This is a genomic window from Streptomyces sp. NPDC088910 (assembly GCF_044749865.1).
In the GTDB taxonomy this organism is placed as follows: Bacteria; Actinomycetota; Actinomycetes; order Streptomycetales; family Streptomycetaceae; genus Actinacidiphila.
In genome coordinates, this window is the sequence record NZ_JBIVIV010000003.1 from 534,545 (window position 1) to 591,376 (window position 56,832).

A 56,832-nucleotide genomic window follows, 5' to 3' on the forward strand; every position below is an offset into this window, starting at 1 on the left:
CGGCCACCCCTCCCAGCAGCCCCAGTTTATCGAAGTGTTCTACCCTATATCACCCCCCCCCCGCCCCCACCGCCCGCCGCCCCCCCCCCCGTGCAAGGGGTGCGGGGCCGGCGGCCGTTCGCGACGGGGCGTGCTAGGAGCTGATGGGCTCGAAGTCCCAGTAGGGGCGGGTGCGGGAGCGGGCGGTCACCGTGTGCGGGTGCTGCGGGCCGAGGGTGGCCGAGAGCGCGGCCAGCGCCTCCTCCTCGATCTTGTCGGCCTCCTGCCGCTTGCGCATGTTGCGCAGGTCGGTGGCGAGCGCGATCCGGCAGGACAGCGTCAGCGGGTGGTCCTTGCCGAGCCGGGCGGTGGCCCGCTCGGCGGTGGCGCGGGAGAGTTCGGCCGCGCTCTCCGGGTCGCCCGCGAAGTTGCGGGCGCCGCTGGCGTTGAGCGCGCAGCCCAGCGTCCACGGGTGGTCGTCGCCGACCGCGCGGGACATGCCGGTCAGCGCGTCCTCGATCTCGATCTGCGACTGCTGCCGCTCTCCGGCCGCCCGCAGCAGCAGGCCGTGGTTGGCGAGCGCGCCGGCGACGAACGCGTGCCGGGCGTTGAACTGCCAGCGGTAGTGCCGCAGTACGAACTCCGACAGCTCCCTGGCCCGGTCGAGGTCGCCGTGCTCCCGCTCGAAGCTGGAGTACGTGACCGCGACCCGCAGCGACAGCGGGTCGGTGCTGCCCAGCACCCGCTCGCAGCGCTCCAGCAGCCGGCCCATCAGATGGGCGGCACGCGGCCGGTCGCCCGCCCGGTAGTAGCACTGCGCCAGATTGTGCTCGGCGCGCAGCGTCTGGGGGTTGTCGGCGCCCAGCACGGTGCGGTGGGTCTCCGCGTTGCGCTCCTGCACCGAGGTGGCCTGGTCGTAGCGGCCGAGCAGCCGCAGGTCGTACGCGTAGGAGTTCTCCGAGGAGAGCGTGACGATGTTGCGGGCGCGCAGCAGTTCGCGGCGCGCCTCCAGGATCTCGCCGTCGAGGTCGAGGGCTTCCTGGTAGCGGCCGAGCAGCCGGTAGGTGACGGCCAGGTTGTTCTTGGCGAGCAGGGTGCGGGGGTCCTGCTCCCCGACGAGTCGGGCGTAGCCGCGCTCGACGAACCGGGCCGTTTCCAGGCCCTCGTCGTAGCGGCCGAGGTTGCGCAGGTCCGCGGCGAGACCGTTGGCGGCGCGCAGGGTCAGCAGGTCCTGTTCGCCGCGGTCGGCGCGCAGGGTCTCGAAGGCGTCGCGGTCCAGGGCCTCGGTGGCGACGTAGTCGCCCATGGCGCGCATCATGTTGGCCCGGTTGTTCACCAGGTCCCACAGCCGCGGGTGACCGGGCTCCAGCAGCTCGGGCCAGTGCTTGGCCGTGGCCTCGGCGAGCCGCAGTCCGGCCCGGTACTCGCCCGACAGGTGCAGGTAGCGCAGGCAGTTGACGATCATGAGCTGGATGTCGGGGTTGGTGCTGCGCAGCGCGCCGGACGCCTCCAGGTGCGGGACGATCTCGGCGTAGCGCGGCCACAGCCGGGTGTCGGTGGGGCGGCCGGGGTCGGCGGCTGCCAGGATCTTGCGGACCACCTGGGAGTACAGGTTCTGCTCGGCGGCGGGCATGTCGGCCCGCACCGCCTGGTAGACCAGCCGGTGCATCTGGACGACCTCGGCGCTGCCCGCGGCCTCGTCGTCCTCGGCCTCCGGCGGGTCGGACTGCACGACGGCCCACTGGGCGAGCTTGCTGATCGCCGAGTTCCACAGCAGCGGGTCTTCCATCAGCCCGGTGAGCTGTTCCGGCAGGTCGCGCACGGGCAGGTCGCGCAGCAGCCGGACCGGGATCGGCCCCGGCGCGAAGAAGACGCACAGCCGCAGCAGGTCGACGGCCTCCGGCTTGTCCTCGCGGAGCCGGTTGAGCAGTATCGAGAAGGCGGTGTAGTACGTCATCTGGAAGTCGGCGGCGACCTTGAGGCCGGGTTCGACGTCCGCGCCGTGCCGCAGCAGCTCGATGTAGTCGTCCACCGGCATGGACGAGTCGTTGAGCGCGCCCGCGTTCTGGTCCAGGGCCAGTGCGAGGTCGCCGAGGGCGTCGGCCAGTTTGTCGGCGTCGGCGTCGTCCAGCCGCGGCGCGCGCCGCCGTACGAAGGCGACGCTCTCCGCCCTGCTGTAGACGGGCACTTCGATCAGGGCGCTGTTGTGCTCGGCCCACTCGCGGTTCTGGGAGGTGATCAGTACGTGGCCGGGCCCGGTGGGCACCAGGTCGTGGATGTCCTCGGGCTGGTCGGCGCCGTCGAGGACCACCAGCCAGCGGAAGTAGGGCTCGCCCCGGCGCAGCGCGTCGCGCACCGCGCGCAGCCGTTCGCCGTACTCGCGGCCGGTGACCAGGCCGAGCGCGGGCGCCAGGCCCGCCAGCTTCTCGCGCAGGGTGCCGCGCTCGCTGGCGCGCACCCACCACACGACGTCGTACTCCGGGCCGAAGCGGTAGACGTACTCGGTCGCGATGTGGGTCTTGCCGACCCCGGACAGGCCGTGCAGGGTGGCGACGCCCGCGCCGGGCTCGGCCTGGGTGAAGTGGTTGTGCAGGTCGCCGAGGAGCTCCTCGCGGCCGGTGAAGCGGGTGTTGCGGCGCGGGACACCGCCCCAGACGTCGGGCTGTTCCAGCGGGAAGCGCGGGCCGCCGGAGCCGCTGAGGGTGTCGCTGGAGGAGGCGCGGGAGGGGGTGATGCCGAGCCTGCCGAGCAGTCGCCGCTCGGCCTCGGCCGCACCCAGGCCCCACAGGTCGGCGGCGCCGAGGGAGGCGACGGCGCTGGGCAGCGCGGCCGGGGTGACGGAGACCGCGGCGAAGCGCTCGCTGTGGTCCGGGACGACCGCGCGCAGCGCCACGTTCCACTCCTCGTGGGTGCGCGGGCCGAGCCGGAAATACCACTCGCTGAGCACGATCAGCACGCGGCCCTCGGACAGCAGCAGGTCACGTAACATCCGCTCGATGGAGTCCGTGGGGTCGGCGTCCCAGCGTTGCAGCGCCACCTGCTGGCCGTGCCGTTCGAGTCTGCTCGCGATCCACGCCGCCCAGGCCCTGTTGTAGCCCGCGTAACTGATCGTGACGATTCCCGGCCCCCGTGCTGCTGAGGCGGCGTTACGCCCTCCGGCCATGCGTGCGACTCCCTCGTGATACGCGCGTAGTGCTCTGGCGGGTCAGTGGATCGACAGTGAGCCAGGTGCGCCCGACGGCACAGGTGACTTTCGCCAGAAACTACACTGCTTTACTCCCCCGTTGACGTACGGTCATGCCGTTTCGCGCGCCCAAAGACGCCCGTTCAGACCCGCTTTCGCCGCCAGATGACCCGGGCCGTCTCGACGTACGCCGTGGCGCGCGCCAGGTGGCCTTCAGGCGGCGTGTGCCGTCCCAGCCGAGTGTGGTACGCCGCCATGGAGTTGACCAGGGTGCGGCCCTGCGGGGTCAGCCGGTTGGAGCCGAGCAGCTGCGGCAGGACGGCCTCGACCTGGAGGCGGCAGCGGCAGTGCGCGGCCCACGCGGCGTCGCGCTGTGCGGGGTCCGCGGCGGCCAGCGCGACGCCGAGGTGGAAGTCGGCGAGCGCGAGGTGGGCGTACGCGCCCTGGAAGACGCCGTCGAAGGGGCGCGGGTCCTGCCGCCAGGGGGCCCAGTAGCGGGCGGTGTCGTCCGCGGTGTGCAGCGCGGTGACGCCGGCCAGGGCGAGCAGCTTGGTGTGCTGCAACTCGTGGACGAGCGCGGCGGCCATCTTCAGGCCGCCCATCGGCGTACTGCTGAGCAGCGCGCCGAAGGCGTCGCCCAAGGTGGCGCTGTACTGCGCGGACGCGGCACCGTCCAGCGGCACGAAGCAGTCGAGCAGCGCGGCCACTTCGCGGGCCCGGGTGCCGTCGCCGAGCCGCAGCCAGGGCTGGGCCTCGCGCCAGGCGGTACGCCATCTGGCCCGGTCCTCGTCGGCGAGCCGGTCAGCGGCGGACAGCCCGTACGGGTTGGCGCGGCGGCCCTCCGCGCGATACGGGTCGGCGTCGTCGATCAGCACCGGGTGACCGTCGGGGCGGTCCTCCTGCGGCCACAGCGCCTGGATCGGGCGCCAGCCGGGGGCGGCGGAGCGCCACACGCCGTCGGTTCCCCTGCGCACCTCGACCGCGTGGCGGGTGCGCTCCTCGGGGCGCAGCCAGAGCCGGTTGCCGTCGCCGTCGACCCGCATCCGGGGCGCGGCGGCGCTGGGCTTGCGCGGGGGGCCCGCGGCCGGCAGCCGGTAGCCGCCGAGCGTCGGCAGCGTCAACAGGCCGTCGCGTACCGGTACGTCGGCGCTGAAGCGCAGGCCCGCGCGGGCGGCGGCGGACGCGGCGAGCGCGCCCAGGTGCGGCAGCGCCTCCGCGGCCCGCGGCGCCTGGCCCGCCACGGTGAGCGCCCGCAGGCTGCGTTCGGCCCACGCGCCGGTCAGCGGGTAGTGCACGACGCGGCGGGCGGCTGCCGGGTCCGCGCGCTCGGCCCGCTCCAGCAGCCGCCAGTCGCCCAGCACGCGCTCGGCGGTCCCCTCGGGCAGCGACCCGGCGGGCGCGGTCCGCACGGCGTCGAGCAGCGCGCGCAGCACCAGCAGCCGCCGCCCGCGCTGGTGGCTGACCAGCAGCTCCAGCGAGTCCGGCCCGCTGCCGGTGCTGCCGAGCACCGGCAGCACCGCGTCGAGCACGGGCGCAGCGGCGGCGGTCACGGCGTCTCCCGCCGTACGCGGGACGCGGCGGGCGCCGGGGCCGCCGCCTCGGCGAGGCGGCGCGCGATGTGCCGGATGAGCAGCGCCATGTCGGCGCAGTAGACCGACGGGTTGCGGAAGCCGGAGCCCTCCCGGTAGCGGTGGACGTAGTGGCCGCCGCCGCAGACGGTGACCAGCGGGCAGGCGCGGCAGGTGGCGGCGAGGGCGGCGAGCCCGGCCTGGCGGGCGGCGACGCCGGGGTGGGCGAGCGCGTCGTCGAAGCTGTTGCGGAAGACGTCGAGCCCGGTGGCGGCGGCCCCCTCGTACGCGGACTTGAGCGAGTCGACCTGCTCGATGCTGCCGTCGGTCTCGATCACGACGGCGGTGAAGGGCTGGAGCCCGAGCCGTTCGACGGGCGACCGGAGGCCGAGCAGCAGCGCCACGCACTCCTCGAACAGCCGAATCCTGGTCTCCCGGCGCTCCGCGCCCCACCAGCGGTCGAAGACGGCGGAGAGCCAACTCCCGTACGGCGCGGGGTCGTCGGCGGACGCGGGCAGTCCCGGCGGCGGCGCGGTCCAGTTGCCGTGCGGCAGCAGCAGGTCCATCCGCGGCGGCCGGAAGGCCAGCAGCGACTCGTACACCTCGACCGGGTCGTGGGCGAGGTCGACGACGCACAGCAGTCCGCCGTACGCCTCGGGCGCGGTCTCGGCGAGCAGCCGCACCCCGGCGGAGGCGGCGGCCCAGGACGGGCGGCCGGCGTGGTCGACGCGCGCGGCGTTGTGGGCGGGCAGGCCGCCGTCGAGGCTGACGCCGACGCGTATACGCGCGTCACGCAGGACGCGCAGCCGGTCGGCGGTGAGCAGGGTGCCGTTGGTCTGCACGCTCGCGTGCACGGCGCAGTCGGCGGGGACGGTGCGGCGGATCAGGTCGACGTCGGCGGCGAGCGCGTCGGCGCCGTTGAGCAGCGGTTCGCCGCCGTGCAGCACCACGGCGACATCGCGCAGACGGTGGGTCGCGGCGTGTTCCGCGATGCGTTCTGCGGTGCGCCGGGTCACCGCGTCGGGGGCGGCGCGGGGGCGGTCCCGCCAGCCGTGGTCGGGGCCCGCGTAGAGGTAGCAGTAGGTGCAGGCCAGATTGCAGCGGCTGTGCGTCTTGAGGATGAACTGCCGCAGGGGGAAGGCCCCTTCGGCCGCCGTACTGCCGGTCCGCGGCCTGTCGTCGGCCGGATGACGCACCACATCACCTCCCCCGTGTACCTCAGGCCGCCCCGTCGGCCCCAGCGGTTGTTCCCGCTGGGCGGCCGGAAGTAAACACCTCGGCAAGGAATTGGCCGCATTCGCCCTGGAGCACGGCCAAAAGCGGCGTTCCGTCAGGAGTTCACGCGATACGGGGGTACGTGGGCGGTGGTCGCGCGCGCCGGTGCCCGGTGCGCCGGGCGGCGTCAGCCGGTGGCCTCCGGCGCGCTGGGGTCGCTCTCGAAGCCCCACAGCGCCTCGCCGCCGGGACCGGCCGCGCGCGCCCGCAGATCGCTCACCAGGGCGGACAGCACCGGGTGTTCGACGGTGCGCAGCGATTCCAGGTCGAGGCCGAGCAGGTCGATGTCGGCGTCCGCCGGAATCCGGTAGGCGGGGGCGTGCTCGGGCGACACCGCCTCGGGAAGGTCCCGGTCGGAAGGTGCCCGTTCGGGGATCGCCCGGTCGGATGGTGCCCGCTCAGGGACTGCCCGCTCGGGGGCTGGCCGTTCGGGGACTGGCCGCTCGGGGACCGCCCTCTCGTCAACAGCCCTTTCGTGAACGGCGCGTTCGGGTAACGCCTCGTCGTGGTGAGCGGGTTCGTCCGGGGGCCGCTCGGCCCCGCCGTACGCTCGGTCGTCCATCGTCGGCCTCAGCTCTCGTCCCGTGGTGGCTCGTGGGGGGATGCAGTTGTCGCGGCCCGGATTCGCGCGGGGTCCTGGCCGGTCGGTCCGAGGCGGCCGGACCGGGGCCGGTCGCCCCGGGCTCAGTTCGTCCGTGTCAGCGCCGCCAGCCGTTCGGCGGTCCGCTGCCGTGCCTCCTCGTCCGCGGCGCCGTCACCTCCGTCGTCCGGCAGCCGCCGCCATTCGGCCTGCGCGGCCCGGTAGGCGTCGGCGGCGGCCCGCGGGCGCCGGGCGAATTCGTAGACCACGCCACGCCAATGATGCGCCAGCGCCGACAGCCGCACCATGGGGCCGGGTTCCGCCGACCGGTCGGCCGCCGTGCCCGCGGCCTCCGCGGCGCGGCGGTAGGCGTCGGCCGCCTGGTCGAGGCGCTCACCGCGCTGGGTGTGCGCGTAGCCCAGCCGGTGCGACTCTCCCAACTCGTACCAGATCCGCGCCACTTGCGCCGGGTCCACGGCGGGCTGCACGGCCAGGCCCAGGACGTGCTCGGCCTCGCGCAGGTCCACCAGGTCCTGCTCCGCCCGGTAGCGCAGCACCAGGGCCCGGCCGAGCATCAGCAGCCTGCCGGACAGCCGCGGATCGCTCTCCGGGGTCTCCATCCGGCAGTCCCGCAGGACCTGCACGGCCCGGTTGACGAAGAGTTCGCCGCCGGGGAGCGCGGAGCGGCCGAGCAGCGCGTCGCCCCATTCGGAGACGATCTCGCTGTACTCAGGGCGGTCGCGCGGGGTCAGACGGCACGCCTCGGCGAACCGCCCCGCCGCCGCCTCCAGTTCACCGGCCGGGCCGCCCTCGGTGTGCCGGGCGACCCTGATCCGGCCCGCACGCAGCAGGATCGAGGCCCGCGCCAGCCGGTCGCGGGTCTCGCCGAGCGCCCGGTCGACCAGCCGCTGTGCCTCCGGCAGCCGTCCGCCGACCAGCAGATGGGCGTCGACCAGCGACAGCAGCGCGGCGGTCCGCGCTTCGAGGGCCGCCTCCTCGCGCTCCAGCGCGTCCAGTCCCGCGGCGAAGTACTCGGCGGCCTGGAGCGCGTAGACCTGCTCGCGCTCCCGCTCCCCCGCCGTGCCCGCCAGCCGCAGCAGGGCGCGGCCGTGGGCGAGCGACAGCGCGCTGGGGCGGGCGTCGGACAGCGGCCAGGAGTCCGCGAACGCCTCCAGCATCCCCACGGTCTCCTGGAGCAGCCCGGCGTCGCCGCTGAGCTGCCACTGGTCCTCCAGCACCCTGACCCGCTCCAGGGTGGCGCCGAGCACGTCCTGCGGGTCGAGTCCCGGGGCGGCGCAGACCGCGCTGAACTCCCGGTCCGCGCGCCGCAGAAGCTCCAACGCGCCCCGCGTGTCCCCGTTCGCCGCCCGCTCGTCCGCGGCGGCCTGGAACACGCGAGCGCGCACCGCGCGGGCCGGTACCGAGCCCGGGTGCGCCGCGGCCGTCGCCGCCGCGTCCTGGGCCTCGCGCAGCAGCGCGGCCCCGCCGCGCAGCCGCCACAGCGTGATGAGATTCTGCGCCAGCTCGCTCCACAGGTCGGGGTCCGAGCCGCGCACCCGCTCCTCGTCCGCCGCGCGGCGCAGCAACTGCACCGCGTCCAGCAGATTCTGGACCATGCCCTCCTCGGTGAAGCGCGCCACCAACTGCCGGGCCCGCTGCACCGCGGACGACGGCTGCCCCGTACCGGCTCCCACGGCCAGCCGGTCGTGGCCGGTGTTCCCCGGCAGCGGCATGAAGCGCTCCAGCACCCGGGCGGCGACCTCCGCGAACGGCTGCGGGGACTCGGCGACGACGGTCGACGCCTGCTCGGCGAGCGCGGTGGCGCGGGCCGCGGTGGCGACGGCGGCGTCCGCGAGCCGGTCCCCCGGCCCCTCGGTGAGCTGCGTGATGGCCAGCGCGGGGAAGTTGGGGCCGCTCTTGCCGAAACGCTGCTCGACGTACTCCGAGCAGTGCTTGAGCACCAGCAGCGCCTCGTCCCTGCCGAGCGGGCCGAGCAGCACGTCCCGTACGCCGTCGGCGAATTCGTACCAGCGGTGGTCGCGCGCGTCGTCGCCCGATATCCGCTTGAGCAGGCCGCTGAGCAGCACCTCCGACAATTCGGCGGGCCCCGAGTCGGGCAGCATCGTGCGCTGGACGAGCTGCATGACGGGCAGGAAGAGCGGGGCGGCGGCGAGGTAGACGGCGAGCTGGGCGGCGGCGGGCGAGGCGGCCGAGCGGAACCGGCCGACCAGGGCGACCGGCGGCACCGGGGACTGCCGTACGGGCGCCGGGGTCGCGGGCTGGTCGGAGCGCACCCAGCCGACGGCGGCGGGCACGCGGGCCGCGCCCGTGCCCGCCAGCAGCCGCGCCCACGCGCCCAACGCCTCGGCGGTGGGCGGCAGTACGGGCACCGGCAGCGCGTCGCCCGCGGGTGCGGCCGGCACGTAGTGGGAGGAGCCGCCGGTGCCCGAGGAGAAGCGCGGCGGCGAGGCGGGCAGCAGCCCTTCGCCGCGGTGCAGCACGCCGTACGAGACGGGCAGCCGGGTCCTGGCCCACAACCGGGCCGGGAGCGGCTGGAGTACGGCGACCGGGCCGTGTCTGGCCAGCCGGTGCAGCAACCGGTGCGCCTGCCCCGACCGCCACAGCGGCCCCGCGCAGTCGCTGACCAGCAGGGTCACCCGGCGGCCCGTGGGGTCGCTCAACTGCTCGGCGGAGCGCATCCCGACCGCCTCGGGGTCGAAACGTCCGCTGACCGCGGGGTCGCCGTCCGGGGTGGCGTGCAGATAGCGGACCTGCACCTCGTGGAAGGCGCCGAGCCGTTCGAAGACCTGGCTCAGCTCGCGGAGCATCCGCTCCCACACGTACATCGAGGACGAGGCGTCCATGAGCAGTTGCATCGAGGCGTCGCCGCGCAGCACCGGCCGGAAGACCGGCAGCAGCAGTCCGGCGGCGCGCGCGCTGTTCTCCGCGGTGGCCGACTCGTCGAGCACTTCGCGCAACGGCCGCGCGGGGCTGCGGTAGCGCTGCAACGGCCGCAGCGCCGACTGGAGTTCGAGCAGCCGGGGCAGCGTCGCCGCCTCGGGCACGGCGACCGACAGCGCGGCGGCGGCCGGTCCCGTACGCGCCCGGCCGGGGGCGCTGACGCCCGGATAGAGCTGGACGAGGCGGTCGTCGTCCGGGTCGGTGAGGCTGCGCGGCAGTACGGTGCCGCCGGGCGGGGTGGGGTCGGTGACGCCGGACAGTCCCGGGTGGTGCGCGCCGCTGCCCGTACCGGCGCCGCCGGGGTCGCGGGCCTCCCCCGCCGCGCTCGCGAGGGAGGTCGGGCGGGACCAGCGGGCCAGCCACAGCGCGTCGGCCAACTCGGTGGGTCCCGGGTCGAGTCCGGCCTCGGTCAGGGCGCCGACGACGGACGCGAGCGGGTCGGGCCGCTCGGTGGCGGTGTCGGTGTCGGTGTCTGCGGAGGGTGGTGTCCTCGGGTCGGGCGTCCTCGGGTCGGGGGCCTGCGGGTCGGGTCTCCGGGTGGCCATGGCCGGTTCACCTGGGCCGGTCGAGCCGTTGGATGAGCATGTCCGCCAACCGGCTGCGGGTGGGGGGCGCGGCGTGATGGGTGAGGAAGATCGCGTTCAACAGCTGGTCGGTGGCGAGGAGTTCGCTGCGCGACCGTTCCAGGAAGCGGGTCACCAGGTCGTCGCCGACGGTCGCCGCCTCGTCGCCGAGGTGGGCGCGGACCACGGTGGACAGCCGCTTGTGGTCGGGGCGGCCCAGCTCCAGGTGGATGCAGCGGCGCAGCAGCGGCGGCGGGAAGTCGCGCTCGCCGTTGCTGGTGAGGATCACGAACGGGAAGGCCCGGCAGCGGATGCGGCCCTCACGGAGCGAGACCTTGGCGCCGTCGTCGGTCAACACCTCGACCTGCGGCTCGCGTTCGGCCAGCCGCTCCAGCTCGGGGATGCCGAACTCGCCCTCCTCCATCACGTTCAGCAGGTCGTTGGGCAGGTCGATGTCGCTCTTGTCCAGCTCGTCGATGAGCAGCACCCGCGGCTTGGCGGTCGGCAGCAGGGCGGTGCCCAGCGGGCCGAGCCGGATGTAGCTGCCGATGCCGCCGGGCGGGGCGGTGCCGGAATTCGCCGCGATCTGGGTGTCCTGGAGGCGGGCGATCGCGTCGTAGCGGTACAGCCCGTCCTGGAGCGCGCTGCGGCTGACGATCGGCCAGTGCAGCACGCGGCCGAGGCCCAGTTCGTACGCCACCGCGTGCGCGAGGGTGCTCTTGCCGGTGCCGGGGCTGCCGGTGACCAGCAGCGGACGGCGCAGGTACAGCGCCGCGTTGACCATTTCCAGCTCCTCCGGGCTGGGCCGGTGCATCTCGGCCATGTGCCGGTACGCGCCGAGCCTGCGGGCGGAGGAACTGTCGGGCCCAGGACCCTGCTGGACCAGTGGGCCGCCGTCGAAGTCCCGCCAGGGCGGCGGTTCTGGCAGTCCGTCGATGCCGGTGTGCGGTTCTCCCGTGCCCCGGTAGATGAGCCACTCGCCGGCGGGGCTGGCGTCGGTCATCTCACTCACCTCGATACCTCGTCCTCATGGAGTCTCCAACAGCTCGTCGGTCCCCGGTAGGGGGCGAGTCGGATCGTCGTAGAGCAGGGTGATTCCCACCGACCAGAACGCCTCGGGCACGCCCGCGTCCACCGCCGCGCGCAGGACGGCGAGGGCGCGGGGCAGCCGTGCGGCCGTGCGCGCGGCGCGCACCGTACGGTTCACGCCGCGGTGGAAGTCGCCGCAGGCCGTCTCGGGGGCGACCGGTTCCCTGCGCCACACCGCGACCGGGTAGCCGGAGGTCACCAGGCGGTGCAGCTCCTCGGGGGCGGTCGCGGCGCTGCGGCAGAGCGCCGGCAGCGTGTCGCGCGCGCGGTCGCGCAGCTCGTCGTCGGCCGGGAGCGGGCCCGGCGTACCGTCGTCGCAGTCGAACAGGTCGGCGCGCGGCCGCTGTTGGTGCAGGGTGTGCCAACGGCCGTGCCTGGCCTCGGTCACCGCCGGGTCGTCGTCGGGCGGCGCGTCGGTGCGGCGCACCACGACCGGGCGTACGGCGCCGAGCGCGCGCCCGCCGGGGCCGAGCGGCCAGGTCTCGACGGGGAAGCCCACCAGGGCGCCGGGGACGGCCAGTTGCAGCGGCGCCGGGTAGCCGGGCTGGTCGCAGCGGCGGAACACCTCGTCCAGCGGCTCGCGCAGCCGGACCGGCAGGTCGTCGAGCGCGGTGCCGCGGAAGTCCTCCTCGACGCACTCCACTTCGCCGTTCTCCGGCACGACGCAGACCCGCCAGTCGAGGCGGCCCGGCTCCCAGCCGCGCGGGATGATCTCCAGCAGGGCCTCGGGGCGGATACGGCGGTCCGGCCGGCCGCCGGGGCCCGCGTCGGCCGCGGTCGCGGTAGCCGCGGTCGTACCGCTGTCCGGTCCCTGATCGTCGAGGTCCGTGCCCGGGCCGCCGAAGCCGGTGCCGAGGTCGGCGCCGAGGCCGACGTCCGGGTCCGCGCCGAGTCCGGCGCCGAGGTCGCCGGTCAGGCCGCTGACCAGGGTGCCGCGGGCGCGCAGCCGGGCCTTGCGCTCGGTGACCAGGGTGTTGCGGAACAGCCGGGTCAGACCGATCGCGTCGGCGGCGGTGTCCTGCGCCCAGTGCCACAGGACGCGTTCGGCCGCCTCGTCCGCCGCGCGGGTCCTGTCGGCGGTCGCGGCCTGCACCGCGAACCGCAGCACCGCCTCCAACTCGCTGGTGCCGCGCCGCAGGTCGTACAGCAGGCCCAGACCGTCCCGCCAGGCGCGCGGCGCGGTCGGCAGGCCCTGCGCGGGGCTGCCGCGGACCGCTCCGACGATGTCCTGGAGGCTCTTCGCGCTGGCGGGCGGCGGGAGTTGGGCGAGCATCCCGAGCAGTGCGGTGCGCTGGCCCGGGGTCAGGGCGCGGCCCGCGGCGGCGCCGATCTCGCCGTGCGCGTCGGTCCAGGTGACCTCCTGGCCGCCGACGAAGGCGTAACGGTCGGCGTGGTAGAGGTCGTGCGCCGTCATCACGCGGTGGTACAGGTCGGCGGCGGTGCCGGTGGCGGGCAGCCTGCGCAACTCCTGCACGCCGATGGCGAGTCCGCCGTCCTGGCCGGTACGGCGCGCCTTCAGCACCCCGATCACCTCGCCGCGCACGAGGTCCACGACCGGGCCGCCCGAGACGCCGTTGGGCATCTCGTCCTCATTGCCGAGCTTGAGCAGTCCGCCGCTGCCGAGCTGGCCGCTGATGGAGCAGCGGCCGTTGTACGCGACGACCTCGCCGTCCATCGGGATGTGGCCGAAGTACGCGACCTGGTTGGTGGTGTAGCCCTTGGCGGTGCGCTCGGTGAGCCAGACGCAGGGGTGGTCGACGCTGTCCAGCAGCCGGATCAGCGCGAGGTCGGGGGACGGCCAGCGGCCGGTGCCGGTGTGGCCCGCCGGTTCCGCCCACTCCACGACGCCGCTGAGCATGCGGTCGCCGTATCCGACGGAGACCTTGCGGCCGGCCGGGCCGCCGCCGTCACCGCCGCCCTCGGCGCTCTGGGCGAGCGCGACGTGCGCGCAGGTGAGCACCCAGTTCGGCGCCACGAAGAAGCCGCTGCCCCGCAGCGGGTAGCCGGGTTCCCGGCCGTGAACGCGTACGGTCGCCTCGCTGACCAGCGGGGTCAGGATCTCGGCGGGGTCGGCGGGCTCGTCGAGCCCGCCGGGACCGCCGAACGCCGTCATCGCGCGCCCCGCCCTAATCGCGGTGCCGCGGCGGCAGCCGTCTGCGCCCCCATCCCACCCCCAGTGACTGATCGTCTCCGAAGGCTAGCCCGCGGCCAGGACCGGCGCGAGGACCTTCGGACATACTCCCTATCCTTGCGGTGTACGTCCCGTCTCGTCCCTCCCGTTCTTCCCCGTCCACCACCGTCCCACCCCGTTCCGGAGCAGATCTTGTACTTCACCGACCGCGGCATCGAGGAGCTCGCCACCCGGCGCGGCGAGGAGGAAGTCTCTTTCGACTGGCTGGCCGAGCGCTTGCGCGAATTCGTGGACCTCAACCCTGAGTTCGAGATTCCGACCGAGCGGTTGGCGACGTGGCTGGCGCGGCTCGACGACGAGGACTAGCCTCCGGCTCGGTCCTTGGTCTTTGTCTTTGTCTTTGTCTTTGCCCGCCCGCCCACCCGTGCGGGTGCTTTGTCGTCTGCGGGTGCCGCCTGTGCCTGGGTCGGTGCCGGTCCGGGGCACCTCCTCGAAATGCGGCTACCTGGTCTCCTGTATCCGGCACCCTCCCTGTCACCGCATTTCTGCGGGGGCACCCCGGCCCGTCCCCTCCCGGTACGTCGGCGTCCGCCTGTCCGGTGGGGGTTGCCGGGAGGGGGATTCTTTCGGCGAGCCGCCCTGCGCCGGTGCCCCCCTCCCAGTGAGTCGGAATGCTCGGGCCCTTCCTCCAAGAGCCCAACAAAGCCCCTGCCCACCCCGCCGGAAGGCCGGGGCGCGCAGGGCCCAGACTCCCACCCACCCCCCTTCGCCCACCCGGCCGGACGGTCGGGCGCGCAGGGCCCGGGCTCCCACCCCCGTCACCTACCCCGCCGGAAGGTCGGGGCGCGCAGGGGCTGAGCTCCCACCCACCCCCTCCACCACCACAGGGGACCGTCAGCCGCCGACGTACCCGACCCCACCCACCCCCCTCCGCAACCCCCACCGGCAGGCGGACGCCGACGCACCCGAGCCCACCCACCCCCCTCCACCACCCCCACCGGACAGGCGGACGCCGACGAGCGAGGAGGGGACGGGCCGGGGTGCCCCCGCAGAAATACGTTGACGGCCGGGTACCGGATTCGCGAAGGCCAGGTGATACGGATTTCGAGGAGGTGCCCCGGCCCGGCACCGACCAGGCACAAGCGGCACCCGCAGACGGAGAAAGCACCCGCACGGGTGGGCGGGCGGGAAAAAGACACCACTTGACTTGTGAGCCACGCGATATATCGTGAATGCACGAGACGCGATATGTTGCGTCCCAAGGCGCACCCGAGGAGGGGCACGATGAGCGGCATGTCGTCGGACCGGACCGTGGCGGAGCCGGAAAAGTTCGTGTTCGAGGAGCCCGTCGACACCCTCTGCGTGCGCATCGTCAACGGCGCCGTGAACGTCGTCGGCACCGAGGACGGCCCCGCACGGGTCGAGGTCACCGAGATCGACGGCCCGCCGCTGAAGGTGTACCACCGCGGCGGCACCCTCACCGTGACCTACGACGACCTGCCGTGGAAGGGCTTCCTGAAGTGGCTCGACCCCAAGGGCTGGCAGCGTCACGCGGTCGTGACGCTCGCCGTCCCGCAGCACACCAAGGTCGAAGTGGGAGTCGTCGGCGCCGGCGCCGTGATCTCCGGGATCGCCGGGGAGACCAGCGTCCAGGGGGTCAACGGGGACACGACCCTCGTCGGCCTCAGTGGCCCGGTGCGGGCCAACACGGTCGCGGGTAGCGTCGAGGCCCAGTCCGTCTCCGGCAGCCTGCGGATCAACACCGTCTCCGGTGACCTCACCGTGGTCGAGGGCAGCGGCGCCGAGGTGAAAGCGGATTCCGTGAGCGGCAACATGGTGCTCGACCTCGATCCGTCCGCGGGGGCGGACGTCCGGCTCACCAGCGTCTCCGGCGAGATCGCCATCCGTATCCCGGAACCGGGCGACGCGGAGGTCGACGCCAACACCACCAGCGGCCATGTCTCCTGCGCCTTCGACGAATTGCGCGTCACCGGGCAGTGGGGGGCCAAGCGCATCACCGGCCGGATCGGTTCCGGCGGGGCGCGCCTGAGAGCCACCACCGTCTCCGGCGCCATCGCCCTGCTGCGCAGGCCGCCGCTGGAGGACGCGCCCTCGTTCCGGAAGGACATCTGACATGGCGCCCGTCTTCGCCCACGGCCGACTCCGGCTCTACCTGCTCAAGCTGCTGGACGAGTCGCCCCGGCACGGCTACGAGGTGATCCGGCTGTTGGAAGAGCGTTTCCAGGGGCTGTACGCGCCCTCCGCGGGCACCGTCTACCCGCGGCTGGCGAAACTGGAGAAGGAGGGCCTGGTCACGCACTCCACCGAGGGCGGCCGCAAGGTCTACGCCCTCACCGACGCGGGCCGCGGCGAGCTGTCCGACCGCGCCGACGAGATCGCGGGCCTGGAGGCGGAGATCCGCGAGTCCGTCTCCACGCTGGCCGCCGAGATCCGCGAGGACGTCCGGGGCGCCGCCGGTGATCTGCGCCGCGAGGTGCGCGCCGCCGCGCAGGAGGCGCGTACGCCCCCGTCGCCCAAGCACGAGTGGCGCGAGCAGGCCGCGCGCGCCAAGGAGGAGAGCCGCCGGGCCAAGGAGGAGGCGCGCGACGCCCGCCGCCAGGCCAAGGCCGCGCGCGAGGAGGTCGAGCGGATCGCCCGCCAGGTCCAGGAGCAGGTGCAGTCGCACGTACGCTCCGGCGACTGGCAGGCGGGGCTGCGCGACGGTCTCGCCGAACTCACCAAGGAGCTGGGCCGGTTCGGCAAGGGCATGGACGTACCGACCACGCCCTGGGGCGCGCCCGGTACGCCCCCGGTCTGGGCCGACGCCACGGCCGAGCCCGCCCAGGAGACGGAGAAGGAGACGGAGAAGGAGACGGAGAGGGAAGGGGACACGTCGGCGACGTCGGACGCGGACACGGAAGCGCCCGAGCCCGCGGACGACGACACCCCGCCGTCCGCCGACCCCTTCCGCGACCTCGAACGCCTGCTGGACCGCTTCCGCGACGACATCCGCGACTCGGCCCGCGACCTGGGCGTCAACGACACCCAACTGCGCGAGGTGAGGCGCCACTTGTCCGCCGCGGCGGCGCACATCGCGGCGGCCCTGCACCTCCCGCCCACGTAACGCGGGCCGCTTACACGGTCAGCACGACCTTTCCGAACAGCTCCCCGGCGGCGAGCCGTTCGAAGCCCTCGCGGGCGCGGTCCAGCGGCAGTACGGAGTCGATCACCGGCCGAATGCCGCTGGCCGCGCAGAAGGCCAGCAGGTCCCGCAGCTCCTCCTTGGAGCCCATGGTCGAACCGACCACCTTCAGCTCCAGGAAGAAGATCCGGTTCAGCTCGGCGGCGGCCGGATTCTGCCCGCTGGTGGCGCCGGAGATGACGAGCGTGCCGCCGGGCCGCAGCGACTTGACCGAGTGCGACCAGGTCGCCGCCCCGACGGTCTCGATGACGGCGTCCACCCGCTCCGGCAGCCGCGCGCCCGATTCGTACACCGCGTGCGCGCCCAGTTCGAGCGCGCGTTCCCGCTTGGCCGCGTCCCGGCTGGTGGCGTGCACCCGCAGCCCGGCGGCGCGGGCCAGCACGATCGCGGCGGTGGCGACACCGCCGCCCGCGCCCTGCACGAGGACCGCGTCGCCCGGCCGTACCCCGGCGTTGGTGAAGAGCATGCGGTACGCGGTCAGCCACGCGGTCGGCAGGCAGGCCGCCTCCTCGAAGGAGAGTTCCTTCGGCTTGGGCAGCACATTCCAGGCCGGTACGGAGACCCGTTCTGCGAAGGTGCCCTGGTAGTGCTCGGTGAGGATGGAGCGGCGCTCGGTGGGGCCGACCCCGTGACCGGTCTGGCCGATCACGGAGTGCAGCACCACCTCGTTGCCGTCCTCGTCGATCCCGGCGGCGTCGCAGCCGAGGATCATCGGCAGGCTCTCCCGGCCGAGGCCCACCCCGCGCAGCGACCACAGGTCGTGGTGGTTGAGCGAGGCGGCCTTGACCGTGACGGTGGTCCAGCCGGGGCGCTCCGACGGCTCCGGCCGCTCCCCCAACTCCAACCCGCTCAACGGCTTGTCGGCGTCAATACGTGCGGCGTATGCGGCATACATGCCGTCGACCCTACGGTCGGTCCCGGCGCCCGAGGAACCGCCACGGCATGTGACGCTCCGCGCACCCCGGGCCGCGGTCAGCGGCGCGCCACCCCTTCCGCCCGCGCGGCGGCGGCGACGGCCGCGGTCACGGCGGGGGCGACCCGCGGGTCGAAGGGCGACGGGATGACGCACTGCGGCGAGAGTTCGTCGGCGACGACGGCGGCCAGCGCCTCGGCGGCGGCGATCTTCATCCCCTCGGTGATGGCCGAGGCGCGCACCTGGAGGGCGCCCGCGAAGATCCCGGGGAAGGCGAGCACATTGTTGATCTGGTTCGGGAAGTCGCTGCGCCCGGTCGCCACGACCGCCGCGTACTTGTGCGCGACGTCCGGGTGGATCTCCGGCGTGGGGTTGGCCATCGCGAAGACGAACGCGCCACGGGCCATCGTGGCGACCGCGGACTCCGGGACCGTACCGCCGGAGACCCCGATGAAGACGTCGGCGCCGTCCAGCGCGGCCTCCAACGGCCCGGTGAGACCCGCCTTGTTCGTATACGAGGCCAGCTCGCGCTTGACCGGGTTCAGGTCGTCGCGTCCGGCGTGCACGATGCCCTTGCGGTCGGTGACGGCGACGTCGCCGATGCCCGCCTCGACGAGGATCTTGGCGATGGCGACCCCGGCCGCGCCCGCGCCGGAGATGACCGCGCGCAGGTCGCCGAGGGTACGGCCGGTGAGCGTGCAGGAGTTGCGCAGCGCGGCGAGGGTGACGACGGCGGTGCCGTGCTGGTCGTCGTGGAAGACCGGGATGTCCAGCCGCTCCTGGAGCTTGCGCTCGATCTCGAAGCAGCGGGGGGCGGAGATGTCCTCCAGGTTGACGCCGCCGAAGGACGGGGCGAGCCGGACCACGGTCTCCACGATCTCGTCCACGCCGGTGCAGGCCAGCGCGATCGGCACGGCGTCGACGCCGCCGAACTGCTTGAAGAGGATGGCCTTGCCCTCCATGACCGGCAGGGACGCCTCGGGGCCGATGTCGCCCAGGCCCAGCACCGCGGTGCCGTCGGTGACGACCGCGACGACCTGGGACTTCCAGGTGTAGTCGTGCACCAGCTCCGGCTTGTTCGCGATGGCGGTGCAGACCTCGGCGACACCGGGTGTGTACGCGAGCGACAAGTCGTCGGCGTCGCGGACCGGCACGGTCGAGGTGACCTCCATCTTGCCGCCGCGGTGCAGGGCGAAGACCGGATCGATGGGGAACGCGTCGTCCGTACCGCTCATGCCGTCCGCACGGTCGGCGCCGTCCGCACTGTCCGCCCTGTCCGTACTGTCCGCATCGGTCCGGGGATTGACGATCTCCGCTGCCACTTTTTGACCCCTTTGTCTGAATGATGAATGAGGGTACTCCGCCCGAAGGGGGTGGAGGTGGGCTCGGCGTCCGCGTCACCAGGTACGAGTGAGCAAGGTGACGGCCGACGCCAGGCGCGCCGCACGCACGCCATGGGCCCCGGATGAGGGGTGAGGACCCGTTCTACCGGAAGTCGGTTCCGGCGACGAGTGGGAATTGATCGGCATGGCCTCCGCGTGGTCCGGCCTTGGTGTGCCGGCCTGGTGGAGGCCCGGGGATCGCCCGTTATCCGATTTTGACACAACGGGAACCCTGCCCGGGGGTGTCCGGATGGCAAGATGCACAGATCACACACGGTGGCGGTACTCGATGGCGTGTGCCATGTCCACTGCACGACCCCCTCACTTCCGCAGGAGGACACAGCGATGACCGCATGTACGACCCGGCGTTCGGCCGCTCTCACTCGTCTCACCGCGGTCGCCGCCATAGCGGTCGCCGGCACTCTGGTACTGACCGGATGCGGCGACCAGACCAAGAAGGACAAGCCCGCGAACACCGTCACCCCTAGTGGGACGGGGTCCTCGGCGACCTCGGCGGTCGCCCCGCTCTTCTCGAAGCTCCCCCAGAAGTACCAGGACTCCAAGACGATCAAGGTCGGCACGGACGCCTCCTACGCGCCGATGGAGCAGACCGAGAACGGCAAGATCGTCGGCATCGACCCGGACATCGCGGACGCGCTGGCCAAGCAGCTCGGCGTCACCTTCACGTTCACCAACGGCAAGTTCGACGGCCTGATCACCTCCATCTACACCGGCCGCTCGGACATCGTGATGTCCGCTATGAGCGACACGAAGGCCCGCCAGGGCGGTCTGGACGACAAGGGCAAGAAGATCGGCAAGGGCGTCGACTTCGTCGACTACTACACCTCCGGTTCCTCCCTGCTGGTGAAGAAGGGCAACCCGAAGGGCGTCAAGTCCCTGGCCGACGTGTGCGGGCAGACCGTGGCCGTCCAGCGCGGCACGATCTACGACGACGCGTTCGAGGCCCAGAAGAAGGAGTGCGGCTCCAAGGGTCTGACGATCCAGAAGTTCGACACCGACTCCGAGGCGCAGACCCGGGTGAAGGCGGGCGGCGCGGTCGCCGACCTCAACGACACGCCGGTGGCCGCGTACATCGCGCAGAAGTCCGGCAACGGCAACGACTTCGAGGTCGCGGGCTCCCCCGCCGACGCCGGTCCGTTCGGCATCGCGGTCAGCAAGGACAACACGCAGCTCAGGGACGCGCTGAAGGCGGCCATGGACGCGATCATCGCGGACGGCACCTACGCGCAGGTGCTGCAGAAGTGGAACGCGAGCAGCGGCGCCATCGCGTCGGCCGCGATCAACGGCGGTTCCTGACGTGGCATCGGGCACACCGACCCCCTTCGAGAAACCGTCGGGCGACACCCCGCCGCAGGACGCCCCGCCCCGGAACGGGGCGCCGCGGGACCCGCTGCGGAAGGACACACGGCCGGCCACGCCGTACGAGGCCATCCGCGCGGTCCCGGTACGGCACTACGGGCGCTGGGTCAGCGCCGTCGTGGTGGTCGTGCTGCTGGGGTGGCTGGTCTACGCGTTCTCGCAGGGTGATGTCATCTGGGGCACGGTCGGGGACAAGGTCTTCGACCAGCAGGTGCTCAAGGGTCTGTGGCACACCGTCCTGATCAGTGTGTGCTCGATGGCGCTCGGCCTGGTGCTGGGCGTGCTCTTCGCGGTCATGCGGCTGTCGAAGAACCCGGTGACGGGGGCGGTGTCCTGGCTGTACATCTGGTTCTTCCGGGGCACCCCGGTGTACGTGCAGCTCCTGATGTGGTTCAACCTGTCGCTGATCTTCCCGGTGATCAACCTCGGGCCGATCTACAAGAACGACACCGTCGCCGTCATGACCCCCTTCGTGGCCGCCCTGCTGGGCCTCGGCCTCAACGAGGGCGCGTACATGGCGGAGATCGTGCGGGCCGGCATCCAGTCGGTGGACGAGGGCCAGACCGAGGCGGCGCACGCGCTCGGCATGACCGGCGGCAGGACCATGCGGCGGATCGTGCTGCCGCAGGCGATGCGCGTGATCATCCCGCCGACCGGCAACGAGTTCATCAACATGCTGAAGACCTCCTCGCTGGTGTCGGTGGTGCAGTACACCGAAGTGCTGCGCGCCACCTCCGACATCGGGTCCGACTCCGGCGCCGTGATGGAGATGCTGTTCGTGGCCTCCGTCTGGTACCTGGTGCTGACCAGCGTGTTCAGCGTCGGCCAGTTCTATCTGGAACGGCGTTACGCGCGTGGCTCGCTGCGGAGTCTGCCGCTCACGCCGTGGCAGAAGGTCATGTCCAACCTGTCCACCCTGCGCCGACCGAAGGTGGCCTGATGAGCGTCCAGCCGATGGTGAAGTCGGAGGCCGTCCACAAGTCGTTCGGCGCCGCGCACATTCTCAAGGGCATCGACCTGGAGGTCGCGCCCCGCGAGGTGTTCTGTCTGATCGGTCCCTCCGGTTCCGGCAAGTCCACCTTCCTGCGGTGCATCAACCACCTGGAACAGATCAACGCCGGGCGGCTGTGGGTCGACGGCGAACTGGTCGGCTACCGGCAGCAGGGCGACCGGCTGCACGAGTTGCGGGACCGCGAGGTCGCGGCCAAGCGCCGGGACATCGGGATGGTCTTCCAGCGGTTCAATCTCTTCCCGCACATGACGGCGATCGAGAACGTCATGGAGGGTCCGGTCCAGGTCAAGCGGGAGCCCAAGGCGGTGGCGCGGGAGCGCGCCGTACGGCTGCTCGACCGGGTCGGCCTCGGCGACAAGGCGGCGAACTACCCGTCGCAGCTCTCCGGCGGGCAGCAGCAGCGGGTGGCCATCGCGCGGGCGCTGGCCATGGAGCCGAAGCTGATGCTGTTCGACGAGCCGACGTCGGCGCTCGACCCGGAGCTGGTCGGCGACGTCCTCGACGTGATGCGGGGGCTGGCCGAGGACGGCATGACGATGATCGTGGTCACGCACGAGATGGGGTTCGCCCGTGAGGTGGGCGACGCTCTGGTCTTCATGGACGACGGTGTCGTCGTCGAGTCGGGTCATCCCCGGGAGGTGCTGGGCAATCCGCAGCACGAGCGCACGAGGGCCTTTCTATCAAAGGTACTGTGACGCGACGCGGGAACACAAGGGGGTACGGGCCTCGGGCCCGTACCCCCTCCGTCGTACGCCCGGCGTCAACTCCCGCGCGATCAGGGCTACTTGAGGCCGAGCACGAGGGCGTCGCTGGGCGAACTCCACACGCCCCGGGCCTCGGAGAAGCCCGCCTCGCGCAGTGTGCGCGCGTGCCATTCGAGCGGCGGGGTGTCGCCGTCGGCGTGCTCGCCGTAGATCTCGAACCGCCTGGCGGTGGGCTCGGCGAGCACCGGGTCGGCGGCGGCGAGCTGCCACCACTGGCTCCAGTCCAGGGCGCCCTCGGCCTTGGCCCGGTCCATCCGGGCGTGCCGCTGCGCGCGGTCGGCCGCGTTGAGGACGGGGGTCGCCGGGTCCGGCATGTGGTCGGCGTTGAGGAAGACCCCGCCCTCGCGCACGAGTCCGGCGAGCTGCCCGTACAGCGTCCGGAGCGCGTCGCTGTGCAGCCAGTGCAGCGCGGTCGCGGTGAGCACGGCGTCGTACGAGTCGTGCGGCAGCTTCTCGGTCCAGCGCGGGTCCTTGAGGTCGGCGGTCACGAGGGTGACCCTGTCGTCCCCGGCGAAGGAACCGGCCGCGATGGCGAGCAGCGCGGGGTCCAGGTCGACGCCGGTGCTCCTGGCCGCCGGGAACCTCCGGAGCAGCCGGTCCGTGATACTTCCGGTACCGCACGCGAGGTCCAGCACCCTGGGCGCGGTGCCGACCAGTGCCTCGACCATGTCCAGCATCACCCGAAAGCGTTCCTCGCGGTCGGGCATGTACCACTCCTGCTGGCGGTCCCAGCTCCGCTGCCAGTCCTGCCAGACACTCTCCGTCGCCACAGCCACACCAGCCTCCGTTTCGTAATACCCTGATAGCCCGTTCAGCCATTACCGAGACTAGACCGCCCCCAGTAAGGACCACAAGTGGAACTGGCTTATTACTCGGAATACGCCGTGCGCCTCGTGAACACCGAGGAGCCCAAGCGCGGCACGGACGCGCTGACCTCGGTCGAGGCCGTACGGGAGTTGATCGGCGCCGGTACGCAGGCCGCCGCGCGGGCGGTCGACGCCGATGTGGCCCGGCTGCGGGCGGTACGTATCCGGCTGCGCGGGATCTTCGAGGCCGCCGACGAGGGCGACGAGGTCCGGGCGGTGGACCTGCTCAACGCGCTGATGCTGGAGTTCCCGGTCAGCCCGCAGATCTCCGGGCACGACTATCCGGACGACGCCACGGGACGCCCCGACTGGCACATGCACCTCGCCGACCACGCGGCGAACGCCGGCGCGTCGTACTCGGCCACCGCCTGCATGGGCCTGGCCGTCCAGCTCACCACGCTCGGCGTCGACCGGCTCGGCATCTGCGAGGCCGCGCCGTGCCGCAACGCGTACGTGGACACGTCGACCAACCGCTCCCGGCGCTACTGCTCCGACCGGTGCGCCACCCGCGCCAACGTCGCGGCCTACCGGGCCCGCAAGCGCCTGGAGAACGACCGGTCGGGCCGCAGCAGCCGCACGCAGGACGCCGCCCAGGAGGCCGCCCCCGCCACCGACCGCTGAACCTCGCCCGGTGGCCGGAACCGGCCCCGCGCACGCGCCATGACCAGCTCGTCGGGCACCGCGCCGAACTCCCGGCTGTCGTTCTCGACGAACGTGTTGTCGCCCAGCACCCACCAGCCGCCCTCGCGCCGCTCCACGGCACGCTTGACGATCAGCAGGTCCTGCTGCAACGGGTGCCGCAGCACCACCACGTCGCCCTCACGCACCTGCTCGGCGCCACTGGCGATCCGCTGGATCAGCAGCCAGTCCCCGTGCAGCAGCGTGGGTGCCATCGACGGACCAGTGACCTCGACCAACTGCCACGACAGCCTGGCCCCCTGCTCCCGCATCCTGCGCCTCCTGGTTCGTTCCTCCACCGACCCCAGAGTGGCACCAGACTTTTGTCCTAAGCCACCTGGGGCACCCGAGAAAACGACTCTCCCAGGGAGTAATCTCCCACGTGGAAAGACGATCACGAGGAAGGACAGCCATGTTCACTCGCCTGTTCGCGCCCAAGGTCAAGGTCAGCGCCCACTGCGACCTGCCCTGCGGCGTATACGACCCTGCCCAGGCCCGCATCGAGGCCGAGTCCGTCAAGGCGGTCCAGGAGAAGTACCAGGCCAACGAGGACGCGGACTTCCGCACCCGTGCCGTTCTGATCAAGGAGCAGCGCGCGGAGCTGGCCAAGCACCACGTCTCGGTGCTCTGGAGCGACTACTTCAAGCCCCCGCACTTCGAGAAGTACCCGGAGCTGCACCAGCTCGTCAACGACACCCTCAAGGCGCTCAGCGCGGCGAAGGCGTCGAACGACCCGGCGACCGGGCAGAAGGCCCTGGACTACATCGCCCAGATCGACAAGATCTTCTGGGAGACCAAGCAGGCCTGACCCCCCGGTTCACCCCGGAGCGTCAACCGCCCGCGCCCGGCCGTCACCCATACGGCCGAGCGCGGGCGTTTTTCTAGTCCCCGTCATCATTCAAGAATGTGGCGTGCGCCACAGCGATGGGCTGTCACATCGTGCCGTCCGGCGCACTCTTATGTAGCGCCGGAGGAAACCGGCACGATCACAGAACGTCCCCGTCCGTCAGGTCCCCCGTACCGGCGGACGGGGGCTTTTTGTCTCGGGGCGCCCGCTCACAGGACGTCGGCCAGCTCCTGGAGCAGCCGCCGCTTGGGGCGCGCGCCGACCAGCACCTTGACCGGCTCGCCCGCGCGGAACAGCAGCAGCGTGGGCATCGACATCACGCCGTACGCGGCCTGGGTCGCCGGATTGGTGTCGACGTCGAGCTGGACGATCCGCAGCCGGTGCGACTCCTCGGCGGCGATCTCGGCCAGCACCGGGGCGATCATCCGGCACGGCGGGCACCAGTCGGCGGTGAAGTCGACCAGGACGGGCAGGTCGGAGCCGAGCACCTCGGCGGCGAAGGTCGCGTCGGTGACGGCGGGGACGGATGTGGCGGTACTGGTCATGGTGAATCCCTTTCACTGACGGACAGTTCGCACATCGGCTCGGGGGCGTTCCCCACCCCGCCCGGCCCGGCCTCCAGCTCCGCGCGGGCGAGCTGGGCGGCGACCTGGGCCCGTACCTCCTGGAGCCGGTCGACGACCGCGTCCAGCTCGGCGAGCTTGCGCCGGTAGACCTCCAGCGAGGCGGCGCAGGTGTCCCCCGCCGGGTGCCCGGCGCGCAGGCAGTCCACGAACGGCCGGGTCTCCTCCAGGCCGAAGCCGAAGTCCTGGAGCACCCGGATCTGCTCCAGCAGCCGCAGATGCTCCTCGTCGTACGACCGGTACCCGTTGCCCGACCGGTCGGCCGGCGGCAGCAGGCCCAGGGACTCGTAGTAGCGGAGGGTCCGGGTGGTGGTGCCCGCCCGTTCCGCGAGTTCGCCGATGCGCATACGGACGACGTTAGACCTTGACGTACGCGTCAAGGCCAGGACGATTTCCGGCCGCGCTGGCAAAAAGTTCCAAGATTTACGTCCAGGTGGTTGCTTACTGCCAGTCCGGCTCGACAGGCTGCGCGGAGCAGGTTCTTGACGTACCCCCGACAGTTTTGCCCCGCACACCCCCGCACACCCCCGCACACGCCCCCGAACACCCCCGGACGACAGCCCCACCACGCAGACCCACGCACACGCGAGGAGCACGGATGCACCGCCCGCTCAGACAACCGCGCAGCCGCAGAACCCTCACCGTGGCCGCCGCGCTCTCCCTGCTGGCCGGCCTCTCGGTGACCGCCGTCACCACGACCTCCGCCACGGCGGACGACCCGCGGACCGCCCGGCAGGCGGAATTCACCGCGGCGGCCCACGAGTTCGGCGTACCGCTGCCCGTACTGGAAGCCGTGTCCTTCTACGAGACCCGGTGGGAGGCACACGCCGGGCAGTCCAACGCCGAGGCCGGATACGGCCCGATGAACCTGACGAACCTCACCGCCGGGGACCTCGACGCGGACGGCCTGACCACCCAGTCGCCGCGCTACGCCGACCTGTTGAAGGCCCCGGCCGAGCACACCGCCGCCGTCGCGGCCGGACTCCTCGGCACCGACACCGCCGCCGTGCAGAGCGACGAGACCCTGAACATCCGCGGCGGCGCCGCGCTGCTCGCCTCGTACGCCAAGGGCTACGGCCACGGCAGGCTGCCGCGTGACATCGACGGCTGGTACGCCGCCGCCGCCCGCTACAGCCAGTCGACCGAGAACAAGGTCGCGCAGACCTTCGCCGACGGCGTGTGGGACACGATGCGCGCCGGCGCGACCCGCACCACGCAGGACGGCCAGCACATCACCCTCGCGCCGACCGGGCACCTGCGCCCGAACCGCGACGACGTGCGCAAGCTGGGCCTGAAGGAGGTCACTCCGCCCAAGAGCTCTCGGAAGCCGGAGTGCCCCACGTCGCTGAACTGCGACTTCATACCCGGCGCGTACACCCTGCTCGACCCGTCGGACCTGGCGGACTACGGCAGCCACGACCTCGCCGACCGCCCCCACGGCAACCTCGACGTCCGCTACATCACGCTGCACAGCACCGACGAGACGTACGACGGCACGCTCGACCTCTTCCGCGACCCGACCTACGCGGCGGGCGCGCACTACGTCGTCCGCTCGCAGGACGGCCACGTCACGCAGATGATCCCCACCAAGGACATCGCGTGGGACAGCGCGAACCGCTCCTTCTACCAGCACTCGATCGGCATCGAGCAGGAGGGCTGGGCGACGCACGGCGCGAGCTGGTACAGCGAGAACCTGTACCGCTCCACCGCCCGGCTCGTGCGCTACCTCGCGGCGAAGTACGACATCCCGCTGGACCGCGCGCACATCCTCGGCCACGACAACATCCCCGGCGGCACCGAGAGCGGCGTCGCCACCCAGCACTGGGACCCCGGACCCGGCTGGGACTGGGAGCACTTCTTCGACCTGCTCGGCGCGCCGATCCGCGCGACCGCCAAGCCGGGCAGCGCCGTCGTCGCCATCAAGCCGGGCTACGCGCGCAACAAGCAGACCACCACGTACTGCGACGACGTGCAGGGCTACAAGCAGTTCCCCGGCCCGTACCGCGCCTTCGACTGCCCGGTGACGTCCACCGACACGCCGTCGAGCTTCGTACCGCTCCACACCGCGCCCAGCACGAGCGCGCCGCTGGTCGCCGACCCGTATCTGCACCCGGACGGCAGCGCGGGCACCACCGCGATGAACGACTGGGGCGACAAGGCACCGGCCGGTGAGCAGTACGTCGTCGCCGAGCGCAGGCCCGGCTGGACCGCGATCTGGTGGGGCGGCACCGAGGCCTGGCTCCAGGACTCCGCGCAACACCCGGCCACCGTCCCGGTGAAGGCGTCCCGCATCGTCCCCAAGGCCGGGAAGACCTCGATCCCCGTCTACACCACGGCCTACCCCGAAGCCTCCGTCTACCCGCCGGACTTCGTGGCCTTCGAGGGCGGCGTCGCCCCCCGTGCCCAGCTCGCCCGCGCCAAATACACCATCCCGGCCGGCCAGTCCTACGTCTCCGCCGGCCCCGCCGAGTACACCGACTCCTACTTCGCCATCTACTACGACGGCTCCGCCCCCTACGACCAGCACGATTTCGTCGGCACGACCAAGGTGTACGAGATCGTCTACAACCACCGCGTCGCCTTCGTGAACGCGGCCGACGTCGACGTCATCCCGGCCCACTAGCTTGGCTTGCAGCCCGCCATGTCCGAGCGCGCCGTTCCCCGTCCGGGCAGGCCGGCTTCTTCCGGGGCGCGGAGAACTGCGCCACCCGCCCCCACCGGCCGGTGGTCCGGCCACCACCGAACTGCCCCGCCGGGGCCGGCGGTGATCTGCGGAAGCGCCGTGGCTTGTCGCGCAGTTCCCCGCGCCCCTCAAAGGATCGGCTCGCCCCCCGGACGAAAGACAGTGCGCCCCGTCAGGGGCGCGGGGAACTGCGCGAGCAACCCACCACCGGCGGGTGGTCCGGCGACCACCGGACTGGCCCGGCGGGGCGGGCGGTGACCTGCGGAAGCGTCGTGGCTGAGCGCGCAGTTCCCCGCGCCCCTCAAAAGATCGGCTCGCCCCCCAGACGAAAGACGGTGCGCCCCGCCAGGGGCGCGGGGAACTGCGCCACCAGCCCCCACCGGGCCGGTGGTCCGGCCACCACCGAACTGCCCCGCCGGGGCGCAAGCTTCCCCGTCCGGGCAAGCCGGGCTTTTCAGGGGCGCGGGGAACTGCGCGAGCAACCCACCACCGGCGGGTGGACCGGCGACCACCGGACTGGCCCGGCGGGGCGGGTGGCACCACCGGGGTCAGCCGGTGCGGTCGCCCTCCAGGGCGGCGTGTGTGACGCGCAGGGCGCGGCTGGATGTGTCGAAGGTGCGCTGGGCGACGCAGACGAAGAAGCAGTCGACAACGACCAGTTGGCTGATGCGGCTGGCCATGGCACCGGGACGGAACGTCGTCTCCCGGCCCGCCGAGACGAGAATGAAATCGGCGAGCCGGGCGGCGGTGGACAGCGGGTGGTTGGTGATCACCACGGTCGTGGCGCCCTCGGCGGCGGCGCGCCGCAACGGCGCGAGGACGTCACGGCTCTCGCCGGAGTGCGAGACGGCGAGGAAGACGTCCCCCGCCCCCAGGAGCACGGCGCTGGTGAGCGCCGACTGGGAGTCGCCGTGGGCGTGACAGGGCCGCCCGATACGCGCGAGCTTCTGCTGGAGGTCCTGGGCGACGAGGCCGGACGCCCCGACCCCGGCTATGTGGAGTTGCCCGCCGCCGCAGACGGCCTTGACGGCACCCGCGAGCTGCTCGGGATCGAGCTGCGTGGCGGTCTCCAGCACCGCCTGCGACTCGGTGTGCACGAGCTTGGCGATCACCTCGGCGGGCGAGTCGTCCTCGGTGATCCCGGAGGTCAGCGTGGAACGCGGCGCCTGCCGGGCGGCGGACGCGGCCAGCGCCAGCCGCAGCTCGGGGTACCCGGCGAAGCCCAGCGCCCGCGCGGTGCGGACGATCGACGACTCACTGGTGCCCGCCAGGGCGCTCAGCTCGGAGATCGTGCTGCGCGCGACCTGCGCCGGATCCTCCACGATCAGCGAGGCGATCCTGGCGGCGGCCGGGGTGAGCGAGGGCAGCAGCCCCCGCACCGTGGCGGTGAGCGCGTCACCGGCGTCACTGGCCGCAGTGACGCTGGCTGCTCTGGTGGCCGGTCGTCCCGGGACTTTTTCGTGCACGGGGAAAGAATGCACCGTGAATCCTCCGCGTGGGACCTGCCGGGAGGATTCTCTTGTGCCGCCAGGGGATCGTCGCGGCACCCGGCCGCCCCCGGCGAATGTCACACGTCCGGGTGACAATGTCGGCGTGACCCTACCGCCGCCCGCCGCCCCGGAATCCACCGGTTCCGGTGCCGCCGACCCGCTGGACGCCCGGCTGCCGTCGCCGCTCGTCGAGGTGGCGGACGAGCGCCTGGCCGCCCGCGGGGTGCGGCTCGCGCTCAAGCGGGACGACTTGATCCACCCCGACCTGCCGGGCAACAAATACCGCAAGCTGCGGCTGAATCTGGCCGCGGCGGCCGAGGCCGGGCACACCACGCTGCTCACCTTCGGCGGCGCCTACTCCAACCACCTGCGGGCGACGGCGGCGGCCGGTCGCCTGCTCGGTTTCCGCACCGTCGGCGTCGTGCGGGGCGACGAACTGGCCGACCGGCCGCTCAACCCCTCGCTGGCACGGGCCGCGGCCGACGGGATGCGACTGGAATTCGTCGACCGGGCCACGTACCGCCGCAAGGCCGAGCCCGAGACGCTGGCCGCGCTCACCGACCGGTTCGGGCCCGCCTATGTGCTGCCCGAGGGCGGCAGCAACGCGCTGGCGGCCGTCGGCGCCGCCGAGCTGGGGCGCGAGCTGGACGGCGAGGCCGACGTGGTGGCGGTCGCCGTCGGCACCGGCGGCACCCTGGCCGGGCTCGCGGCCGGGCTCGGCCGGGCGGAGGCGATCGGCTTCCCCGTCCTGCGCGGCGGCGGCTTCCTGGCCGCCGAGGTGCTGCGGCTCCAGGAGGAGGCGTTCGGCGGCCGACGCGGCCGGTGGCGCCTCGACGACCGCTTCCACCACGGCGGCTACGCCCGTACCACCCCCGAACTCGACGCCTTCGCCGCCGACTTCGCCGCCCGGCACGGACTGCGCCCCGAGCCGGTCTACGTGGCGAAGATGCTGCACGGCGTCCACTTTCTGGCCGAGGAGGGCGTCTTCCCGCCGGGCACCCGGGTGGCCGCGGTGATCACGGGCACCGACCCCGGAGGGACCGGATGATCATCGAGAGGGCGTACGCGCACATCCCCGCCGCCGAGGGCGACGACGAGTTCCGCGGGGACCGCTGGCCGTGGTCGGTCCCGGCCGTCGCCGGGCTGCTGCGCGACGGGCTGCGCTTCACCGCGCCCGTCACCTTCCTGGTCGGTGAGAACGGCTCGGGCAAGTCCACGCTGGTCGAGGCCATCGCCGAGGGCTTCGGCCTGGACCCGCACGGCGGCCGGGCGGGCTACCGCTACGTCTCGGACCGCCCCCGCTCCCCGCTCGGCCAGCGCATCCGCTTCGACACCACGGCGGCGGGCGGCCGGATGCTCGGCGGGCCGCGTACCGGCCGCCGCGGCTTCTTCCTGCGCGCCGAGACCGCGATGGACGCGCTCGGCCGCGAATTCCTGCCGGTGGAGTCCATGAGCCACGGCGAGGGCTTCCTGCTCGCCTTCCGGGAGCGCTTCAGCCACCCGGTGGGCCTGTACGTGCTGGACGAGCCGGAGTCCGCGCTGTCGTTCACGGCCTGTCTGCACCTGGTGGGCCTCATGCACGAGCTGGGCCGCTCCGGCGCGCAGATCATCTGCGCCACCCACTCCCCGCTGCTCACCGCGACCCCCGACGCGGCCATCCTGGAGGTGGGCGAGCGCGGTGTGCGCGAGACGGCCTGGGAGGACCTGGCGATCGTCGACCACTGGCGTCGCTATCTGGCCGACCCCCGCGCTTACCTGCGTCACATCATCGAGCCGTAACCTGGTGGCATGATCCGCACCGCGACCCCGGACGACGTCCCCGTGATCCACGCGCTGATCCGCGAACTCGCCGAGTACGAGCGGGCGCTGGAGGAGGCGCGGGCCACGCAGGAGCAGTTGCACGCGGCCCTGTTCGGCCCCGACGCGGTGGCGCACGCGCTGATCGCCGAGGAGCCCGCGAAGCCCGCGGCGGACGGTGCGGACGACGGCTCAAGCGAGGGCGAGGGCGAGGGCGCGGGCTCGGACTCGGGCGCGGGCGCGGGCACCGTGGTCGGTTTCGCGCTGTGGTTCCGGAACTTCTCCACCTGGACCGGCACCCCCGGCCTCTACCTGGAGGATCTGTACGTACGCCCGCAGGCGCGCGGCGGCGGGCACGGCAAGGCGCTGCTGGCCGCGCTCGCGGCGGTCTGCGTGGAGCGCGGCTACGAGCGCTTCGAGTGGGCGGTCCTCGACTGGAACGAGAAGGCGCTGGGCGTCTACCGCTCCATCGGCGCCCGCCCGCAGGACGAGTGGACCGTACAGCGGCTTTCCGGCCCGGCGCTGGCCGAACTGGCCGCGCTGGCGCACGCTCGGTGAACCGGGCGGATTCTCATGCGAATTGAGTCGGCAGACCACTACCCACGGTCCGTGCTCGTGCGCTTACCATGGGTGACAGAGATACGGATACCGTACCGTTCCCCTACCGTGCGCCGTCCGGGCGACAGCGGGGTACGGATCGCGATAGCGTCGCTGCGAACCAGAGCAATCACTGTGTGCCACCGTGGAGGTGAGGGTGTCCCAGATCGCAGGCGAGCCCGGGTCGAAGGACTTCGTCGAGGTCCGGCTGCCCGCGGCGGGAGCCTATCTGTCAGTGCTGCGCACGGCCACGGCCGGACTCGCGGCACGGCTGGACTTCACCCTCGACGAGATCGAGGATCTGCGGATCGCCGTGGACGAGGCGTGCGCGATCCTGTTGCAGCAAGCCGTCCCCGGGTCCGTGCTGAGCTGTGTCTTCCGGCTCGTCGGGGACTCGCTGTGGGTGACCGTCTCCGCGCCCACCACCGACGGCAGGGCGCCGGAGCGGGACACCTTCGCGTGGACGGTGCTGTCGGCACTGGCCGGCGAGGTGGACTCCACCGTCGCCGAGGACAAGACCGTCAGCATCAGCCTCCACAAGAAGCGCGGCGCCGGTCCAGGGCTGTCGTGACTCTCGCGTGCGGGAAGACGGGGAATCGCCATGAGCGCTGAGCTATCCCGGGGTGAAGACCCCGGCACGCCCGCGGGCCACGACGAGGCGCACGACGCGCGTCAGTCGCCCGCGGTGCACGGCCGCGCCTCCGTACCGGCCCAACCCGATCCCGCGGGGCCGGCCGGGCGGCGGCACACGGCCAGGCAGCACCCCGAACCCGGCGGGGAGACCCGCACGGACGACCGTATGGACGGAATGGACGCGGCGCAGCAGGCGGAGCAGGCGGACCCCATGGAGCAGCAGGACCAGCGCGAGCAGCCGGAGCGGCCCGGACAGCCCGAGCCGCCCGAGCGACGGGACGCGCCGCCGGAGCAGCAGGCGGAGCCGGCCGGGCCCCCGTCCGCGCGCCAGGAGGCGGAGCCCCGGTCCGACGGGGAAGCCGACCAGGAGCCCGACCGGGGCTCCGACCGCGAGTCCGACCGGGAAGCCGACCGCGAGGAGCAGCGGGAGGCGCACGACCCGCACGACCGGGCGGGCGCCCGCGCCCTCTTCGTCGAGCTGAGCAAGCTGCCCGAGGGCTCCAACGAGCGCGCGGAGCTGCGCAATCAGCTCGTACGGATGCATCTGCCGCTGGTCGAGCACCTGGCCCGGCGGTTCCGCAACCGCGGTGAGCCGCTGGACGACCTGACGCAGGTGGCCACGATCGGGCTGATCAAGTCCGTCGACCGGTTCGACGTGGACCGCGGCGTGGAGTTCTCGACGTACGCGACCCCCACCGTGGTCGGCGAGATCAAACGTCACTTCAGGGACAAGGGCTGGGCGGTACGGGTGCCGCGCCGCCTCCAGGAGCTGCGGCTGGCGCTGACCACCGCGACCGGTGAGCTGTCCCAGCGGCACGGGCGGGCGCCGACGGTGCACGAGCTGGCCGAGCACCTGAAGATCTCCGAGGAGGAGGTGCTGGAGGGCCTGGAGTCCGCCAACGCCTACAGCACGCTCTCCCTGGACGTCCCGGACACCGACGACGAGTCGCCCGCCGTCGCCGACACCCTCGGCTCCGAGGACGAGGCGCTGGAGGGCGTGGAGTACCGCGAGTCCCTCAAGCCGCTGCTGGAACAGCTCCCGCCGCGTGAGAAGACGATTCTGCTGCTGCGGTTCTTCGGCAACATGACCCAGTCGCAGATCGCCCAGGAGGTCGGCATCTCGCAGATGCACGTCTCGCGTCTGCTGGCCCGCACGCTGGCCCAGCTCCGGGACAAGCTGCTGATCGAGGAGTAGCCCTCGCCGGGCGGGCGGCCGGCCATCAGGCCCGCCCGGGCGACCGGGACCCGCACGCCCGCGAGAGACCGGCCGCGGACCGCCGGGGCGCGCGGTCCGTCAAGACGCGCGGTCCGTCAGGACGACGTCCGGCTCATTCCCAGGGCGTCCGTGGTGGCCGGGTGGGCCAGGAGGACGAGGCAGGTCAGGGCGAGGGCGCCCAGGACCGCGCCGCCCGCGACGAAGCCGCCGCCGTCGCTGTGCAGCAGCGTCCAGGCGATCGGCAGCGACAGGAGCTGGATGATCAGCGCGGGCCCGCGGCTCCACCGGCGGGCCTTGCGCAGCCCGTACGCGGCGCCGAGCGGGAAGCCCGCGAGGACGAGGACGAGCAGCCCGGCGAGCACGGCCTTGCCCGAGCCGCCGAAGAACATCGTGACGCCCCAGGCGACCACGGCCAGGCCCTCCACGGCGGCGACGGCGGCAGCGGCGGTCAGCCGCAGCGGCGGCGGTCCCGCGTCGGCGGCGGCCTTCGCGGCGGCGGCTGCCTCCCGCTCGCGCTCGGTGGGCTGTTCGCGCATCGGCGGCACGAACTTCTGCATCTTCTCCGCCACCCGCTGAGGCGGCTTCCGCGTCTTCTTCGAGGGCTGGCTCACACCGGCCAGCGTAGCCCGCTGTACCAGACGGTAGGTACGCTGTCGACCATGCGCGCTCTCCTCGTGGTCAACCCTGCCGCCACCACCACCAGCGCGCGGGTGCGTGATGTGATCAGTACCGCACTGGCGAGCGACCTCAAGCTGGACGTCGCGACGACCGAGTACCGCGGGCACGCGCGGGACCTCGCGCGGCGGGCCGCGGAAGGCGGCGAGGTGGGCCTGGTGGTCGCCCTCGGCGGCGACGGCACGGTCAACGAGGTGGTGAACGGGCTGCTGCACCACGGCCCCGACCCGGAGGCGCTGCCGCAGCTCGCGGTGGTGCCCGGCGGGTCCACCAATGTCTTCGCGCGGGCGCTCGGGCTGCCCAACGACGCCGTGGAGGCGACCGGCGCGCTGCTGGACGCGATGCGCGAGGGGTCCTCGCGGACGGTGGGGCTCGGTCTGGTGAGCGGGACGCCGGGCACCGAGGACGAAGGGGTGCCGCCGCGCTGGTTCACCTTCTGCGCGGGTCTGGGGTTCGACGCCGGGGTGGTCGGACGGGTCGAACAGCAGCGGGAGTTGGGCAAGCGCTCCACGCACGCGCTGTATTTGCGCCAGGTCGCACGTCAGTTTCTGGCCGATCCGCACCGCAGGCACGGCACGATCTCGTTGCAACGCCCGGACGGCGAACCGGTGTCGGGGCTCGCGATGGCGATAATCTGCAACACCTCGCCGTGGACCTATCTCGGGAACAGACCGGTGTACGCCTCCCCCGGCGCGTCCTTCGACACCGCCCTCGATCTGCTGGGCGTGACAAAGATGTCCATGGCCTCTGCCACGCGTTACTCGGCGCAATTGCTCCGTTCCACTCCGGAGCGGGGGCCGCGCGGGAAGAACGCGCTGGCGCTCCACGACCTGACCGACTTCACCTTGCAATCGCAGGCGGCATTGCCCTTCCAGGTGGACGGTGACCACCTGGGGCTGCGAACGAGCGCGACCTTCACAGGCGTACGCCGTGCACTGCGTGTGATTGTGTAAGTCGAAGAGCCTAAAGTCCTTTTACTCGAACGTTTAGACTGCCCTGCACCCCATGGAAGTACGGCTGTGACCGAGGCGACACCGAGGAATCCAAAAAAACTTCTCTGAAGGGGTTGTATCTCCAGCCGAGGTTTGCGAGTCTCTAGGTGGCGCTCGGGACGGTCTGACAACGACCCCCTTGAGAGCCCGAATCTTCTACCTCACTCAGCGGGACCAGCACCAGTGAAGACTGGGCGGCGTCCCGTTGCCTGCGTAGGGATTCGTGAAAGCGTTCACATTCACAAGCAACGTGCTTGTCACACAAGGAGTTGGAGCAGCCATGGACTGGCGTCACCGCGCCGTTTGCCGCGAGGAAGATCCCGAGCTCTTCTTCCCCATCGGCAACACCGGTCCTGCGCTGCTGCAGATCGAGGAAGCCAAGGCCGTCTGCCGCCGCTGCCCCGTCATGGAGCAGTGCCTGCAGTGGGCGCTGGAGAGTGGCCAGGACGCCGGTGTCTGGGGTGGCCTCAGCGAGGACGAGCGCCGCGCGATGAAGCGCCGCGCCGCTCGCAACCGGGCCCGCAACGCCAGCGCCTGACGCGCACTTACCGCTTCCCCCCGAGCCGCAGCGCGCAGCACCCACCAACACGCGCAGCACACAGCATCATGAAGGACCCCGACCTTCCAGGTCGGGGTCCTTTGCTGTGCCCTCACGGAGGAAGGGCGAACTCTCAGCTCTCCAGGGGCAGTTCGAGGACGACGCGGGTGCCGCGCGGCTCGGCGGGGACCATGTCGAAGGTGCCGCCCAGTTCGCCGACCACGAGGGTGCGGACGATCTGGAGGCCGAGGTTGCCCGCTTCCTGGGCGTCGAAGCCGTCGGGCAGGCCCCGGCCGTCGTCCTGCACCGAGATGGTGATCCGCTCCCGGCCGCGGGTGGCGGTGACGTCCACCGTGCCCGACTCCCCCGGCCCGAAGCCGTGTTCGAGCGCGTTCTGGAGCAGTTCGGTCAGGACCATGGACAGCGGAGTGGCGATCTCGGCGGTCAGGATGCCGAACCGGCCGGTGCGGCGCGGGGTGACCCGGCCGGGTGAGATCTCCGCGACCATCGACAGCACGCGGTCGGCGATCTCGTCGAACTCGACCCGCTCGTCCAGGGTCTGGGAGAGCGTCTCGTGCACGATGGCGATCGACCCGACCCGGCGGACCGCCTCCTCCAGCGCCTCACGGGCGTTGTCGGAGTCCATCCGGCGGGCCTGGAGGCGCAGCAGCGCGGCGACCGTCTGGAGGTTGTTCTTCACCCGGTGGTGGATCTCCCGGATGGTGGCGTCCTTGGTCATCAACTCGCGCTCGCGGCGGCGCAGTTCCGTCACGTCCCGCAGCAGCACCAGCGAACCGGTGTGGACGCCCTTGGGCTTGAGCGGGATCGCGCGCAGCTGGATGACGCCGTCGCCGCCCTCGACCTCGAATTCGCGCGGCGCCCAGCCGCTGGCGAGCTTCACCAGCGCCTCGTCCACCGGGCCGCGGGCCGGGGCCAGTTCCGCGGTGGCCTTGCCCAGGTGGTGGCCGACCAGGTCGGCCGCCAGGCCCAGCCGGTGGTACGCCGACAGCGCGTTGGGGCTGGCGTACTGCACGAGCCCGTCCGCGTCCAGCCTGATCAGGCCGTCACCGGCGCGCGGTGAGGCGTCCATGTCGACCTGCTCGGCCGGGAACGGGAAGGCGCCCTGGGCGATCATCTGGGCCAGGTCGCTGGCGCTCTGCAAGTAGGTGAGTTCGAGGCGGCTGGGGGTGCGTACGGTCAGCAGGTTGGTGTTGCGCGCGATCACCCCGAGGACCCGGCCGTCGCGGCGCACCGGGATCGACTCGACCCGTACCGGCACCTCCTCGCGCCACTCCGGGTCGCCCTCGCGGACGATACGGCCCTCGTCGAGCGCCATGTCCAGCAGCGGACGCCGCCCGCGCGGCACCAGGTGGCCGACCATGTCGTCCTGGTACGAGGTCGGCCCGGTGTTCGGCCGCATCTGCGCGACGGACACATACCGGGTGCCGTCGCGGGTGGGGACCCACAGCACGAGATCGGCGAAGGACAGGTCGGAGAGCAGCTGCCACTCCGAGACGAGCAGATGAAGCCATTCGAGGTCGGAGTCGTCGAGGGCAGTGTGCTCGCGTACGAGGTCGTTCATGGAGGGCACGCCTGTGAGCGTACCGGCCGGGGAGGGGGGTGCGGGACGAGCCGTTTTCGGAGATGATTTCGCTGGAGGGTGCATCGACCCGCCGGGGGCCTGGCGAGGAAGCGTCGCCGGGAACCGTAGACAAGGCCGAATGGTCTAGTCCACAATGAAGCGTGACACCACGCGTGGCGCGTACCGCGCGTCGAACGTGACACCTCGTGTGTCGCGTACACGCGTGGCATCAGACCTCCGTCCTCCCCGCACAGGAGGACGGACCGAGGCAAGGCGTTCTCTGCCCTGACTACGCCCTGACCTCAAGGTCGGCCCATCGCGCCGGGGGGAACCGCACACCCCGCCGGCCAGGCGCCGACGGCTGCTCCGGGCTGCGGTGCCGGCGGGGTTGAGGGTCCCCGCTGCGCACCGCGGCCCGTGGGTTTTTTCGGGGGGCTCTTTTGTGGGCGGGGGGCTCTTTTGTGGGGGCGCCGTGGGGTGGGAGCCGTCTTTTGTGGGGGCGCCGTAATTCCCTTTTTATTGCCGCCTTCTCGCCTCCGGGCGCTTAAGCCCGGTGTCGACAGTCGATCGTGCTCGTTCGCTCGTTCCTCGCTCTCTGTGCGCGTTCTCCCTTTCAACACCGGCGCGCCCTTCGGCTCGCTGGCTACCGGCGCACCCACCTCGCGCACACGTGGCCCAGGGGCTCAGCGCCACGCGCAGCCGCACCCGAGCGGTGGCGGGCAGAGGTGCCCCGGCGCAGCGCCGACGGGGCCCTGCTCTGCTAGATTGGTCTATACCACACAAGTCCCCTCCAGAACGGCAGGCCCAGCGTGGAAGTTGTCATCGTCCCGGACGCCGCGGCAGGCGGCGAGCTGATCGCGGAGGCCATGGCCGCGCTGCTGCGCCGCAAGCCGGACGCTCTGCTCGGCGTGGCCACCGGATCCACCCCGCTGCCCATCTACGAGGCGCTGGCGGCGAAGGTCCGCTCGGGCGCCGTCGACGCGGCCCGTGCCCGCGTCTGCCAGCTCGACGAGTACGTCGGCCTGCCCACCGGCCACCCGGAGTCGTACCGCTCGGTCGTGCTGCGGGAGGTCGTGGAGCCGCTGGGGCTGTCGGAGGAGTCCTTCATGGGGCCCGACGGGGCCGCCGACGACGTGCAGGCCGCCTGCGAGGCGTACGACGCGGCGCTGGCCGCGGCCGGCGGCGTCGACCTCCAGCTCCTGGGGATCGGCACCGACGGGCACATCGGCTTCAACGAGCCCTGCTCGTCGCTCGCCTCCAGGACCCGGATCAAGACGCTCACCGAGCAGACCAGGGTCGACAACGCCCGCTTCTTCGACGGCGACATCGAGCAGGTGCCGCACCACGTGATCACGCAGGGCATCGGCACCATCCTGGAGGCCCGGCACCTGGTGCTGCTCGCCACCGGCGAGGGCAAGGCGGAGGCCGTCGCGCAGACCGTCGAGGGGCCCGTCGCCGCCGTCGTTCCCGCCTCGGCGCTCCAGCTCCACCCGCACGCCACCGTGGTCGTGGACGAGGCCGCAGCCTCCAAGCTGAAGCTGGCCCCGTACTTCCGCGCCACCTTCGCGGCCAAGCCCGCCTGGCAGGGCGTCTAGGGCCTGCCCGGCGGAACGCGACAGAGCGCCGGACGGACTGATCGCAGTCCGTCCGGCGCTCTGTCGTGTCAGACGGAGCCCGCGTCAGACGGAGCCCACGATGGCCTCGGCGGCGGCCGTGCCGCAGACGCGCGCCGCGCCGTGGGTGGCGATGTGGAGAGCGCCGGTGGCGGGCGCCTGGGGCACGCCCATCTCCACGACGACCGTGCCGGGGCGGCGGGAGACGACCGCCGCGAGCGCCTCGGACATCCAGCGGTGCCGGTGGGCGTCGCGGACGACGACGACGATCGTACGGTCGCCGGCCTCGTCGAGGAGTCCGGCGGCGAACGCCTCGGCGCCCAGCTCCTCCACCTCGCGGCCGGGGTAGGTGCCCGTGACCGTGCCCGGCAGGAGCCTGGCGAGGTCGGCGGCGATGCCCCAGGGGGTCACGTCGCCGACCGCGATGTTGGCGACCGGCGTGAGGGCGGCGACGTAGGGCGCCTCGGTGAGCGGGGTGAACTCGGCGCGGCGGGTGATCCGCAGGGCGCGGCGGGCCGCCTCCAGGCCGATGTCGGACTCCCCTGCCGGGGCGGCGGACGCGGTCCCCTCCGCTGCGGCCGCCCGCTCGGCGGCCCACACCTGGAGGTCGCGCACCCGGGCGGCGGCGTCGGCCAGCCGCTCGGCGGGGAGGTCGCCCTCGCGCACCGCGCGCACGATGGCGTCGCGGAGGCCGAGCACGGTCTGCTCGTCGGACAGGCCGCCGCCGACGCAGATCGCGTCGGCCCCGGCGGCCAGCGCCATGACGGTGCCGCGTTCGATGCCGTACGCGGCGGAGATGGCCTGCATCTCGATGCCGTCGGTGACGATGAGGCCGTCGTAGCCGAGGCCGCCCTGCTCGCGCGGGGCGCGCAGCAGGCCGGTGAGGACGGCGGAGCTGAGCGTGCCCGGCAGGTCGGGGTCGAGGGCCGGGACGAGGATGTGAGCGCTCATCACGGCCTTGGTGCCGGCGGCGACGGCCGCCTTGAACGGCACGAGTTCGCGGTCGCGCAGGGTGTCGAGGTCGACGTCGATGCGCGGCATCGCGTGGTGCGAGTCGACGCCGGTGTCGCCGTGGCCGGGGAAGTGCTTGACGCTGGTCGCCACGCCCGCCGACTGCATTCCCTCCACGTAGGCGGCGGTGTTGCGCGCGACCAGTTCGGGCTCGGCGCCGAAGGAGCGGACGCCGATGACCGGGTTGCCGGGGTCGGAGTTGACGTCGGCGGACGGCGCCCAGTTGAGGTTGACGCCGCACGCGGCGAGCCTGCGGCCGAGTTCGGCGGCGACGGCCCGGGTGAGCTTGACGTCGTCGACGGCGCCGAGCGCGAGGTTGCCGGGGAAGGAGGAGCCGCCGCGCGCTTCGAGCCGGGTGACGTCGCCGCCCTCCTCGTCGGCGGCCACGAGCACGTCGGGCCGTACCGCGCGCAACTGGGCGGTGAGCCGGGCGACTTGCTCGGGCGACTCGATGTTGCGGGAGAACAGCGCGACCGCGCCGAGCCCTTCGGCGAGCAGCCGCAGCACCCAGTCGGGGGCCTCGGTGCCGCGGAAGCCGGGCTGGAGGACGGTGAGGGCGTCGCGGGCCAGGACGTCCGCGGGCGTGTCGACGGTAATGACGGTCATCCCTTCACCGCGCCTGCGGTCAGGCCGGAGGCCACCTTGCGCTGGACGAACAGGAAGAAGATCACGACGGGCAGGGCGATCAGGATCGAGCCCGCCATGAGGGCCCCGTAGTCCGTGCCGCGCTGTCCGGTGAACTTCAGCAGCCAGATGCTCAACGTGTACTTGTCATTGTCCTGGAGAAGTACGTAGGCGAACAGGTACTCGTTCCAGGCGGTCATCAGCGCGTAGATCGACGCGGCGACCAGGCCGGGCGCGAGCAGCGGGAGGACGACGCGGCGGAACGCCTCCATCTGGCTGCACCCGTCGACCATCGCCGACTCCTCGAGCTCCTTGGGGATGTTGACGATGAAGCCGCGCAGCATCCATACGGCGAAGGGCAGGGTGCTCGCCGCGTAGACGACGATGACGCCCCAGTACTGGTTGAGGCCGCCCATCTTGTTGAGCTGGATGTAGATCGGGATCAGCATCGAGGTGGCCGGGATGAGCTGGATCACCAGCAGCGCGATGACCAGGCCGCGGCGGCCCCAGAACTTGAACCGGCCGATGGCGTACGCCGCGAGCAGGCCGATGCCGATGGCGATCACGACGCTGCACGCCGAGATGATCACGCTGCTCTTGACGTTGTCCCAGAAGTTGGGCATGTCCATCGCGCGCTTGAACTGGTTGAACGTGACGGAGCTGGGATAGAGCTTCTGGTGGTAGCTGAGGATCTCCTGGCTCGGGCGGAGCGCGGTGATGACCATCCAGTACACCGGGAAGCCCATGATCACGGTGACGATCAGGCCGAGCACGTTCCAGCCGTTGCGCTTCTTCTTCGGAGTGCGGTAGACGACTCCGGCCGTGGGGCCCTGGGTCGCGGGGCCGCTCTTGACAGCGGTGCTCACTCGACCTCTCCGATCTTCAGAAGCTGGCGCAGGTAGTAAACGGCGACACCCGACAGCAGCAGGACGGAGACCACGGAGATGGCCGCGCCCCGGCTGAAGGAGTTGGAGATGAACGCCTGGGTGTACGCGTACAGGCCGAGCGTCTGGTAGTCCTGCTCGGGCTGGCCGCCGCGCATCAGCAGGATCTGGCCGAGCACGCCGAAGTCCCAGATCACCGACAGGGTGCTGGTCATCACGAAAACCGGCTTGATGATCGGGAAGGTGACGTAGCGGAAGATGCCGAAGCCCTTGGCGCCGTCGATCCGCGCGGCCTCCTCCAGTTCCTTGGGGACCTGGGTGAGCGCCGCGTGCAGGCTGATGGCGATGAAGGGGATGGCGCCCCAGACGACCAGGACGGCGATGATCGCCATGCCGGTGGTCGGGTTGAGGAACCAGTTGTGCCGGGTGTAGTCGACGCCGGGCAGCCGGGTGAGGAGCTGGTTCACCAGGCCGTAGTCGGAGTCGAACATGAACTTGAAGACCGAGGTGGCGACCAGCAGCGGCATCGCCCACACGGCGATCATCACGCTGCTCATGGTGACCCGGACCCAGTTGGAGACCCGCTGCATCAGCAGCGCGATCAGCAGGCCGAGCGACATGGTGGCGACGACGCAGACGACGACGAAGACCACGGTGCGCAGCACCACGGCCCAGAACTCGCTGTCGCCGAGGATCGAGCTGTACTGGTCGAAGCCGACCCAGGGCGCCGCGACGCCGTTCCAGAGGTTGTTGCGGCGCTCGTCCTGGAAGGACAGCACGATGGTGTCGACGAGCGGGTAGCCCAGCACGCCGATCATGATCAGCAGCGCCGGAGCGATCAGCAGATACGGCAGCGATCTGCTCTGCCGGTTGCGCCCGGCGGCGCGGCCCGCTGTCGTGGCGGCCGGACCGGTCGAGCGCGGCGGCGGGATCTGCGGGCGGCCCCCCGTCACCGGCTCGGTGGCATGCGTGTCGGCGGCACTCATCCGCTCTGACCTTTCTTCGGTGTCCATGCCGGGATACCGGGGCGGGCGGCCCGCGACCGCGGACCGCCCTCCCCTGGTGACGACCGCCGTGTCAGGAGGCGGTGTTGATCAGCGAGTTGATCTTGTCGTCGGCGGCCTTGGTGGCGTCGGCGACGGACTTGCCCTTGAGGATGTCGAGCAGCATCGACTTGAGGATGCCCTGCTTCTCGATCGCGGCCCAGCCCGGTGCGATCGGCGTGAACCAGGCGTCCGGCACGGCGTTGGCCGCGGCGGCGGTGGCCGGGTCGGCCTTCATCGGCTCGAGCTGCTTGGTGTTGTTCGGCAGCGTCGCCTTGGTGACCAGCGCGGCTTCGTTCTTCTCGTCGGTGAAGTCCGCGATCCACTCCTTGGCGAGGTCCTTCACCTTGGACTTGTTGACCACGGCGAGGTCGGAGCCGCCGATGAAGGAGGGCAGCGCCTTGCCGTTCGGGCCGGGCATCGTGGCCGTCTTGATGACGTCCTTGAGCTTGGCGTTGCCGTTCGGCGGCGTGATGACCGAGCCGGACTCCCAGCCGTTGCCGTAGATGACGCCGGCCTTCTCGTGGGCCATGACGTTGGCGTGGTCCGCCTCGTCCTTGGTCTGGTCGCCGTGGTTGTACTTCTTCACCAGGTCGATGAAGTGCTGGATGCCCTGCTGCGCCTGCGGGCTCTCCAGGTCGGCGGTCCACTTGCTGCCGTCGGTCTTGGCGATCTGGCCGCCGTACGCCTTCACGTACGACATGGCCGCGTACCAGTACTGGCCGGGGAGGTAGAGCGGCGAGTACGTCTTGTCGCCGCCCTTCTTCGCCTCGATCTTGTCCAGGGCGGCGGTCAGCTCGTCCTCGGTGGCGGGGAAGGCGTCGGAGCCCGTACCGGCCTTGAAGTCGGCGGTGTTGTAGATCGCGACGCGGGCACCGGCGTAGTAGGGCGCGCAGTAGAGCTTGCCCTGGTAGGTGCAGGTGTCCTCGAGGCCCTTGATCCAGGTGTCCGAGTTCTGGAAGGTCTTCTTGTCCAGCTCGGCGAGAGCGCCGTTGAGGATGTACGTCTGGGTCTCGGTGTTGCCCAGCTCGACCACGTCGGGGGCGCTGGAACCGGAGAGCGCGGCGTCCAGCTTCTGGACCTTGTCGCTCCACTGCTGGTACTGGATCTTGACGTTGACCTTCGGGTACTTCGCCTTGAACTGGGCGGTGGTGTTCTGTACCAGCTCGGGCCAGGCGGTCTGCGCCTCGGCCATCAGCCAGACGGTCACCGTGCCGGTCTGGTCGGCCGGCTTCTCAGCGGCCTTGTCGTCCTTCTTGTCCGACCCACAGGCCGCAATACCAGCAATCATGGTCGCGACGCCGATCGCCGCGATGAGCTTGCGCTTCACGCCACCCTCCTCAGGATGCCCGAAACTCCCCCCACCACCCGAAATGTCGGCTACCGCGAGACACGTGTGCAGCCGCGTCCTGCTCGTGGGTCTGGGATTTGGTCGTTAATGGTTTAGACCAGTACCCGGAGCTTGGCCTAGACCTTTGGGGGTGTCAAGGGTGTATAAGAACCCATGTCGGCTCTGTTATCGGACCGACACCTGAGCGGGAAGCGACCACTACCGCCTCCCCGCTCCAGGTCAGGCCGTGCCACGATGTGAGCCGCATATAACGGAGGAGCCGGTGACGGCAGCACGACAGCAGTCGGGAGTAGACGTCATGGACAGCGACGCGGGCAGTGGCGCGGAGAGTACGGCGGGGACCGCGAGCACCGCGGGCCGTACCGCACGCGTGCCCAAGTACTACCGGCTCAAGCGGCATCTTCTGGACATCACCCAGACCATGCCCCCCGGCACGCCCGTACCGCCGGAGCGCACGCTGGCCACCGAGTTCGACACCTCGCGCACCACGGTCCGCCAGGCGCTCCAGGAACTCGTGGTCGAGGGCCGGCTCGAACGCATCCAGGGCAAAGGCACCTTCGTCGCCAAGCCGAAGGTCTCCCAGGCGCTCCAACTGACCTCGTACACCGAGGACATGCGCGCCCAGGGTCTCGAACCCACGTCCCAGCTCCTGGACATCGGCTACATCACCGCCGACGACCGGCTCGCCGGGCTGCTCGACATGAAGGCCGGCGGCCGGGTGCTGCGGATCGAGCGGCTGCGGCTGGCCAACAGCGAGCCGATGGCGATCGAGACGACGCACCTGTCGGCCAAGCGCTTCCCCGCGCTGCGCCGCAGCCTCGCCAAGTACACCTCCCTGTACACGGCGTTGGCCGAGGTCTACGACGTGCGGCTGGCCGAGGCGGAGGAGACCATCGAGACCTCGCTGGCCACCCCGCGCGAGGCCGGACTGCTCGGCACCGACGTCGGCCTGCCGATGCTGATGCTCTCCCGGCACTCGATCGACACCGTCGGCGAACCGGTCGAGTGGGTGCGCTCGGTCTACCGCGGCGACCGCTACAAGTTCGTGGCACGACTGAGCCGCCCCACCGACTGAGACCGCCGGTTTGACTTCTCACGAGTGAGATCGCCGCACACATGGTGACGTGCGCTACTCCCCTCCCCTAGATTCCCGCGAGTCACACTCGTAGCTCTAGGGGACGGGAGCCGCACGTATGCCCGACGACCTATCACTTGAGGAACACCCCGCACCGCCGCGGCGGCCGGTGGTCACCGCGTCGCGCGTGATCGCCGGGATATGCCTGGTCGCGCCCTTCGTGGCGCTGCTCTGGGTCAGCTCGTACTCGCGGCTCACCCCGAGGTTCATCGGCATCCCGTTCTTCTACTGGTACCAGATGGCGTGGGTGCCGGCGGCGGCGCTGCTGACGTACACCGCGTACGTCCTGGTGCGCCGCGAGGAGCGGGCGCGCAAGGGGGGTGCGGCCAAGTGACGAACGACGTGAACGGCGTGGCGCTCGGCGTCTGCGTCTTCTTCTTCCTCCTGGTCACGGTGATGGGCTTCCTCGCCGCCCGCTGGCGACGCGCGGAGAACGCCCTGCACCTGGACGAATGGGGCCTGGGCGGCCGGAGTTTCGGTACCTGGGTGACCTGGTTCCTGCTCGGCGGCGACCTCTACACCGCGTACACCTTCGTCGCCGTGCCCGCCGCGATCTACTCCGCGGGCGCCGCCGGATTCTTCGCGGTCCCGTACACGATCATCACCTACCCGCTGGTGTTCCTCTTCCTGCCGCGGCTGTGGTCGGTCTCGCACAAGCACGGGTACGTGACCTCGTCGGACTTCATCCGCGGCCGGTTCGGTTCGAAGAGCCTGTCGGTCGCGATGGCGCTCACCGGGATCGTCGCGACCATGCCGTACATCGCGCTCCAACTCGTCGGCATCCAGGCCGTGCTGGACGTGATGGGCGTGGGCGGCGGCGACTCCACCAACTGGTTCGTCAAGGACCTGCCGCTGCTGATCGCCTTCGGTGTGCTGGCCGCGTACACGTACTCCTCCGGGCTGCGCGCGCCCGCGCTGATCGCCTTCGTCAAGGACGCGCTGATCTACATCGTCATCGTGGTCGCGATCATCTACATCCCGTACAAACTGGGCGGGTTCGGCGACATCTTCGACAAGGCGGACGCGGCCTACAAGGTGACCAACCCCGCCACCGGCAAGCCGCGCGGCTCACTGGTGTCGGCGCCGCAGGCCCAATGGGCGTACGCCACGCTCGCGATGGGCTCGGCGATGGCGCTCTTCCTGTACCCGCACTCGGTGACGGCCGTGCTCTCCGGCAAGAGCCGCAACACCATCCGCCGCAACACCACGATCCTGCCGCTGTATTCGCTGATGCTCGGCCTGCTGGCGATGCTCGGCTTCATGGCGCTGGCGGCGGGCGTCGGAAAGGGCGTCAAGGGCTACAACGCCCAACTGGCCATCCCCCAGCTCTTCGAGGACATGTTCCCCTCCTGGTTCGCCGGGGTGGCCTTCGCCGCCATCGCCATCGGCGCACTGGTCCCGGCGGCGATCATGTCGATCGCGGCGGCCAACCTGTTCACCCGCAACATCTACAAGGACCTGTTCAAACCGGACGCCACCCCCGCGCAGGAGACCAAGGTCTCCAAGGCCGCGTCCCTGGTGGTCAAGGTCGGCGCGCTCGTCTTCGTGCTGTCGATGGACAAGACGGTCGCGATCAACTTCCAGCTCCTGGGCGGCATCTGGATCCTCCAGACCGTCCCGGCCATCGTCGGCGGCCTGTTCACCCGCTGGTTCCACCGCTGGGCGCTGCTGGCCGGCTGGGCGGCGGGCATGGCGTACGGCACGTGGAAGGCGTACGAGCAGACCAGCGCCAGCCAGTCGCACTTCGGCGGCAACTCCGCGAAGATCCCCGGCATCGGCGAGCTCGGCTACATCGGCCTCACCGCCTTCGTCCTGAACGCGGCGGTCGCGGTCGTCCTCACCCTGGTCCTGCGCGCCCTCAAGGCCCCCGACGGCGTGGACGAGACGGCGAAGGGCGACTACGTGGTGGAGGCGGAGGAGGCGGCGAAGGAGGCGGTTCCCGCACCGGCATAGAGCGCGAGGGGGCGGGTCCCGGGGGCGCGAGGCCGCGTTGTGGTGTGCGGCCCGCGCCTTGGGGACCCGCGCCTTGGGGACCCGCGCCTTGGGGACCCGCGCCTCAGCGCGAGGCGAAAGTGCGCCGGTACCCCTGTGGCGTGGTCCCCGTCCAGCGGGCGAAGTGATGCCGCATGGTCGCCGCGTTCCCGAACCCCGCGCGGAGCGCGACGGCGTCCATGGTGTGGTCGGTGGCCTCCAGCAACTCCCGCGCCAGCAGCACCCGTTGACCCAGCAGCCAGCGGTACGGGGTGGTGCCGGTCTCCTGCTGGAAGCGGCGGGCGAAGGTGCGCGGCGACATGTGGGCGCGGGCGGCCAGCTCCTCGACGGTCACCTCGCGGTCCAGGTGCCGTTCCATCCAGGACAGCACCCCGGCCACGGTGTCGCTCTGCCCGCGCGGCAGCGGCCGGTCCACGTACTGCGCCTGGCCGCCCTCGCGGTGCGGCGGCACCACCATGCGGCGGGCGATGCCGTTGGCGACGGCGCTGCCCTGCTCCTTGCGCACCAGGTGCAGGCAGGCGTCGATGCCGGAGGCCGTACCGGCCGAGGTGATCACCCCCGCGTCGTCCACGTACAGCACGTCCGACTCGACCTTGATCTGCGGGTACCGGCTCGCGAGGCGTTCCGCGTGCCGCCAGTGCGTGGCGCAGCGCCGGTCGTCGAGCATGCCGGAGGCGGCCAGCACGAAGACGCCCGAGCACACGCTGAGCACCGTCGCGCCGCGCTCCACGGCCCGGTTGAGCGCCGTGAGCACCTGCGGCGGGAAGTCCCGGTCGATGTACGAGTCCCCGGCCGGTACGGCGATCAGGTCCGCCTCGTCCAGCCGGTCCATGTCGCAGGAGGCCGACAGCTCGAACCCGGCGTGCGTGCGCAGCGTCGGGCCCTCGCCGGAGATCACCGCGAAGTCGTACACGGGCAGCCCGTCCTCGCTGCGGTCGAGGCCGAACACCTCGCAGATCACCCCGAGTTCGAAGGGGTGGACACCGTCGAGCAGTACCGCGGCCACGTTCTTCAGCATGCTCCCGAGGATGCCACTTGGCAGGATGTCGCGGTAGTACGGCGGTCCTGCCACTGTTCGCGGGTAAGCGGCGCGAGCACGATTGACCCATGACCGTTCTCCTGGACATCGCAGCCCTCTCCGCCCTCCTCCTCATCCTCTCCTTCGTCCCCGTCCTGGGCCTGCGCGCCGAGGCCAGGATCACCCGCCAGATCCGCGCGGCCGACGCCGCCCGCGAGGCCGAGGCGACACGCCGGGCGCACGCGAGACGCGCCGCGCGCGCGGACCGCGAACCAGGCCGCGAACCAGGCCGCGAACCGGCCCTCACAGCGGTCGCGGCCCCGCGGATCTGAGGGCGCCGGAGGGAATAAAATCCCCTCCGGCGCTTGCACGCCGACCTCGGCGACCCGCCCTCACGACACAACATCTGGGCTTCCACGCGAACCGCGGCACTACATGTATGCTCAACTTCGCTGTCGAGCAGGGGAAGCCGGTGCGAATCCGGCGCTGCCCCGCAACGGTGAGCGGGCGTACGCCCGCACAGCCCGAGGACCTGCCGCCAGCGCGCCCGTAGCGCCCACAAGCGACGGGCGCAGTTGTGTCCGGGCCTCGCGGATTGGGCCGGCGGACGCGTCGCGGCACGCCCATGCCTGAGCAGGGGTGCGCCTCCGCACGCGTACCCGCTCCTCCCCGCCTGGCCGTCGCCGCGTTCGAGGGAGAGAGCACCACCGTGACCATCGCGCCCGCAGACCCCGCTTCAGCCGAACTCCGCACCGTCGCCCCCCGGATTCCCTCGGCTCCCCCCTCCGGACCTCTCCCCGGACCTCCCGCCGGTCCCGACGAGGGCCCGGGCGCGGACCTGCTGCGTACGCTGGTGCGGCTCACCGCCGACCTGACCGACACCGACCCCGGCCGGGTCGCCGCCGCCGCGCTGCGCGGCCGTAACGCCGCCTCCGACGCGGCCGAGATGCACAGCCTGGCCACCGAGGCGGCGGCCGGGCTGATCTCCGAGGACCCGGCGTACTCGCGGCTGGCCGCCCGGCTGCTGACCTCGACCATCGCCGAAGAGGCCGCGGGCCAGGGCGCGGTGTCGTTCTCCGCGTCCGTCTCGGTCGGGCACCGCGAGGGCCTGATCGCCGACCGCACGGCCGCCTTCGTGGCCCTGCACAAGCCCCGGCTCGACGCGCTGGTGGACGAGGCGCTGGCCGCCGGCGCGGACGACCGCTTCGGCTACTTCGGCCTGCGCACCCTGCACAGCCGCTACCTGCTGCGGCACCCCATCACCCGTCAGGTGATCGAGACCCCGCAGCACTTCATGCTCCGCGTGGCCTGCGGTCTCGCCGAGGACGACTCGGTGCGCGCCGCCGAGGAAGTCGCCTCGCTCTACCGGCTGATGAGCGCGCTGGACTACCTGCCCAGCTCCCCCACCCTGTTCAACTCCGGCACCCGGCACCCGCAGATGTCCTCCTGCTACCTGCTGGACTCGCCGCTGGACGAGCTGGACTCGATCTACGACCGCTACCACCAGGTGGCGCGGCTGTCGAAGCACGCGGGCGGGATCGGCCTGTCCTACTCCCGGATCCGCTCGCGCGGTTCGCTGATCCGCGGCACCAACGGCCACTCCAACGGCATCGTGCCGTTCCTGAAGACGCTGGACGCGTCGGTGGCCGCGGTCAACCAGGGCGGCCGTCGCAAGGGCGCCGCGGCGGTCTACCTGGAGACCTGGCACTCCGACATCGAGGAGTTCCTCGAACTGCGCGACAACACCGGTGAGGACGCGCGCCGCACCCACAATCTGAACCTGGCGCACTGGATCCCGGACGAGTTCATGCGCCGCGTGGAGACCGACGCCGACTGGTCGCTGTTCTCGCCGTCCGACGTGCCGGAGCTGGTCGACCTGTGGGGCGACGACTTCGACGCCGCGTACCGCAGGGCCGAGGCCAAGGGCCTGGCACAGCGCACGATCCCGGCGCGCGAGCTGTACGGCCGGATGATGCGGACCCTCGCGCAGACCGGCAACGGCTGGATCACCTTCAAGGACGCCTCGAACCGTACGGCCAACCAGACGGCGGAGCCCGGCCGTACCGTGCACTCCTCGAATCTGTGCACCGAGATCCTTGAGGTCACCGACGACGGCGAGACCGCGGTGTGCAACCTGGGTTCGGTGAACCTGGGCGCCTTCGCCACCCCGGGGGGCGGCGCGGGCGGCGAGATGGACTGGGAGCGGCTCGACGAGACCGTCAGGACCGCGGTGACCTTCCTCGACCGGGTCGTGGACATCAACTTCTACCCGACCGAGCAGGCGGGCCGCTCCAACGCCAAGTGGCGCCCGGTGGGCCTGGGCGTGATGGGTCTTCAGGACGTCTTCTTCAAGCTGCGGCTGCCCTTCGACTCGGCCGCGGCGCGCGAGCTGTCCACCCGGATCGCCGAGCGGATCATGCTCGCCGCGTACGAGGCGTCCTGCGACCTCGCCGAGCGGCAGGGCCCGCTGCCCGCCTGGGACAAGACCCGTACCGCCCGCGGTGTGCTGCACCCCGACCACTACGCGACCGAGCTGAACTGGCCGGAGCGCTGGACGGCGCTGCGCGCCCGGATCGCGGCCACCGGCATGCGCAATTCGCTGCTGCTGGCCATCGCGCCGACCGCGACCATCGCGTCCATCGCCGGTGTCTACGAGTGCATCGAGCCGCAGGTCTCCAACCTCTTCAAGCGCGAGACGCTGTCGGGTGAGTTCCTCCAGGTCAACTCGTACCTGGTCGCCGACCTCAAGCGGCTCGGCGTGTGGGACGCGCAGTCCCGCGAGGCGCTGCGCGAGGCCAACGGCTCGGTGAACGGATTCAGTTGGATTCCGGCCGAGATCCGTGAGCTGTACCGCACGGCGTGGGAGATCCCGCAGCGCGGCCTGATCGACATGGCGGCGGCGCGTACGCCGTTCCTCGACCAGAGCCAGTCGCTGAACCTGTTCCTGGAGACGCCCACCATCGGCAAGCTCAGCTCGATGTACGCGTACGCCTGGAAGCAGGGCCTGAAGACGACGTACTACCTGCGGTCCCGGCCCGCGACCCGGATCGCCCGCGCGGCCCGCGCCCAGCAGCAGACGGCCGCCACCCCCGTCCCCGTACCGGTGATCGCCGACGCCGACGCGATCGCCTGCTCCCTTGAGAACCCCGAGTCCTGCGAGGCCTGCCAGTAATGACGTCCACCGACAAGAATCTGCTCGACCCGGGCTTCGAGCTGACCCTGCGTCCGATGCGCTACCCGGACTTCTACGAGCGCTACCGCGACGCGATCAAGAACACCTGGACCGTGGAGGAGGTCGACCTCCACTCCGACGTGTCCGACCTCGCCAAGCTCAGCCCCGCCGAGCAGCACATGATCGGCCGCCTGGTCGCGTTCTTCGCGACCGGTGACTCGATCGTCTCCAACAACCTGGTGCTCACGCTCTACAAGCACATCAACTCCCCCGAGGCGCGGCTGTACCTGTCCCGCCAGCTCTTCGAGGAGGCCGTGCACGTCCAGTTCTATCTGACGCTGCTCGACACCTACCTGCCCGATCCCGAGGACCGCGCGGCGGCCTTCGACGCGGTCGAGGAGATCCCCTCGATCCGCGAGAAGGCGCAGTTCTGCTTCCGCTGGATGGACTCGGTCGAGAAGATCGACCGCCTGGAGTCCAAGGCCGACCGCCGCCGCTTCCTGCTCAACCTGATCTGCTTCGCCGCGTGCATCGAGGGCCTGTTCTTCTACGGCGCCTTCGCGTACGTCTACTGGTTCCGCTCGCGCGGCCTGCTGCACGGGCTCGCGACCGGCACCAACTGGGTGTTCCGCGACGAGACCATGCACATGAGCTTCGCCTTCGACGTGGTCGACACCGTCCGCAAGGAGGAGCCGGACCTCTTCGACGAGCAGTTGCGGCAGCAGGTCACCGACATGCTGCGCGAAGCCGTCGAGGCCGAGCTCCAGTTCGGCCGCGACCTGTGCGGCGACGGCCTGCCCGGCATGAACACCGAGTCCATGCGCGCCTACCTGGAGTGCGTCGCCGACCAGCGCCTCGCCCGCCTCGGCTTCCCCCCGGTCTACGGCTCGGAGAACCCCTTCTCCTTCATGGAGTTGCAGGGCGTCCAGGAGCTGACGAACTTCTTCGAGCGCCGCCCGTCCGCCTACCAGGTCGCGGTGGAGGGCAGCTTCGCCCTGGACGAGGACTTCTAGACCCCGGGTTGGAACGGTCACCGGCGAAAGGGGCGGCGGAAGGCGATGAGCCTTCCGCCGCCCCTTTCCCGTCTGGTGGGCGCGCGGGGCGGGTCAGTCGTTGGGGACCGTTTCGAACTTCGGGGTGGCCTCGGCCATTTGCTTCATGACGTCTTTGCGGTCGCGCTTGGAGAGACGGTCGATGTAGAGGCGGCCGTAGAGGTGGTCGGTCTCGTGCTGGAGGCAGCGGGCGAAGTAGCCGCTGCCGTGGACGACGATCGGCTCGCCCTTGGCGTTCTGGCCGCGCACCACCGCGTAGTCGGGGCGGGCCAGTTCCATGTAGGCGCCGGGGACGGACAGGCAGCCCTCGTTGGAGTCGTCCAGGCGGCGCCGGTCGGCGGGCAGTTCGTCCAGTACGGGGTTGCAGACGACGCCGACGTGCCGGTTGTCGTCGTCGTCCGGGCAGTCGTAGACGAAGACCTTGAGGTCGACGCCGATCTGGTTGGCGGCCAGGCCCACGCCCTCGGCGGCGCGCTGGCTGGCGAACATGTCGGCGATCAGCGCGTCCAGGTCGTCGTCGAAGGACGTGACGTCCTTGCACTCGCGGTGCAGCACCGGGTTGCCGACCACGGTGATCGGGCGGACGGTGCCGCGCTCGCGGTACGCCAGTTCGCGCGCCTGCGCGTCGGTCACGTCGTCGAGGAAGCCTTCGGTGGCCGCGTCGTGGCTGTGCGCGTGGTCGTGGTCATGCCCGTGGTGGTGCTGGTGACCGTGGCCGTGCTCGGTGTGCTGCTGGGACATCTGCGCCGTACGCCTTCCGCGAACCCGTAAACGAACCCCCCTAGGGTACGGGCCCGCGCACGACGGTGTTCCCCACACCTCGTGGTTCGTCGCACCTCGCCGTTCGGGGCACGGGGTTCAGGGCGTGCGGTTCAGCAGACCTCTTCGAGGTCCCGCCAGTCCCGGGTGTCCGGGCTGTCGGCGACCCAGCCGTCGAGCAGGCCGCGGACCAGGGACGCGGGGGCGGCGATCCCGCACTCGCGCTCCGGCGACCAGCGCACACCCGCGCTGTGGTGGCTGAGGTGGCCGGGGTGACCGGGCTCACCGTGGTCGTGCGGGTCGCGCGTGGCCATCGAGCCGTCGTCGGTGGGCATCCGGCTCTCCGAACAGGTGCGGCACAGCAGCCGGACGGACGACGACCAGTCCTCGGCCGCGTATCCGGCCTCCGCCGCCAGCCGCTCCAGCGCGTCGCGGTCGGCGGCCGTGTCCGCTTCGAGGAGCACCAGCCAGGTCGGCACCGGGGACGGCGCCCACAGCTCGATCTCGTCGAAGACGGGGTAGACCGCGCCGCCCGCGGTGTCGGCGGTGGCGCGCTCGCCGTGCGGGACGCCGTCGTGCAGCACGACCTCGCCCCAGCGGCGCCCGGACGACGGCAGCGGGATGGAGAGCACCTCGACCCGCGCCGGGTCGAGCCTGCGGCCCCACACGACCTCGGCCTCGCCCTCGGGCGACAGCCGTACGGCGGCGCTGCCCAGCGGCAGCCGTACCGACTCCTCGCCGTTGTGACTCGCGGTGCCCGCGGGCATCCGCAGGCCGTACGCCTGCCAGGCGCGGCGGGCCAGCGGCCAGTCCTGCACGGCGGTGGCGGCGATGCCCAGGTTCCACCAGTCGGGGGAGCCGACCGGGCGGTCGAGCAGCGCCACCGCGCGCAGCCCGGCGATCCGGGCCTGCGCCCAGTCGTGCCGGAACTTGTGCAGCAGCGCGAGGTTGTACCAGGACTCCGACAGCCACGGCTCCAGATCGGCGGCTCGGGTCAGCAGCGCTCCGGCGTCCTCGTAACGGCCGTCGCCGATCAGCGAGAACGCCCGGTCAGTGGCCTGCCGCCACGTGGGCGACGGCCGGTGCCGCACTCTTCCGAAGATGTTCAACGTCGTTACCCGCCTGCCCGCTCAGCCGATCACTGCCAGGACGTCGCCTTCCCGCACCACTACGATCGCGTCCCCCCGTACGACTCCAACCTTGCACATTTTGGCCGTTGTCTCAGCCCGGCCGTCGCCCCCGTCCCCCGGGGCCGGCGACCCGGTCCGTGCGGTCCGCGGCTCCCCGGTGAGCGCGCTTCCTCACTCGACACCCTTGCCACTCCCGTGGGCATCCAACCATGCCCAGGTGGGGCGCCGTGCGAGCACCCTGGTGAGTGCCGCCACCACCTGCGGATCGTACTCACGTGCGGTCGCCAACCGCAGCCGCTCGACCGCCGCGAGCCGGTGGCCGAGGGCCGCGCCCGGCTCCCCCGTCAGGTCCTCGTAGGCGTTGACGGCCCGGACGATCCGGCCCGCCAACGGCTGTTCCCGGTACGGGTGCGCCTGCCGCTCCACGATCAGCGCCACCTCGGCCGGGGCGCCGGTCTGCCGCACCACCTCGCCGCCGAGCGCGGCGATGGCGCGCTGCCGCTCGCCGTCCAGCGGCTCCGTCGCCCCGCGCGGCACCGGGTCGACCAGCGAGAGCTGGCCGATGTCGTGCATCAGCGCCGCGTACTCCAGCAGCATCAGATGGCGGGCGGGCAGGCCCAGCTCCCTGCCGACCGCCGTCGCCAGCTCGCTCACCCGCCGCGCGTGCCCCTCCGGTGTGTACCCGGCCACCTCGGTGGCCCGCGCCAGCGACCCGATCGTCTGCCGGTACGTGGCCCGCACCGCCGCCTGGCCCCGCAGCGACATCTGCGCCAGCAGCAGTGGCGCCGCGGCCATCGGCAGCGCCCACAGCCCGGCCGTCGCGACCGCCAGCGCCATCACCACACCGCCCGCGCACACCGCGCTGGCCATTCCCGCCAGTGCCCGCACCTCGTCGCGGAGCGCCGGGGCGTACGGGTGGCCGGTCCTGGCCGCGCCCAGGGCCGCAGCCAGCGCCGCGTCGCACAGCGCCGTCAGGCCGAGGACCGCCAGGAGTGCGGCGGCGTACGCGGGGCCTTCGCCTCCCGCGAAGGGTTGGGCGCACACCCCGGCGAAGGTCGCTGCCGCGACCCGCCGCACCTCACCGTCCCCCTTGGCCCCCGGCCCCCCATGCCGCCCCGAACCCGGGCGCCCCTCCCCAGAAGGTCCCGCCTCCCCAGGAGGGTCCGCCTGCCCATGAGGGTCCGCCCCGAAGGGGCGCGGGGCTGCGTCTGATGTGCGGCTGCCGCCGCGCGGGCGCGCCTGCCCAGGAGGGTCCGCCCCGTAGGGGCGCGGGGCTGCATCTGATGTGCGGCTGCCGCCGCGCGGGCGCGCCTGCCCAGGAGGGTCCGCCCCGAAGGGGCGCGGGGAACTGCGCGGCCCGCCCCCACCGGCCGGTGGTCCGGAGACCACCGAACTGCCCCGCCGGGGCGGGTGGTGACCTGCGGGAGCGTCGTGGCTGAGCGCGCAGTTCCCCGCGCCCCTACGTGGCAGCCACCTGCGCAAAGTGCCCTCACCCGCCGCACCCCTGGAGGGCACAGCCCCATCGCGGCCGGCCGCGCCCACGCGGCGGCAGCCGCACATCAGACGCAGCCCCACGCCCCTACGAGGTGCCCACCTGGGTGAGGGGGGCGGGGCGGGGGCGGCTGCGTGGCGGGGGCGGGGGCGGCTCAGGGTCAGCGGGACGGCGGCCGCGAGGGCGGAGACGGCCACGGTTTGGGCGAGGCCGTGGCGGCCCGGCGCCAGGAGGGCGTAGGCGAGAGCCGTCGCGGTGGCGAGAGGCGCGGTGTCGCGGTCGACGCCGAAGGCGAGAGGGGCGAGGGGGGCGGGAAGGCGGAAGGTGACGCCCACGGCGATGACGGCGGCGAAGGCGAGGGCGGTGCCGGGCGCGGAGAGGCCGGTGAGGGCGGTGCGGGCGACGGCCGCGGCCGTCAGGGTGAGGGCGGCGCCGTACACGCCCCGGACGAGCCGGGCCCTCATCGCGGCACCGGCGCGGAGACGGCGGCCGGAAGAAGCAGCGGGCCCCGCCCGGCGGTGGTGGCGCCGACCGGCCCCGAGGCGGCCACCGGCCAGGAGTGGTGCGCCAGCGCACGCGTCAGGGCGGCGACCATCGCCGGGTCGAAGTGCGTACCGGCGCAGGCGTGGAGTTCGTCGAGCGCGGCGCGAACCGGCCGGGCGCGCCGGTAGGAGCGGGTGGACGTCATGGCGTCGAAGGCGTCCGCGACGGCGACCACGCGGGCGAATTCCGGGATCTGGTCGCCCGCGAGCCCGTGCGGGTAGCCGCTGCCATCGAGGCGTTCGTGGTGGTGCAGGATCGCGTCCCGCGCCTCGCCGAGGAAGGCGATGCCGCGGACCATCTCGTGCCCGTACTCCGGGTGCAGCTCGACCACCCGCCGCTCGGCCGGGGTCAGCGGCCCGTTCTTGCGCAACAGGCGGGTGGGGACGCCGAGTTTGCCGATGTCGTGCAGGATTCCGGCGAACCGCAGGGCGTCGACGCGGGGTTCGGGCATGCCCAGCTCGCGGGCGATGAACACCGAGGCGCGGCCCACGCGTTCACTGTGCCCGCGCGTGTAGTGGTCCTTGATCTCGACGGCCTGGACGAGCGCGCGCACGGTCGCCCGGTGGGCGTCGCGTTCCCGGCGGGCGCGGGCGAATCCCCAGCAGGCCGCGTACATCGGCAGCGGTACGAGCACCGCGGCGAAGGCGCCGTAGCGGGCCTGCCACAGGACGGCGGTCATGAGGGCGACGAGGCCGTAGGTCAGGTGCGGGGCGAGGCCGCCGAGCAGCGGGGCGCCCCAGGCCGCGCGCGGTGTGCGGCCCTCGGCGGTGACCAGGACGGCGCCGGTGAGCGCGGTGGCGGTGACGCAGAGGA

Annotated in this window: 48 protein-coding genes, 1 pseudogene and 1 riboswitch (1 of these 50 running past the window's edge); of the genes and pseudogenes, 24 read left to right on the plus strand and 25 right to left on the minus strand. The window is 72.1% G+C overall.

The window, feature by feature from the left end:
* Positions 1-133 precede the first annotated feature (133 nt).
* From fxsT to ACIP4Z_RS10620, 7 genes are all read right to left on the minus strand, one after another.
* Positions 134-3,142, minus strand: coding sequence for an FxSxx-COOH system tetratricopeptide repeat protein (gene fxsT, locus ACIP4Z_RS10590; RefSeq protein ID WP_355347232.1), 3,009 nt, complete (start codon positions 3,140-3,142; stop codon positions 134-136).
* Between the two features lie 164 nt (positions 3,143-3,306).
* The gene (locus ACIP4Z_RS10595) at positions 3,307-4,713 is read right to left on the minus strand and encodes an aKG-HExxH-type peptide beta-hydroxylase (protein ID WP_401306438.1); all 1,407 of its coding nucleotides are present in this window, start codon (positions 4,711-4,713) and stop codon (positions 3,307-3,309) included.
* A complete protein-coding gene (locus ACIP4Z_RS10600) occupies positions 4,710-5,927 on the minus strand; it encodes an FxsB family cyclophane-forming radical SAM/SPASM peptide maturase (RefSeq protein WP_391044813.1) in 1,218 nt (405 codons plus the stop codon). The genes ACIP4Z_RS10595 and ACIP4Z_RS10600 overlap by 4 nt, the downstream gene beginning before the upstream one ends.
* A 206-nt stretch (positions 5,928-6,133) precedes the next feature.
* Entirely contained in the window at positions 6,134-6,340 is a 207-nt protein-coding gene (gene fxsA, locus ACIP4Z_RS10605) for an FxSxx-COOH cyclophane-containing RiPP peptide (protein ID WP_401306441.1), read from the minus strand.
* 350 nt (positions 6,341-6,690) lie between these two features.
* Positions 6,691-10,092: an SAV_2336 N-terminal domain-related protein gene (locus ACIP4Z_RS10610; protein ID WP_401306444.1), complete on the minus strand. Its 3,402-nt coding sequence runs from the start codon at positions 10,090-10,092 to the stop codon at positions 6,691-6,693.
* 7 nt (positions 10,093-10,099) lie between these two features.
* A complete protein-coding gene (locus tag ACIP4Z_RS10615) occupies positions 10,100-11,113 on the minus strand; it encodes a MoxR family ATPase (RefSeq protein WP_188283451.1) in 1,014 nt (337 codons plus the stop codon).
* A gap of 24 nt (positions 11,114-11,137) precedes the next feature.
* Positions 11,138-13,312: a trypsin-like peptidase domain-containing protein gene (locus ACIP4Z_RS10620; protein WP_401306448.1), complete on the minus strand. Its 2,175-nt coding sequence runs from the start codon at positions 13,310-13,312 to the stop codon at positions 11,138-11,140.
* A 210-nt stretch (positions 13,313-13,522) separates the two neighbouring features.
* On the opposite strand from ACIP4Z_RS10620, the gene ACIP4Z_RS10625 reads away from it, so the two are divergent.
* The 3 genes from ACIP4Z_RS10625 (at position 13,523) to ACIP4Z_RS10635 (ending at position 16,454) form a co-directional block, all read left to right on the plus strand.
* Positions 13,523-13,696: a DUF6104 family protein gene (locus tag ACIP4Z_RS10625; protein WP_355347247.1), complete on the plus strand. Its 174-nt coding sequence runs from the start codon at positions 13,523-13,525 to the stop codon at positions 13,694-13,696.
* A 918-nt stretch (positions 13,697-14,614) separates the two neighbouring features.
* On the plus strand, positions 14,615-15,463 hold the full coding sequence (locus ACIP4Z_RS10630) for a DUF4097 family beta strand repeat-containing protein (RefSeq protein WP_391044403.1): 849 nt from the start codon (positions 14,615-14,617) through the stop codon (positions 15,461-15,463).
* Position 15,464: 1 nt separating this feature from the next.
* Complete coding sequence (locus ACIP4Z_RS10635; RefSeq protein WP_401306451.1) at positions 15,465-16,454, plus strand: helix-turn-helix transcriptional regulator; 990 nt, start codon at positions 15,465-15,467, stop codon at positions 16,452-16,454.
* A 10-nt stretch (positions 16,455-16,464) separates the two neighbouring features.
* Here ACIP4Z_RS10635 and ACIP4Z_RS10640 read toward each other — a convergent pair whose 3' ends face one another.
* Entirely contained in the window at positions 16,465-17,427 is a 963-nt protein-coding gene (locus ACIP4Z_RS10640; protein ID WP_391044398.1) for a zinc-binding dehydrogenase, read from the minus strand.
* Between the two features lie 77 nt (positions 17,428-17,504).
* Positions 17,505-18,767, minus strand: coding sequence for an NADP-dependent malic enzyme (locus ACIP4Z_RS10645; RefSeq protein ID WP_401306454.1), 1,263 nt, complete (start codon positions 18,765-18,767; stop codon positions 17,505-17,507).
* 405 nt (positions 18,768-19,172) lie between these two features.
* On the opposite strand from ACIP4Z_RS10645, the gene ACIP4Z_RS10650 reads away from it, so the two are divergent.
* The 3 genes from ACIP4Z_RS10650 (at position 19,173) to ACIP4Z_RS10660 (ending at position 21,914) form a co-directional block, all read left to right on the plus strand.
* The gene (locus ACIP4Z_RS10650) at positions 19,173-20,144 is read left to right on the plus strand and encodes an ABC transporter substrate-binding protein (RefSeq protein WP_355347262.1); all 972 of its coding nucleotides are present in this window, start codon (positions 19,173-19,175) and stop codon (positions 20,142-20,144) included.
* Positions 20,145-20,238: 94 nt separating this feature from the next.
* Positions 20,239-21,147 carry an amino acid ABC transporter permease gene (locus ACIP4Z_RS10655; protein ID WP_355347404.1) on the plus strand — a complete coding sequence of 303 codons (909 nt, stop codon included), beginning with the start codon at positions 20,239-20,241 and terminating at the stop codon, positions 21,145-21,147.
* Positions 21,147-21,914, plus strand: a complete 768-nt coding sequence (locus ACIP4Z_RS10660; protein WP_355347265.1) for an amino acid ABC transporter ATP-binding protein — start codon at positions 21,147-21,149, stop codon at positions 21,912-21,914. The genes ACIP4Z_RS10655 and ACIP4Z_RS10660 overlap by 1 nt, the downstream gene beginning before the upstream one ends.
* A gap of 86 nt (positions 21,915-22,000) precedes the next feature.
* Here ACIP4Z_RS10660 and ACIP4Z_RS10665 read toward each other — a convergent pair whose 3' ends face one another.
* Positions 22,001-22,759 carry a methyltransferase domain-containing protein gene (locus ACIP4Z_RS10665; RefSeq protein WP_391044393.1) on the minus strand — a complete coding sequence of 253 codons (759 nt, stop codon included), beginning with the start codon at positions 22,757-22,759 and terminating at the stop codon, positions 22,001-22,003.
* A 78-nt stretch (positions 22,760-22,837) separates the two neighbouring features.
* On the opposite strand from ACIP4Z_RS10665, the gene ACIP4Z_RS10670 reads away from it, so the two are divergent.
* Positions 22,838-23,470, plus strand: a complete 633-nt coding sequence (locus ACIP4Z_RS10670) for a CGNR zinc finger domain-containing protein (RefSeq protein ID WP_401306459.1) — start codon at positions 22,838-22,840, stop codon at positions 23,468-23,470.
* Here ACIP4Z_RS10670 and sodX read toward each other — a convergent pair.
* Complete coding sequence (gene sodX, locus ACIP4Z_RS10675) at positions 23,374-23,799, minus strand: nickel-type superoxide dismutase maturation protease (RefSeq protein WP_355347270.1); 426 nt, start codon at positions 23,797-23,799, stop codon at positions 23,374-23,376. The two genes, ACIP4Z_RS10670 and sodX, sit on opposite strands and share 97 nt — an antisense overlap.
* A gap of 140 nt (positions 23,800-23,939) precedes the next feature.
* On the opposite strand from sodX, the gene sodN reads away from it, so the two are divergent.
* Positions 23,940-24,335, plus strand: a complete 396-nt coding sequence (sodN, locus tag ACIP4Z_RS10680; protein ID WP_355347273.1) for a superoxide dismutase, Ni — start codon at positions 23,940-23,942, stop codon at positions 24,333-24,335.
* A 248-nt stretch (positions 24,336-24,583) separates the two neighbouring features.
* Here sodN and trxA read toward each other — a convergent pair whose 3' ends face one another.
* Together trxA and ACIP4Z_RS10690 are read right to left on the minus strand one after the other, a co-directional pair.
* Positions 24,584-24,919, minus strand: a complete 336-nt coding sequence (gene trxA / locus ACIP4Z_RS10685) for a thioredoxin (RefSeq protein WP_355347276.1) — start codon at positions 24,917-24,919, stop codon at positions 24,584-24,586.
* Positions 24,916-25,344 (minus strand): MerR family transcriptional regulator, encoded by a 429-nt coding sequence (locus ACIP4Z_RS10690; RefSeq protein ID WP_355347279.1) that lies wholly within the window; start codon positions 25,342-25,344, stop codon positions 24,916-24,918. Before ACIP4Z_RS10690 ends, trxA begins: the two co-directional genes overlap by 4 nt.
* A gap of 251 nt (positions 25,345-25,595) precedes the next feature.
* Here ACIP4Z_RS10690 and ACIP4Z_RS10695 point away from each other — a divergent pair, with 251 nt between their 5' ends.
* Positions 25,596-27,620: an N-acetylmuramoyl-L-alanine amidase gene (locus tag ACIP4Z_RS10695; protein WP_401306464.1), complete on the plus strand. Its 2,025-nt coding sequence runs from the start codon at positions 25,596-25,598 to the stop codon at positions 27,618-27,620.
* A gap of 608 nt (positions 27,621-28,228) precedes the next feature.
* On the opposite strand, the gene ACIP4Z_RS10700 is transcribed toward ACIP4Z_RS10695, so the two are convergent.
* Positions 28,229-29,146: a MurR/RpiR family transcriptional regulator gene (locus tag ACIP4Z_RS10700; protein ID WP_355347285.1), complete on the minus strand. Its 918-nt coding sequence runs from the start codon at positions 29,144-29,146 to the stop codon at positions 28,229-28,231.
* 127 nt (positions 29,147-29,273) lie between these two features.
* Between ACIP4Z_RS10700 and ACIP4Z_RS10705 the strand changes: the two genes are divergently transcribed.
* The 6 genes from ACIP4Z_RS10705 to ACIP4Z_RS10730 all read left to right on the plus strand — a co-directional run bounded on the left by ACIP4Z_RS10705 (position 29,274) and on the right by ACIP4Z_RS10730 (position 33,392).
* Positions 29,274-30,218: a 1-aminocyclopropane-1-carboxylate deaminase/D-cysteine desulfhydrase gene (locus tag ACIP4Z_RS10705; RefSeq protein ID WP_401306467.1), complete on the plus strand. Its 945-nt coding sequence runs from the start codon at positions 29,274-29,276 to the stop codon at positions 30,216-30,218.
* Complete coding sequence (locus tag ACIP4Z_RS10710) at positions 30,215-30,949, plus strand: AAA family ATPase (protein ID WP_401306470.1); 735 nt, start codon at positions 30,215-30,217, stop codon at positions 30,947-30,949. The genes ACIP4Z_RS10705 and ACIP4Z_RS10710 overlap by 4 nt, the downstream gene beginning before the upstream one ends.
* Positions 30,950-30,958: 9 nt before the next feature.
* A complete protein-coding gene (locus ACIP4Z_RS10715) occupies positions 30,959-31,525 on the plus strand; it encodes a GNAT family N-acetyltransferase (RefSeq protein WP_401306472.1) in 567 nt (188 codons plus the stop codon).
* Between the two features lie 196 nt (positions 31,526-31,721).
* The gene (locus ACIP4Z_RS10720; protein WP_188283433.1) at positions 31,722-32,135 is read left to right on the plus strand and encodes an anti-sigma regulatory factor; all 414 of its coding nucleotides are present in this window, start codon (positions 31,722-31,724) and stop codon (positions 32,133-32,135) included.
* 52 nt (positions 32,136-32,187) lie between these two features.
* The gene (locus ACIP4Z_RS10725; protein ID WP_401306598.1) at positions 32,188-32,679 is read left to right on the plus strand and encodes a PT domain-containing protein; all 492 of its coding nucleotides are present in this window, start codon (positions 32,188-32,190) and stop codon (positions 32,677-32,679) included.
* 35 nt (positions 32,680-32,714) lie between these two features.
* A complete protein-coding gene (locus tag ACIP4Z_RS10730) occupies positions 32,715-33,392 on the plus strand; it encodes an RNA polymerase sigma factor SigF (RefSeq protein ID WP_401306601.1) in 678 nt (225 codons plus the stop codon).
* Between the two features lie 116 nt (positions 33,393-33,508).
* Here ACIP4Z_RS10730 and ACIP4Z_RS10735 read toward each other — a convergent pair whose 3' ends face one another.
* Positions 33,509-34,024 (minus strand): hypothetical protein, encoded by a 516-nt coding sequence (locus ACIP4Z_RS10735; protein WP_391161609.1) that lies wholly within the window; start codon positions 34,022-34,024, stop codon positions 33,509-33,511.
* A 48-nt stretch (positions 34,025-34,072) separates the two neighbouring features.
* Between ACIP4Z_RS10735 and ACIP4Z_RS10740 the strand changes: the two genes are divergently transcribed.
* Both ACIP4Z_RS10740 and ACIP4Z_RS10745 read left to right on the plus strand, forming a co-directional pair.
* Positions 34,073-35,041: a diacylglycerol kinase family protein gene (locus ACIP4Z_RS10740; protein WP_355347298.1), complete on the plus strand. Its 969-nt coding sequence runs from the start codon at positions 34,073-34,075 to the stop codon at positions 35,039-35,041.
* 319 nt (positions 35,042-35,360) lie between these two features.
* Positions 35,361-35,618 carry a WhiB family transcriptional regulator gene (locus ACIP4Z_RS10745; protein ID WP_031520293.1) on the plus strand — a complete coding sequence of 86 codons (258 nt, stop codon included), beginning with the start codon at positions 35,361-35,363 and terminating at the stop codon, positions 35,616-35,618.
* A 133-nt stretch (positions 35,619-35,751) separates the two neighbouring features.
* Here the strand turns inward: ACIP4Z_RS10745 and ACIP4Z_RS10750 are convergent, their stop codons facing one another.
* Positions 35,752-37,200, minus strand: a complete 1,449-nt coding sequence (locus ACIP4Z_RS10750; protein WP_355347416.1) for a histidine kinase N-terminal domain-containing protein — start codon at positions 37,198-37,200, stop codon at positions 35,752-35,754.
* An 809-nt stretch (positions 37,201-38,009) separates the two neighbouring features.
* Here ACIP4Z_RS10750 and nagB point away from each other — a divergent pair.
* Positions 38,010-38,795 (plus strand): glucosamine-6-phosphate deaminase, encoded by a 786-nt coding sequence (gene nagB / locus ACIP4Z_RS10755; RefSeq protein WP_391161610.1) that lies wholly within the window; start codon positions 38,010-38,012, stop codon positions 38,793-38,795.
* Between the two features lie 84 nt (positions 38,796-38,879).
* Here the strand turns inward: nagB and ACIP4Z_RS10760 are convergent, their stop codons facing one another.
* The 4 genes from ACIP4Z_RS10760 to ACIP4Z_RS10775 all read right to left on the minus strand — a co-directional run bounded on the left by ACIP4Z_RS10760 (position 38,880) and on the right by ACIP4Z_RS10775 (position 43,705).
* On the minus strand, positions 38,880-40,430 hold the full coding sequence (locus ACIP4Z_RS10760) for a glycoside hydrolase family 3 protein (RefSeq protein WP_401306479.1): 1,551 nt from the start codon (positions 40,428-40,430) through the stop codon (positions 38,880-38,882).
* Positions 40,427-41,314 (minus strand): ABC transporter permease subunit, encoded by an 888-nt coding sequence (locus tag ACIP4Z_RS10765; RefSeq protein WP_391044377.1) that lies wholly within the window; start codon positions 41,312-41,314, stop codon positions 40,427-40,429. The genes ACIP4Z_RS10760 and ACIP4Z_RS10765 overlap by 4 nt, the downstream gene beginning before the upstream one ends.
* Entirely contained in the window at positions 41,311-42,318 is a 1,008-nt protein-coding gene (locus ACIP4Z_RS10770) for a carbohydrate ABC transporter permease (RefSeq protein ID WP_401306482.1), read from the minus strand. The genes ACIP4Z_RS10765 and ACIP4Z_RS10770 overlap by 4 nt, the downstream gene beginning before the upstream one ends.
* Positions 42,319-42,409: 91 nt before the next feature.
* On the minus strand, positions 42,410-43,705 hold the full coding sequence (locus tag ACIP4Z_RS10775; RefSeq protein WP_355347311.1) for an extracellular solute-binding protein: 1,296 nt from the start codon (positions 43,703-43,705) through the stop codon (positions 42,410-42,412).
* A gap of 319 nt (positions 43,706-44,024) precedes the next feature.
* On the opposite strand from ACIP4Z_RS10775, the gene ACIP4Z_RS10780 reads away from it, so the two are divergent.
* The 3 genes from ACIP4Z_RS10780 (at position 44,025) to mctP (ending at position 46,814) form a co-directional block, all read left to right on the plus strand.
* Positions 44,025-44,801: a GntR family transcriptional regulator gene (locus tag ACIP4Z_RS10780; protein WP_355347422.1), complete on the plus strand. Its 777-nt coding sequence runs from the start codon at positions 44,025-44,027 to the stop codon at positions 44,799-44,801.
* Positions 44,802-44,919: 118 nt separating this feature from the next.
* Positions 44,920-45,195 (plus strand): DUF3311 domain-containing protein, encoded by a 276-nt coding sequence (locus ACIP4Z_RS10785; RefSeq protein WP_391161612.1) that lies wholly within the window; start codon positions 44,920-44,922, stop codon positions 45,193-45,195.
* Complete coding sequence (gene mctP, locus ACIP4Z_RS10790; RefSeq protein WP_355347317.1) at positions 45,192-46,814, plus strand: monocarboxylate uptake permease MctP; 1,623 nt, start codon at positions 45,192-45,194, stop codon at positions 46,812-46,814. Before ACIP4Z_RS10785 ends, mctP begins: the two co-directional genes overlap by 4 nt.
* 103 nt (positions 46,815-46,917) lie before the next feature.
* Here mctP and ACIP4Z_RS10795 read toward each other — a convergent pair whose 3' ends face one another.
* On the minus strand, positions 46,918-47,871 hold the full coding sequence (locus ACIP4Z_RS10795) for a helix-turn-helix domain-containing protein (RefSeq protein WP_355347320.1): 954 nt from the start codon (positions 47,869-47,871) through the stop codon (positions 46,918-46,920).
* Between the two features lie 89 nt (positions 47,872-47,960).
* Here ACIP4Z_RS10795 and ACIP4Z_RS10800 point away from each other — a divergent pair, with 89 nt between their 5' ends.
* The 3 genes from ACIP4Z_RS10800 to ACIP4Z_RS10810 all read left to right on the plus strand — a co-directional run bounded on the left by ACIP4Z_RS10800 (position 47,961) and on the right by ACIP4Z_RS10810 (position 52,056).
* The gene (locus tag ACIP4Z_RS10800) at positions 47,961-48,203 is read left to right on the plus strand and encodes a hypothetical protein (RefSeq protein WP_401306488.1); all 243 of its coding nucleotides are present in this window, start codon (positions 47,961-47,963) and stop codon (positions 48,201-48,203) included.
* Positions 48,204-48,280: 77 nt separating this feature from the next.
* Positions 48,281-48,426: riboswitch (cobalamin riboswitch) on the plus strand.
* 211 nt (positions 48,427-48,637) lie between these two features.
* Positions 48,638-51,043 (plus strand): ribonucleoside-diphosphate reductase subunit alpha, encoded by a 2,406-nt coding sequence (locus ACIP4Z_RS10805; protein ID WP_391044805.1) that lies wholly within the window; start codon positions 48,638-48,640, stop codon positions 51,041-51,043.
* Complete coding sequence (locus ACIP4Z_RS10810; protein ID WP_355347326.1) at positions 51,043-52,056, plus strand: ribonucleotide-diphosphate reductase subunit beta; 1,014 nt, start codon at positions 51,043-51,045, stop codon at positions 52,054-52,056. The genes ACIP4Z_RS10805 and ACIP4Z_RS10810 overlap by 1 nt, the downstream gene beginning before the upstream one ends.
* 93 nt (positions 52,057-52,149) lie before the next feature.
* Here ACIP4Z_RS10810 and def read toward each other — a convergent pair whose 3' ends face one another.
* The 4 genes and pseudogenes from def to ACIP4Z_RS10830 form a co-directional block, all read right to left on the minus strand.
* Positions 52,150-52,836, minus strand: a complete 687-nt coding sequence (def, locus tag ACIP4Z_RS10815) for a peptide deformylase (RefSeq protein ID WP_355347329.1) — start codon at positions 52,834-52,836, stop codon at positions 52,150-52,152.
* 131 nt (positions 52,837-52,967) lie between these two features.
* Positions 52,968-53,963 (minus strand): hypothetical protein, encoded by a 996-nt coding sequence (locus ACIP4Z_RS10820; RefSeq protein WP_188283420.1) that lies wholly within the window; start codon positions 53,961-53,963, stop codon positions 52,968-52,970.
* Positions 53,964-54,155: 192 nt separating this feature from the next.
* Positions 54,156-55,088 (minus strand): annotated as a pseudogene (locus ACIP4Z_RS10825) (HD-GYP domain-containing protein); the annotation flags it as partial.
* Between the two features lie 848 nt (positions 55,089-55,936).
* Positions 55,937-56,832, minus strand: partial view of an HD-GYP domain-containing protein gene (locus tag ACIP4Z_RS10830; protein ID WP_401306491.1) — the 3' portion only. 448 nt of this gene lie beyond the right edge of the window; 896 of the gene's 1,344 nt are visible here — the last part of the coding sequence; the start codon falls outside the window, past its right edge — the gene reads right to left on this strand; the stop codon is at positions 55,937-55,939.

What these genes read in the sequence shown, in the direction of transcription:
- fxsT (WP_355347232.1), bottom strand. Translation starts at nt 3,142, where the DNA reads ATGGCCGGAGGGCGTAACGCCGCCTCAGCAGCACGGGGGCCGGGAATC.
- ACIP4Z_RS10610 (WP_401306444.1), bottom strand. Translation starts at nt 10,092, where the DNA reads ATGGCCACCCGGAGACCCGACCCGCAGGCCCCCGACCCGAGGACGCCC.
- ACIP4Z_RS10615 (WP_188283451.1), bottom strand. Translation starts at nt 11,113, where the DNA reads ATGACCGACGCCAGCCCCGCCGGCGAGTGGCTCATCTACCGGGGCACG.
- ACIP4Z_RS10620 (WP_401306448.1), bottom strand. Translation starts at nt 13,312, where the DNA reads ATGACGGCGTTCGGCGGTCCCGGCGGGCTCGACGAGCCCGCCGACCCC.
- ACIP4Z_RS10630 (WP_391044403.1), top strand. Translation starts at nt 14,615, where the DNA reads ATGAGCGGCATGTCGTCGGACCGGACCGTGGCGGAGCCGGAAAAGTTC.
- ACIP4Z_RS10635 (WP_401306451.1), top strand. Translation starts at nt 15,465, where the DNA reads ATGGCGCCCGTCTTCGCCCACGGCCGACTCCGGCTCTACCTGCTCAAG.
- ACIP4Z_RS10640 (WP_391044398.1), bottom strand. Translation starts at nt 17,427, where the DNA reads ATGTATGCCGCATACGCCGCACGTATTGACGCCGACAAGCCGTTGAGC.
- ACIP4Z_RS10650 (WP_355347262.1), top strand. Translation starts at nt 19,173, where the DNA reads ATGACCGCATGTACGACCCGGCGTTCGGCCGCTCTCACTCGTCTCACC.
- ACIP4Z_RS10660 (WP_355347265.1), top strand. Translation starts at nt 21,147, where the DNA reads ATGAGCGTCCAGCCGATGGTGAAGTCGGAGGCCGTCCACAAGTCGTTC.
- sodX (WP_355347270.1), bottom strand. Translation starts at nt 23,799, where the DNA reads ATGCGGGAGCAGGGGGCCAGGCTGTCGTGGCAGTTGGTCGAGGTCACT.
- sodN (WP_355347273.1), top strand. Translation starts at nt 23,940, where the DNA reads ATGTTCACTCGCCTGTTCGCGCCCAAGGTCAAGGTCAGCGCCCACTGC.
- trxA (WP_355347276.1), bottom strand. Translation starts at nt 24,919, where the DNA reads ATGACCAGTACCGCCACATCCGTCCCCGCCGTCACCGACGCGACCTTC.
- ACIP4Z_RS10690 (WP_355347279.1), bottom strand. Translation starts at nt 25,344, where the DNA reads ATGCGCATCGGCGAACTCGCGGAACGGGCGGGCACCACCACCCGGACC.
- ACIP4Z_RS10695 (WP_401306464.1), top strand. Translation starts at nt 25,596, where the DNA reads ATGCACCGCCCGCTCAGACAACCGCGCAGCCGCAGAACCCTCACCGTG.
- ACIP4Z_RS10710 (WP_401306470.1), top strand. Translation starts at nt 30,215, where the DNA reads ATGATCATCGAGAGGGCGTACGCGCACATCCCCGCCGCCGAGGGCGAC.
- ACIP4Z_RS10715 (WP_401306472.1), top strand. Translation starts at nt 30,959, where the DNA reads ATGATCCGCACCGCGACCCCGGACGACGTCCCCGTGATCCACGCGCTG.
- ACIP4Z_RS10740 (WP_355347298.1), top strand. Translation starts at nt 34,073, where the DNA reads ATGCGCGCTCTCCTCGTGGTCAACCCTGCCGCCACCACCACCAGCGCG.
- ACIP4Z_RS10745 (WP_031520293.1), top strand. Translation starts at nt 35,361, where the DNA reads ATGGACTGGCGTCACCGCGCCGTTTGCCGCGAGGAAGATCCCGAGCTC.
- ACIP4Z_RS10750 (WP_355347416.1), bottom strand. Translation starts at nt 37,200, where the DNA reads ATGAACGACCTCGTACGCGAGCACACTGCCCTCGACGACTCCGACCTC.
- ACIP4Z_RS10760 (WP_401306479.1), bottom strand. Translation starts at nt 40,430, where the DNA reads ATGACCGTCATTACCGTCGACACGCCCGCGGACGTCCTGGCCCGCGAC.
- ACIP4Z_RS10770 (WP_401306482.1), bottom strand. Translation starts at nt 42,318, where the DNA reads ATGAGTGCCGCCGACACGCATGCCACCGAGCCGGTGACGGGGGGCCGC.
- ACIP4Z_RS10780 (WP_355347422.1), top strand. Translation starts at nt 44,025, where the DNA reads ATGGACAGCGACGCGGGCAGTGGCGCGGAGAGTACGGCGGGGACCGCG.
- ACIP4Z_RS10785 (WP_391161612.1), top strand. Translation starts at nt 44,920, where the DNA reads ATGCCCGACGACCTATCACTTGAGGAACACCCCGCACCGCCGCGGCGG.
- ACIP4Z_RS10795 (WP_355347320.1), bottom strand. Translation starts at nt 47,871, where the DNA reads ATGCTGAAGAACGTGGCCGCGGTACTGCTCGACGGTGTCCACCCCTTC.
- ACIP4Z_RS10800 (WP_401306488.1), top strand. Translation starts at nt 47,961, where the DNA reads ATGACCGTTCTCCTGGACATCGCAGCCCTCTCCGCCCTCCTCCTCATC.
- ACIP4Z_RS10810 (WP_355347326.1), top strand. Translation starts at nt 51,043, where the DNA reads ATGACGTCCACCGACAAGAATCTGCTCGACCCGGGCTTCGAGCTGACC.
- def (WP_355347329.1), bottom strand. Translation starts at nt 52,836, where the DNA reads ATGTCCCAGCAGCACACCGAGCACGGCCACGGTCACCAGCACCACCAC.